Raw genomic sequence first — 45,818 nt, forward strand, 5'->3', positions numbered from 1 at the left:
CGGGGGGCGGTAGCGGTTGGCCTGAAACAGTCCGCCGGTTGCCTGCGCTTGGGGCTGGGGCACGGCAATCGCAGTGGCTGGCAGGGGTTTGGTTTGGTCGTGCAGTTCTACGGGCGGCGGCTCGTTGAAGGCGCAGCCGCTGACCACCAAGCTGGCAGCCCCCCACAGCACAAGGCGTGGCGCGCGCTGTGCCAGCGCGATAACAGGGTGGGTGGGGTGAGAGGCGGCGGACATAAGCGCTCCGAGAAAAACAAAACAAGAGCGGCTTGCGCTTGTATTTAAAAGGTTTCAGATAGTTTTAGACCTGAAGGCCTTGTAAATCAAGCGCTAGCTGCTCTGATTATCAAAGTGGAATTACAGCTGCGACAGCTTGGCCAGCATCTGGTCGCTGGTGGAGATGGCCTTGGAGTTCATCTCGTAAGCACGCTGGGTCTGGATCATTTGCACCAGCTCTTCCACCACGTTCACGTTGGACGATTCCAGAAAGCCCTGCATCACCGTGCCCAGGTTGTTGGTGCCGGGGGTGCCGGTTTGTGGGGCGCCCGAAGCCGCGCTTTCGCGGTACAGGTTCTCACCAATCGGCTCCAGACCCGGAGCGTTGACGAAGGAGGCGGTATTGAGCTGGCCAATTTGCTGGGGCTGTGCCTGGCCGGGCAGCGTCACCGATACGGCGCCCGAGCGGCTGATGCTCAGCTTGGTGGCGTCTTGCGGCACGGTAATGCCGTCCAGCAGCGGGTAGCCGCCGGCGGTTACCAGCTGGCCGTTGGCGTCCTTGCTGAACGTGCCGTCACGGGTGTAGGCGGTGGTGCCATCGGGCATTTGCACCTGGAAGAAACCGTCGCCGCTGATGGCCACGTCCAGGTCTTTGCCGCTTTCCAGGGGCGTGCCTTGGGTGAAGTTGCGGGTGGTGGCCACGGTGCGCACACCCAGGCCCAGGTGCATGCCGGTGGGCAGAATGTTTTGCTCGTCCGCTTGGGAACCCACCTGGCGCAGGTTCTGGTAGATCAAGTCTTCAAACACCGCGCTTTGGCGCTTGTAGCCGGTGGTGGAGACGTTGGACAAGTTGTGCGAGACCACGTCCATCTGGGTCTGCTGGGCAGACATACCGGTCTTGGCAATCCACAGGGAATTCATCATGGTGAAGTTTCCTTCCGTATTCGTTAGCGATCGGCTTTAGCCGTTCATGCTCAGCAGTTGGCTGGCGGTCTTGTCGTTGGTCTCGGCGGTGGTCAGCAGCTTCATCTGCTGCTCAAACTGGCGCGAGGCGGCGATCATGCCGACCATGGCTTCCACCGCATTCACGTTGGAGCCTTCCAGCGCACCCGCCACCATGGTGGCGTTGGCGTCTGCGGGCAAATCGCCTTGGGCGTTGCGAAACAGACCATCATCCCCACGCTTGAGGGCCTGCTCCATATTGGGGGTCACCATCTTCAGGCGACCGATGTTGATGGGGTCTTGCCCATCCAGGGTGGCCACCACCGTACCATCGCCGCCAAAGCTGATCTTGGCGTTCTGGGGCACATCCACGGGTGCGCCGCCATCGGTGAGCACGGGCAAGCCGGTGGCGGTGACGAGCTGGCCGTCCGCGGTCACTTCCAGTGCGCCGTTGCGGGTGTAAGCCTCCAGACCATCCAGGCCTTGCACGGCGAACCAGGAATTGCCGCGCGCCATCAAATCGGTGCTTTTGCCGGTTTGAATGGCCGGGCCTGCTTGCTCCAGGTAGCCAGAGGTGGCGTCCAATCCAAAGACACGCGTGCTGGAGCCCTGGCCTTCCAGCGGCACCGAACGGAAGGTGCTCAGCTCGGCACGGAAACCCGTGGTCGAGACATTAGCCAGGTTGTTGGAAAGCACCGCCTGCCGTTGCGCAGCGGCGTTGGCGCCGGTCATGGTGGTGTAGATGATGCGGTCCATGTATTGCTCCTAGTCGCGCGTGTTCACACTGCTTAGCGCAGGTTGACCAAGGTCGAGAAGATTTGGTCTTGGGTCTTGATGGTCTGTGCGTTGGCCTGGTAGGCGCGCTGCGCAGTCATCATGCCCACCAGCTGGGCAGTCAGGTCGACGTTGGACTCTTCCAGCGCGCTGCCCTGGATGGTGCCGAAGCTGCCGGAGCCTGCCGCGCCATAGATGGCTGGGCCAGAGTCGCTGGAAGCTACCCAGTTGTTATTCCCATCGGGCTGCAGGCCCTGGGTGTTGGTGAATTTGGCCAGTGCAATCTGTGCCTCAGGGCGGGTGATGCCGTTGGAGTAAGTGGCCATCAAGGTGCCGTCCGAACCCACGTTCACCGATGTCAGCTCACCCGAGGCGTAGCCATCTTGGGTCAATCGTGCCACCGAGAAAGCGCTGCCCAGTTGGGAGACACCGCTCAGGTCGATGGAAACATTCCAAGGGCCTGGATTGGGGTTGTTCGGGTTGGTGGTTTGCACTTCAGTGGTCAAGGTGGTGCCAGCAGGTGCGTTAAAGGTATGGGTGTCGATGTAGCCTGGGTCTCCTGGGGCTACGCCATTGGCGTCGGTTCCCAAGCCTGCATAAGTAGAAACCCCTTGCAATTTGCCGGTGGAGTCAAACGTCAGCTGGCCAATCGGTTTAGCCGCCGGGTCGAGGCTGTCATACACCGTCCAGGTATTGCCAGCGGTTTTTTCAAAGTACATGGCCAACGGCGTGGCCATGCCTTGTTCGTCAAACACTTCCAGCGAAGTGCCGTAGGTGGCGCGTGCAGGGGCTGGCGTGGCCGTTTGGTCCACGCGTGCATCCAGGTTGATCACGGCTTTGACGTTGTCGGTTTGCTTGGCGGCAATCGGCGCGCCTGTGGGGAACACCAGATTGGTCAGCGCCACGCTGGTGCGCACGCCGGTGTTGGGGTCAATCGCGTAGCCTTGCACTTTGTCCCCGTTGACGGAGACCAGCTCGCCCGACTTGTTCAGCTGGAAAGCACCGTTGCGGGTGTAGGCTGTGCCGGTGCCGGTTTGCACCACAAAGAAGCCGTCGCCATTGATGGCCATATCCAGACCATTGGCGCTGGGGGTGATGACGCCTTGTGAAAACTGCTGCGAGATGGCGGCCACGCTCACACCGATGCCGGTGTTGTTGGTGCTGGCTGCCCCCATGGCGCTGGCCACCATTTCATTGAATTCAGCGCGCGAATTTTTGAAACCGACGGTGTTGCTGTTGGCAATGTTGTGGCCAATGACGTCCAGATTTTTGCTGGCACCGTTGAGGCCGGAAAGTCCGTGATGGAAACCCATGGTTCGCTCCTACGAATTTAGAACACAGCCTTGACGCTGTTGTAGTTGATGCTGCTGCCGTTGGCCAACTCCAGCATGAGGGCGCCGTTGGTGATGCTGGTTGCGACCACGGCGTTGGGTGACAGCGAGGTGGACTTGACCGCGGCTTCGCCATTGGTGGCGGTGACCTTGAAGCGCAGATCCATGCTGTCGCCGGTGTAGTCGCTGCCGTCCCAGGTGAAGTAGTTGCGCCCTGCGCTGGCTGAACCCATTTCAATGGTGTCCACGACTTTGCCGTTGGCATCGGTGATGGTGACGGTGACGTTGGAGGCCGAACCTTCCAGGTCAAACGCCGCCGTGCCGCTGAGGTGCTTGGTGCCGTCTTCCGCTTCTTTGGCTGCCAGGCCCAGCTGATTGCCTTCGGACAGCACGGTGTGGCCAATCAAAGAGACGCCTTGCTGCATCTGCATCGAGGAGAACATGCTGGTCACACCTTCTACGGTGTTGTTCAGCTTTTCAATGCCGCTGACCGTGCTGATCTGCGCCATCTGCGAGGTCAGCTGGGCGTTGTCCATGGGACTGGTGGGGTCCTGGTTCTGCAACTGTGCGACCAGCAGTGTCAGAAACTGGTTCTGCATATCCGCCGCAGAGGCGGGCTTGCCCGTCTGGGCATTGGCGGTGGAGGTGTTGTTAACGCCGGAAATCATCTGCGCCTACTTTCTGTATGTCTTATTGGCCCAGCTGCAGCGTTTTGAGCAGCAGGGACTTGGCGGTGTTCATGACTTCCACGTTGTTCTGGTAAGAGCGGGAGGCCGAAATCATGTTGACCATTTCATCCACGGCATTCACGTTGGAGTGGGTGACATAGCCTTGCGCGTCCGCCAGTGGGTGCTCGGGGTTGTGCACGCGGCGGCCCGGGGTGTTGTCTTCGGTGATGTCCTTGACCTTGACACCGGCAGAGCCTTCGGGGCCCATCGGTGCGGTCTGGAACACCACCTGGCGGGCCTTGTAGGACTCGCCATCGGGGCCGGCGACGGCATCCACGTTGGCTAGGTTGGAGGCCACCACGTTCAGGCGCTGGGACTGGGCGCTGATGGCGCTGCCTGAAACGCTGAAGATAGAAAACATAGACATAGGCTGTGACTTTCTTTTGTTTCTCTTGTGTCAGTGCGGCTTACTGGCCAGTGATGGCGCTGAGCATGGTTTTGGACTGGCCATTCAGAAAACGCAGCGTGGCTTCATAGCGCACGGCGTTGTCCACAAAGTTGGCGCGCTCACGGTCCAGGTCTACGGTGTTGTTGTCCAGGCTGGGTTGCGATGCCAGTGCATAGCCCAAAGGGCCTTTGCCATCGGTGCCAAACTTTTCCGTGGGCAGCGGCATATGCTGGGTATGCGTCGTGCTGGCAGCTTGCAAGGCTTGGCGCACGGAGCCGTTTTCGCCCTGCGCCGCCTGCAGGGTTTTGGCGAAATTGAAGTCGCGGGCCACGTAGCCGGGTGTGTCGGCGTTGGCAATATTGCTGGAAATCACACGCTGGCGCTCTGCGCGCAACAGCAGCGCATCGCTGTGGAAATCCAAACGACTTGTCATTTTGTTGAGCATGTGAATCCTTGCAAGAGATGAAAACGACAACGGGCTGCACCTGACCTCGACGGACTTTGGTGCGTGCAGCGATTATGGAAATTCGGGCGTTTTGCTAAAGCGCGAAGAAAGCGGGGTTGCAGGTGTACTTTGGCGCTTAGCAGCGCGGCATCTTCTCTACAGTGCGTGTCATGGTTGATTCTGTTTTTCTGCTTTCTTTGACCGCCTCGCGCATGGCGCGTGCTGTGGTGCGCGCTGGTGTGGGTTTGCTGGTGGCTGCGAGTGCCTCGACGGTTTGGGCAGAAGATTTGGCAGACATCAGCAACCAGTGGCTGCAAGGTGCGCTGGCGCAAACGCAGGCGCAGCAAAGCATGCCGCTGCGCATGGAAGTGCAGGTGGGAAAGCTGGACCCGCGCTTGAACCTGGCTCCCTGCCTGCGCGTGGAGCCCTATCTGCCCAGCGGCAGCAAGCTGTGGGGGCGCACCCGCATAGGTATGCGCTGCGTGGAAGGCGCCAAGCCCTGGAATGTGTTCATGCCCGTGACCATCAGGGCGTTTGGCCCGGCCTGGGTGCTGGTGAACAACGTCAGCATGGGAGAGGTGCTGACCCATGAACATGCGATGCAATCCGAAGTGGACTGGGCGGAGTCGCCGCATTCCATCATTGCGTTGCCGGATGACTGGGTCGGACAAACGGCGGCGCGCAACCTGACCGCAGGCATGGCATTGCGCCAGACCATGGTCAAAGCGCCGGAAATTTTCAAGCCCGGCGCTGGCGTGAAGGTGCTGGTGCAAGGCAGCGGGTTTGCGGTGACTTCATCCGGCAAGGCCTTGGAGAGCGGCTCGGCTGGGCAGAATGTGCGCGTTCGCATGGAGAATGGCCGCACCGTGATAGGTACCGTCAATCAGCAAGGCGAAGTCGTTGTTGCACAGTGATACAAGCTTTTGAAAGAAAATCCTCAAGTTCCCTCTTGGGCGGTCGATAGCTAGACTACAGAGCCCTTGAGCGGGCAATTGGAGTAGGAAATGAAGGTCGGACAAAATACCAACGTTGAAATGCTGGCAGCCAAGTTGCAGCAAAACGCCACACAGCAAGCCCAGCAAAGCAAGAGCGGCACCGCCAGTGAGGTGGTGCAGCAAAGCCGTGCGAATGCCGCAGGTGTACCCGTGACCGTATCGAACTCGGTGCGTTCGCTGGATCAAAATGCCAAGTCTTCGTCGGATGTGGACATGGCCAAGGTCAATGCCATCCGCGAAGCCATTGCCAACGGCACGTTCAAAGTGAACGCCAGCGTGGTGGCCGACAAGATGCTGGTCGACGCCGCAGGCCTGCTGGGCGCCAGCCGCATTTAAGTTTTCTACGGGCGCTGTGCGCCGGTGCTGGCCTTCCGACCTTCGGCCTCACTGGTGTCTAGCGCCCGAACTCCGTCTCAACCCGCTCAACAGCTGATCTCCCCATGCAACTTCGTGAAGCTCTGGAACAAATTGACGGCATGATCGACTTGGTCAATGCCTTGGTGCTGGAAAACCAGCCTGAATCCACCGAACACGCCATTCGCCAGTTGCGCGACGGCATGCAGGCCTTTGCCGGGCTGGCGCAGCGCTTTGGCCCCGAGCAATTTACGCCCGAAAACATTGCGCGCATGCAAGCCATGTCCGAGCGCATGACACAAATGCGCGGCCATATTGCCAAGCTGTCGGCGATTGCCGCGCAGCAACTGGGCGCGTTGATGCCTGAGCAGTCCATCAGCCACACGTACGGTGGCAGCAAGCAGCCGGGCAATGCCGCATCGGTGGCGCGGCTGTATCACATCAGCGGCTAACAAGCTTTCATTGCATAGCTGCTGGCGCTTGTATAGATTGGCTCTCCATATGAAATAGTGTTGAAATCAATTCAAGACAAGCGCTAACAGCTATCAAAAAAATACCACTATAAAAAAGCGCCTTGTTAGGCGCTTTTTTTATGGTGGGGCAAGGCCTGCTGCGGCGCTTTAGTGAGCGCGCATTTTGGTGCGCAAACGGGCCACGGCCTGGCTGTGCAACTGGCACACGCGGGACTCAGTCACTTCCAGCACGGCGGCAATCTCCTTGAGATTCATCTCGTGCTCGTAGTACATGCCCATCACGTATTTCTCGCGCTCGGGCAGATTTTCAATCGCGGCCACCAGGGCTGCACGCATGCGCTCATCGCGCAGCATGGCGAAGGGGTCGGCTGAGGCGTCGGCCACGTAACGGTCCAAAAAGCTGCCGCCATCATCTTCACCGGGGGAGATGTCTTCCAGATAAATCAGCTGCGTGCCGCGTACTTTGGAGAGCATGGACTGGTATTCGCCCAGCTCCAGCTCCATCGCACCGGCGATTTCGGACTCTTTGGGCGCGCGCCCCAGCTCTTGCTCCAGCTTGTGGATGGCGCGCTCGATGTCTTTTTGGCCTTTGCGCGAGCTGCGGCTCATCCAGTCGTTGTCGCGCAACTCGTCCAGCATCGCGCCGCGGATGCGCTGGCTGGCAAAGGTTTCAAATTGCACACCTTGGCTAGATTCGAAGCGGGACAGGGCGTCGGCCAAACCAATCATGCCAACCTGGATCAGGTCATCGAGCTCCACGTTCGGCGGGAGCTTGGCAATCATGTGTTGTGCGATGCGACGCACCAGCGGGGCATGCTGGCGAATCAGTGCATCGCGATCCAACTGGCCATGGGCGGTGTACATGGACTCAATGGCTCCACACAGCAGGCGATGAAGAAAGGGCGGAAGATCCGGCGGTGGCGGCCTCTTGGGGGGCGTACACAGTCTCCGAATGCTCCAGACATTGTAGGGCCCAGCGTTGCAGCTGGCGGGGCTGCAGGGGATCGAACTGCTCGGACAAAGGCTCAGTATGCAAATGGTGCATGGCGCACTGTGACAGCGACTTGAGCACCGTATCCAGGCCATAACCGGCAGGGCGCATGGCGACCAAGCGCGGCATCAGGCCGCAGCCGATGAACATGTGCTTGAGCGCACGGTAGCTGCTCAGCACATTGCGCGACTGCGCAGGCACCAGCTGAATGGGGGTGTGCGTGCAGCCTTGCAGCATGCCAGACAGCAGCGGCGCAGGTGCCCACAGCACCACCAGCGCATGGTTGCGTACGTAGCGGTAGAGCAAATCCAGCGGGCGCTCGCCCGTGATGGACGCTTTGTGCTGCAGCTGCACCATGCCGCGTGCGGCAGGCAAAGTGGCCACGCTCAGCGGGTTGTGCAGGTCGGCCGCCAGCGCGCTGAAGGCATAGCCCTGGCGCGGTTGCAGCATGTCTTGCAGGCCGGGGGCTGCATCGGATTCCTGTTCTGTGCCATCCAAGACCACCACCGGGTAGCCTTGCTGCTGCAGGTGCGCGCAGGCCATCCACACGGCAGTAGCGTCTGCGTTGTCGCCCGATGGCACCACGGGCAGCACACGCAGCGACGACTGCGCGCCTTGCCAGTGCAAGCCTGTTCCTTGGTGCCATGCGTTCTCAAGCATGCAGCGCTCCGTGGGCCATGCCCGACGAGGATTCGGTGAAGTAAAAGTCCATGTCCAGCGTGGAAGGGTCAAACGCGGATTTGGTGTGCGCCCGCATGGAGGTGGCAACCAACTCGTTGGCATGCGCGCGGGCAAAGTCTTCCGGCACGCGCTGGCCGTTGGTGATGCCGCGCAGCACCAGCTGGTGGCGAATCAGGGCGTCCAGTGCCGGGGCCAGTTTGACGGCCTCATCCACCTTGGAGAGGATGGCTTGTTTGCAGCCCACGCGCTTGAAGGCAGCCAGGGCCTCGTCCAGCGTGTCGCCGTGCGCGCCTGCGTTGGCCACCAGCAAGCGCTCAATGCCCGGCAGGTCCAGCACTTCCAGAATATCGTCCTTGCGCGGGTCGCGCGGCGCCACGCCGGTGGTGTCGATGATGACCATTTTTTTGCCCGCCAGCAGGCCCAGCAAATCTTGCAGTGCGGCCTTGTCGTGGGCCAGGTGGGCCACCACGCCCAGCATACGGCCATAGGCACGCAACTGCTCGTGGCCGCCGACGCGGTAGGTGTCCAGGGTAATCAGGCCCACGCTGTTGGGGCCGTGCTTGGCCGCGCACAGCGCAGCCAGCTTGGCGGCAGTGGTGGTTTTGCCTACACCGGTGGAGCCCACCAGCGCAAACACACCGCCCTTGTCCCAGATCGGCGCATCGGCGCTGTCGGTGCGCAGGTTGCGCTCCAGCACCTTGACCAGCCACTTCATGGCCTCGGCAGGGCCGGCGTCTTGCGGCAGGCGTTCCATGATGGTGCGCGACAGAGCGGGCGAGTAGCCGGAGCGAATCAGCTTGAGCATCAGGTTGCTGTGCAGCGGATTGGCGCGGGTCTGGTTCATCCAGGTCAGGGTGTTGAAGCGCTCTTCAATCAGCTCCTTGACGGATTGCAGCTCGTTCAGCAAGGCAGGGGCGGCTGCCGGTGCCGCCATCGCCGTCTTGCGGGGCTGCTCTGTGGGCAACTCCACGGCCAGGCCACGCAGCGGATTGTGTTTGATCACGGAAGGCGCCTTGGGCAGCGGCGCGTTGTCACGCACGGCGTCCAGACGGTTTTTACGTGCAAACGTGGGCATGGCTTGCGGGGCGACTTCGCCGCTCATTTCTTCATTGCGGCGGCGCAGCATGCGCTCGCGCACATAGTCCTGGAAAGACAGGGTGCTCATGGCCAGCTGCTCGGTGTCCTCTGCCACGCTTTGGCGTGGATTGGCCTTGACCACAGGTTTGGACTGCAGCAGCGCATCCATGCGCACAGGCGCCTTGGGGGCTTGCTTGGGCGCACGGGTTTCATCCGCTTCGCGCGCCTGGATGGCGGCCATCAGGCCGGGGCTGGTCTGGCTGCCTTGGTCCAGCTGGCCCAGTGCATCTTCTGCGGTGGCCATGACTTCTACGCCGCCGGGCGTAGGGCGATTGGACAAAATCAGGGTGTGGTCACCGAAAACGGCACGCGCCTTGTCCAGGGCCTCACGGGCAGTGGGGGCTATGAAGCGTTGGATGTTCATGCGTTTGCACCTTTAAGAATGGGGCCGATGCGGATGGTGTGGGTCTCGGGGATCTCGCTGTGCGCCAGCACTTGGAGACGCGGAGCCACACGGCGCACCAGGCGTGCGATGGCGTTGCGGATGGCGTCGGGCACCAGCAAGCAAGCGGGCAGGCCCAGCTCTTCTTGCTTGTTGGCGACTTCGGCCGCGCGTTGGGTCAGCAGGTCTGCCACACCGGGGTCTAAGGAGGGCGCTTGGGGGTTGGCCAGGGCTTGCACCAGCAGGCGCTCCAGACCAGGTTCAATCGCAATCACATTCAACTCACGGGTGGGACCGTAGATCTGCTGCACGATGGCAGGGGCCAGTGCAATGCGCACGCGGCGGGCCAGCTCTACGGGGTCTTGGGTCTGAGTGGCGTGCTCGGCCAGTGTTTCGATGATGGTGCGGATATCACGGATGTGCACAGCATCCTCCAGCAACAGCTGGAGTACTTTCTGGAACGCAGTGATGGACACCATTTTGGGAATAACTTCTTCGATCAACTTGGGCGCGGTTTTCGCCACGTGCTCCACCAGTTGTTGCACCTCGTTACGGCTCAACAGCTTGGCAGCATGCATTTGCATCAAGTGTGACAAATGTGTCGCCATCACAGTTTCCGAATCAACGACGGTAAAACCAGCCATTTGTGCCGCTTCCTTTTGGCGCTCGTCGATCCAGTGCGCGGGCAGGCCAAAGGCAGGGTCGGTGGTGGGTGTGCCAATCAGCGGCGTGGTGATGCCACCGGGGTTGATCGCCAGGTACATGCCGGGGAAGGCTTCGCCTTCGCCCACCATCACGCCGCGCAGCGTCAGGCGGTAGGCACTGGGCTTGAGCTCCAGGTTGTCACGCACGTGCACGGCGGGGGGCAAAAAGCCCACTTCCTGCGCAAACTTGCGGCGCACGCCCTTGATGCGGGTGAGCAAGTCGCCCTGGCGCTTTTTGTCAACCAGTGCAATCAGGCGGTAGCCCAGCTCCAGGCCCAGCAAGTCCACAGGCTGCAGGTCGTCCCAGGTGGCTTCGGTGTCTTGCTGCGGTGCAGCCAATGCACCGGGCGTAGGGGCTTCGGCCGTGCCTGCCTTGCCTTGCTCGGCCTGCTTTTGGGTCTTGCGGTACACCGTCCATGCGCCGTAGCCAAACAAAGCGCCCATCGCTAAGAACACGGTGTGGGGCATGTTGGGGATCAGGCCCAGCATGATCAAGATGGCCGAGGTAATGGCCAGCGCGCGGGGCGAGGCCATCATCTGGTTGGAAATTTGCTTGCCGGTGTTGTTGTCTTTGCCCACGCGCGAGATCACCATGGCGGACGCCACCGAAATCAGCAGTGCAGGAATCTGTGCCACCAGCGCATCGCCAACGGCCAGCAAGATGTAGCTGTTGGCGGCATCGCCAGCACTCAGACCGTGCTGGGCCATGCCGATGATGAAACCACCGACGATGGTGATGATCAAAATCAAAATGCCGGCCATTGCGTCGCCGCGCACAAACTTGGAGGCGCCGTCCATCGAGCCAAAGAAGTTCGCTTCTTCTTGCACTTCGGCACGGCGGCGCTTGGCTTCGCCTTCGTCAATCAGGCCCGCGTTCAAGTCTGCATCCACGGCCATTTGCTTGCCGGGCATGGCATCCAGGGTAAAGCGTGCCGACACTTCCGCAATACGCTCGGCGCCCTTGGTAATCACCACAAAGTTAATCACCACCAAAATCGCAAACACGATCAGGCCCACGGCAAAGTTGCCGCCAATCAGGAAGTGGCCAAAGGATTCAATCACCGCGCCCGCAGCGCCGGGGCCGGTGTGTCCTTCCAGCAGCACCACGCGGGTCGATGCCACGTTCAGCGACAGGCGCATCAGCGTGGTCAGCAGCAGCACCGAGGGGAAGGCCGAGAAGTCCAGCGGGCGCACCATGTACGCGGCAATCATCATCACCATCAAGGCGGTGGCAATGTTCAGCGTAAAGAAGGTGTCCAGCATCCAGGGCGGCATGGGCAGCACCATCAGCGCCAGAATGGCAATCACCAAAATAGGCGCAGCCAAGCCCTGGAATGCCAAGCCGTTCTTGGTGCTCCAGGTTTGCAGGTTTTTGAACAAGGCGGTGTTCATGGTGGCAGTGCTTTCTAACGCTTAAGGCTTTGCAGCCGCAGCACGCGGGGTGTGCGGATCAAGTTCTGGGGGCACGTGGGGCTGAGGCAGCTCACCAGGTGCAGGTGCCTCGCCGCGCATGGAGGCTTTGAGGCGGTATACATAGGCCAAAATCTGAGCCACGGCGGTGTACAGCGTGGATGGGATGGCCTGGTCAATCTCTGCGTGGGCGTACAGAGCGCGGGCCAGCATGGGCGACTCCAGCACCGGAATGCTGTGCGCCTTGGCCACTTCGCGAATCTTGAGCGCCACCAAATCGGCCCCCATGGCTACCACCTGGGGCGCAGCCATGGTGGCTTCGTCATAGCGCAAGGCCACGGAGTAGTGGGTGGGGTTGGTCACCACAAAATCTGCCTTGGGCACGGCAGAAATGCTGGCGCGCTGGGAAATTTCGCGCTGCTTTTGGCGAATCTTGCCTTTGAGTTCGGGGCTGCCCTCGGACTCTTTGTGTTCTTGTTTGACCTCTTGGTGGCTCATCTTCAAGCGCTGCAGGAACAGCACTTTTTGCAATGGCACGTCAATCATGGCCACCGCAAACACCACCACCAGAAGCATGATCAGGCCGCTGATGATCCAGTCACCCACCTGGCCCAAAGCCGCTTGGCCGCCCAGTGCCGGAATCCTGGCCAGCTCCACAATGCCCGACTTGATATGGAACCAGCCAACGGTGGCCAAAATCAGCATCAGCGCCACGTTCTTGAGGGCGGTCACCATCTGCTGCTTGGAGAAAACGTTGCCCAGACCCGAGATGGGGTTGATGCGCTTGAACTGCGGCATGATGGGCTTGAGGCTGTAGATCCAGCCGCCCGACATCAGCGTTGTGATGATGGAGACCGCGTTGATGGCCAGGGCAAAAATCACGCAGCCCAGAATGCCCACCACGGCCATATCCACCAGCCGCTCCAGCATCAATTGCGGCACCAGCACCGTGTCTGCGCTGAAGGACATCTGCTTGCTCATGGCAATGCGCAGATGCTGCATCAGGGTGGGGCCGCCCATGATCACCATCAACGAACCCATGCCCAACACCGCCAAGTGGCCGAGATCGCGCGAACGCGATGTCTGCCCGTCCTTGCGGGTTTTCTGTAGCTTCCTTTCGGTTGCTGGTAGGGATTTGTCTTGGCTCGATTCCATGGTGGCATGAGAGAGGGGTCTCATGCCATTGTCCGTAAGCCGCCAAATTGCTAAAGCTGGAAAAGCGCGCCACAGGGGGTGCTATTTCAGCGCCCGCTGTGCTGGCGGCTGCCAAGCAATCTGCTAACGCGGTGGGTGATTGCTCTGTAAATAAGAGCTTGTTGCGCTCTTCTTACAAAGGTTTTGGCTGTAAATAGCCTTGAATCCTAATAAAGAAGAGCGTCAACAGCTCTTTTTTGTATAGCTAGAGTTAAAAGCCCAGGCTCGCCAGCAAATCATCCACTTGTGACTGCGAGGTCACCACATCCTGGGCATTCGGGTCCACTACGGGGCCTTGCAGCTTGGGATGTGCAGCGAGTGTTTCCTCTGGTGCCGGTGCAGCGGGTGCGGGCGCAGCTTCGGCCAGTGCCGCCGCCCACAGATCATCGGCCTGGTTGGTCGCGACCTGGCCCGTGGCCATGGCGGCTGCGGCCAGTACCTCGCCCTCATCCAGCGGCGTGCTGCTGCCCGCCACTTGCGGTGCTGTTTGCAGCAGCAGCTCCACCAGCTGGTTTTCCAGATCACTGGCCAGACGCACGACCTTGGCAATCACTTGTCCGGTCAGGTCATGGAAGTCTTGGGCCATCATGATGTCGGTCAACTGGTTGTCCACGATTTCCGTGGCTTTTTCCATGTCTTCCAGGTAATTCATGATGTGGCCCTTGGCCACCGCTGCCACGGGGTCGGCAATCATCGCTTGGCGCATTTTTTTGGTCTGCGCCACGATGTCGGTCTGCCGGTCCTTGGCGTCATCCACCAAAGTCAGCACCTTCTCTGCAGCTTCGCCCGTCAAACGCGCAATGTACGAAAGGCGGTTTTGCGCATCCGGTAACTCTTCGGTGGCGCCACGCAAGCGGTCTGCATAACCCAGCTCGCGCAGGGAATCATGCAGCTGCCGCGTGAGCATGCCGATTTTGTTGTGGACATTGCCCTGGTCAAAAGCGCAGGGCGATGCGTCGCTGTGAGGCGTTGCTTGGTCCATGGGTTTAACTCAGGCCAACCTTCTTCAAGATCAGATTGACCTTTTCTTCCAGCGTGGCCTTGGTAAAAGGCTTGACGATGTAACCGGCCGCGCCCCCCTGGGCGGCAGCCACGATGTCTTCCTTGCGGGCTTCGGCGGTCACCATCAGCACCGGCAGGTGTTTGAGCTTCTCGTCTGCCTTGATTTCTGTCAGCAGCTGGAAGCCGTTCATATTGGGCATGTTGATGTCGGTCACGACAAAGTCGAACTTGCTGTTGCGCAGCTTGTGCAGCGCAGCCACACCGTCTTCGGCCTCATCGGCCTCAGTAAAGCCGCTTTCCTTCAGCAAATTACGCACGATGCGGCGCATGGTGGAGAAGTCGTCAACGATCAAAAAGCGAAGGGCATTGGTAGCCACGGAGGACCCTTTCGGTCAAATAAGCTCTTGAATGAAACCCGTGCCAAGGCGCAGGTCCCGTCCGATTTCACAAATTGTCACGGAGTTTGGCGTGCAGGGGGGGAATTCTCCTGCTTTTCCATATTTTCCGATTCCAATTTGTTGTCTTGTTGCGCCGAAGGTGCTTGCTTACCCAGCAAGCGCTCTTCGGCCTCATGCGTCAGCACGGTGATCGTGATGCGCCGGTTTTGCGGTGCGCGTGGGTCGTCCGGGTGCAGCAAATCGCTGGCCGCCAGACCGACTACACGCGCCAATTTGTCGTTGGGCATACCTGCCACCACCAACTCGCGCCGCGAGGCGTTGGCCCGGTCGGTAGAAAGTTCCCAGTTGCTATAGCCTTTTTCACCCGTGCCATAAGGCGCGGCGTCGGTGTGGCCAGCCAGGCTGATCCGGTTTTCCACACCACCCAGGGCAGCGCCCACCTCGCGCAAGATATCGCGCATATAGGGTTTGACGATGGCGCTGCCAATGTCAAACATGGGGCGGTTTTGCTCGTCCACGATCTGAATTTGCAGGCCATCAGGCGTCACATCCATGCGGATCTGTGACTTGTACTCGTTGAGCGTGGCGTTGCTGGAGATCATGGCGTCAATCTTGGCGCGCAGTGCTTTGATGCGCTGGGCATCTTGCTGGGCGCGCACCTGGCGCAGGCTCTGGCGGCTTTGGTCGTTGGAGTCGGCCTCGGAGCGTTTGACCTGGCCATGAATCCTTGCCAAATCTGTGCCACCGCCTGGAATGATGCTGGAGCTATTGCCCGAGCCATCGCCACCATTCATGGCCACTTTCAACGGCGAGTTGAAGTACGCCGCAATGCCTTGCAAATCACCCTTGGAGGTAGAGCCCAGCAGCCACATCAGCAAAAAGAAGGCCATCATCGCCGTCATAAAGTCGGCATAGGCAATCTTCCACGCGCCGCCGTGGTGACCGTGGTCCCCCTTTTTGACGCGTTTGATGATGATGGGCTGCAGCTTTTTTTCGTTGGCTGCACCGGCTTGTGCGCCGCCGGGAGCGTTGGGGGGCGGCATGGCTTACTTCCTCTTGACGTGCTCTTCCAGCTCCAAGAAGCCGGGGCGCTCCGTCGAATACAGCACCTTGCGGCCAAACTCAATCGCCGTAGGTGGGTTGTAGCCTTGCATGCTGGCAATCAAGGTGCACTTGATGCATTCAAACTCTTTGGCGCCGTCTTGCTGGCGTTGCTCAATCAGACCGGCCAAAGGCTCCACCAGCGCGTAGGCCAGCAAAATACCCAAAAACGTACCGACCAGCGCCGAGGCAATCATGCCGCCCAGCACCGAAGGAGGCTGGCCGACAGAGCCCATGGTGTTCACCACCCCCAACACCGCCGCCACAATACCGAAAGCAGGCAGCGCACCTGCCAAACGTTGCAGGGCCACGACGACGCGGTGCTCTTCCTGATGATGGGCATCGATTTCATTGTCCATCAGCGTTTCAATCTCGTGCGAATTCAAGTTGCCCGAAACCATCATGCGCAGATAGTCGGTAATGAATTCCACCAAGTGCTGATCGGCCAGCAACTCTGGGTATTTTTGGAAGATTTCAGAGTTCTCTGGCTCTTCCACATCCATTTCAATCGCCATCAAGCCCTCTTTGCGGGCCTTTTGCAGCACGTCATACAGCAGTGCCAGCAAGCTCATAAAGCGTGCCTTGTTGTGCTTGGAGCTTTTGAGCACGCCTGCCAGGGCGGAAACCGTGGCTTTGAGCACCTTGGGCGGATTGGTCACGATGAACGCGCCAATCGCAGAGCCGCCAATGGTGGCCATTTCAAACGGGAGGGCTTTGCCAAGGACGCTCATGTTTCCGCCGTGGAGGGCGTAAACACCAAAGACGCAACCGAAAGCGATGATGTAACCAATAAGGACAAGCATGGGGAAATTGTCGTGGGTGCCTAGGCGCCGTATTCGTGCAATAAGAAGGGTGATTGTTGCCTAGTTGTATCGGCTGCACGCGGCAAAGCTAAAGCTTCTTTCGCAGGGTGGTGATCGCTTGCAGCGGCTATGTCAGCTCTCTCACCTATACATATATATCAATGAGCGGGCGCGAAGGGTAACGGCAAGCCCCAAAAAGGCGCAAACGCGGTGGGGTACCAGACCGTTTTGGTAAGGGTGCCTTATGCATAAGGTGCTGCCTGTGGGGGGCGTTGCCTTTGCCCCTTGCTGTGTGGTTGAGGAAAGGCGGCTGGCAGGGGTAGGGGCCAGCGCTGCGCCGTGCTGGGCAGGTGGTAAAAAATATTTCTAAAAAAAAACTAAAGTCCTGCCCCCCGTGGTCGATACATCACTCAGCAGGGAGAAAAGCCCTGTGAAAGACGGACCCAACGGCAAACACAAGAAATGCCGCAAGTCTGAAATTTTGAAGGGCCGCTGACCGTGCCCACCTTGAAGCAAGGCGACGGTTGGCACACGTACTGAATTGACGTAGAGGAGCTACACCATGGCAATGGTCATCACCACCAATATTTCTTCGCTGAATGCGCAACGCCAACTGGCAGGCTCTGCCAACAAGCTGGGTACTGCCATGGAGCGCCTGTCCTCAGGCCTGCGCATCAACAGCGCCAAGGACGATGCCGCTGGCCTGGCCATCTCCAGCCGCATGACCACCCAGATCACAGGTTTGAATGTGGCGCAGCGCAATGCGAATGACGGCATTTCGCTGGCACAAACTGCGGAAGGCGCGCTGTCCACTATTGGCAACAACCTGCAGCGCATCCGTGAACTGGCTGTGCAATCGCGCAATGCGACAAATTCTTCGGATGACCGTGCTGCATTGCAAAAAGAAGTTGATCAGTTGAAGAGCGAAATTGATCGTGTAGCTGAAACAACGTCTTTCAATGGCACAAAGTTGTTGGATGGTTCCTTCACATCGAAAGCTTTCCAAGTGGGTGCCAATCAAGGGGAATTGATTAATATCGATTCCATTCAGAATACCAAGATTTCCCAATTGGGTACTTGGACTTCTAGCAGCGTTGATGCTGTACGTGTTGGTGAAGAGATCAGTAAAGTAGCGGGCACAGGCTTAACTGTCACTCCAGGCAGCGGCAGTTTGGCTATGGCGGGTTTGACTGTCGATGCAACGAACGGTGTTGGTGCGTTTGATATCAATGTTGGTGGGCAAACATTAAATATTTCTGCAACCGCTTTTACTAATAATGACGCTGATACACAAGCAGCAGTAGCCGCTAAGGTTGAAACAGCGCTGGAAACAATAACTGGTATTACAGCAACAGTTACTGGCAGTGCTATTGCAATTACAAGCACTCAAGACACAGCTTTGCAAATCAGTGCATCTGCTAATGGCACTAACCCATTGCCTGGCGGAGCTGCCTCTACTTTTACTGGCAATATCTCGGGTCAAAGCTATGCTTATGCTGCAACTGAGATTGAAGTGAATGACAAAACTATTAGTATCGGTACAGCCTCCTCCGCAGCTGCACGTGCCTCTGATGTAGTTAAGGCAATCAATGACACGTTTACTGACGGTTCTGTGAAAGCCTCTTTGATTGACAACAAAGTTGTCTTGACCGGCAAGGGTGTTGATGTTGAAGTTGTGGACGCAGGCGAATTTACAGGGTTGACTGCAGGCACCTCTAATTTCACAAAGGGTCTTGAGCAGACAGGCTTTGAGAAACTGAACGTTTCTACAGTCCAAGGTGCCGATGATGCTATTTTGGCTATGGATGCTGCCCTGAAGGCAGTGAACTCCGCACGTGCTGACCTGGGTGCTATCCAGAACCGTTTTGAGTCGGTTGTGTCCAATCTGGCTACTACCTCCGAAAACCTGACTGCTTCCCGCAGCCGTATTCTGGATGCTGACTTTGCGGTCGAAACTGCGAACCTGAGCAGCGCCCAGGTACTGCAGCAAGCCGGTACTGCCATGGTGGCCCAGGCCAACCAGCTGCCACAGAACGTGCTGTCGCTGCTGCGTTAATCGCGCACCGTTTCGCCAGCAACGCTGGCGAAACAGCATGCAACCAAAAGCCAAGCCCCGTGCAAGCGGGGCTTGGCTTTTTTGCTATGGGTTTTGAAAACTTTAGAGGCGTTGAAGCGGGGATTTGTCGGGCAATTGGGGTGTTTATTGGCTGAATGGCTGAGGGTGTCTGGAGGAACAATTTGCACCATATCCAAAAAGGTGTATGGGCTATGGTGGCTCGTGCCTGGATGGGAACGGGCCAGCGCGTGCGTTGGCATTGCAGCATTTACCGCAGTGCCGGTGCACCGGCTTACAGACAAGGAGCTTTCAGTTATGGCAGCCATCATCAATACGAATATTCAGTCCATGAACGCTCAGCGCAATCTGAGCAAGTCCCAATCGACCCTGTCTACCTCCATGCAGCGCCTGTCTTCCGGCTTGCGCATCAACAGCGCCAAGGACGATGCGGCCGGTCTGGCCATTTCCGAGCGCATGACCACCCAGACCCGTGGCCTGACGGTGGCGGCGCGCAATGCGAACGATGGTATTTCTCTGGCGCAGACGGCCGAAGGTGCCCTGGGCTCGCTGACTGCCAACCTGCAGCGTATCCGTGAACTGGCAGTGCAGGCCCGCAACGCCACCAACTCTGCCGAAGACCGCGCCGCACTGAATCAAGAAGTGCAGCAGCTCAAAGAAGAAATCGACCGCGTGGCACGCGACACCTCGTTCAACGGCACCAAGCTGCTGGATGGATCGTTCACCAATATGGCGTTTCAGGTCGGGGCCAACCAGGGCCAGACCATTGATATCACCAATATCGTGAATGCCAATACGGAAGCATTGGGCAAGTGGAACAGCGTGGCAGTGCCTGCGAAGCTGGAAGGAGCGACGATTGAGGGTTCAAAAGCAGCGGTTATCGTTCCAAAGCAAACAGTTTTGGATATCACGTTGCCAGTTAACTTTCAGCACGGTGCTTTTGATATCTCCATTAATGGCGGCACTGCCATTAATGTGGCCGCAAATCCTACAACAGCCACGACAGTAGATGAAGGCAGAGAGGCGCTGCGATTAGCCGTTCAAACTGCATTAAACGGCGCAGGCACAGTTTTTAATCCTGATAAAGCAGTTGTTTCCATCAATGCAGATGGCAAGTTGGTGATTGAAAGTAGCCTTACGACAAATACAGCGCTGACAATCAGTGGAACAACCCCGCCTTTACCCGCAACTGCCACAGTACAAGCGGCTAAAAATGTAGCTTCAGGAGGGATGCCAGCAGCCGCAGTAACTATCAATGGCCAGACATTTAATTTGTCGGCTCAGGAAAAAGCTTCTGACCGTGTCAATGATTTGGTAGAGCAAATCAACAACGCCACATACAGCGGGGGCAATAGCACGGTCAAAGCATCGATTGTGAATGGTGGCCTGGTGCTGACATCTGCGGATGGCAATATCACTGTTGCGGGTGCTGCGCCAACAGCAGTGGAAGCTGATTTGTTGGCTGCAACGGGTTTGAAAATAGGCAACACAATTGAGGGCGATGCGAATTTCTTGAAAGATTCTGCCCGTACTTTTGAATCCGCCCAAACCGATGTGAAGGGTTTTGAAAAGCTGAATGTGCTGGATGCAGAGTTTGCCGACAACGCCATCTTGGCCATGGACGCGGCCTTGGCTTCCGTCAATAGCGCGCGTGCCACATTGGGTGCGGTGCAGTCGCGCTTTCAGACCACGATTGACAACCTCAATATCACCAACGAAAACCTGACGGCCTCCAAGAGCCGCATTATGGATGCCGACTTTGCGGCAGAAACCGCTGCGCTGAGTGCGGCCCAGGTGCTGCAGCAGGCTGGTACGGCCATGGTGGCGCAGGCCAACCAAGTGCCACAAACCGTGCTGCAACTGCTGCAAGGCTAAGAGCGGCTAAGAACACGCGGTGTGCCCGCCAGCTTGTCTGGTGGGCACGGTAGCCCGGTAGTAAAAAAATACGGCCTGTTTGTAGCAGGCCGTTAAAGTTTGCGCGGGGCGTGCCGATATGCAATCAAGCGTCGGTGCAACCGGAGGGGTGCTCGCGGTACGCTGCGACACAATAGTGCTTGCCGGCAGAGTCTGGCGCAGGAGGTTTTTTCATGGCAACAGGTTCTATCAGTTCGATCGGTATTGGCAGCGGTTTGGATGCGGAAAACATCGTGACCCAGTTGGTGGCGATCAAGCAAAAGTCGTTGACCAAGCTGGAAACCCAGGCCACCACCATCAGCACGAAGATTTCGTCCATGGGCTCGCTGAAAACGGCGGTGTCCAATCTGCAGGATCAGATTAAAAAGCTGTCCAAGGGTGATTTGTGGCAGGGTAAAACTGTGACCTCCAGCAATAGCGGTGCGATCACCGGCACGGTCACCACCAAGGCGGCGGCGGGTAGTTATGCCGTGGAAGTGTCGCAACTGGCGGCTGCGCAAAGTGCCAATTCGACGGCTTTTGCCAAAGATGCGGCCATGGGCAAAGGGGTGCTGACCATCACCATGGGCACATGGTCCCAAACGGATGATTCTCACAGTTTCAGTGCCGGTAGCGACAGCTCCAAAAACCTGTTGCTGGATGATTTGACGGGCAATGAAACGCTGAGCGAGATTGCCGCCAAGATCAATGCCAAAGAGGCGGGTGTAACGGCGGCAATTGTGCGTGATGCCTCGGGTGAGCGTTTGTCGCTGACATCGACCGCCACGGGCACGGCTAACGGTTTTCAGGTAACGGTCACAGAGGCGGTGGTTGGCGAAGGCGTGGGTGCGAATCTGGCCAAGCTGGCGTACACAGACCCCGCAGCCACGGACAGCGGCAATGGCATGACGCTGGGGCGTGCTGCCAAGGACACCGAGGCCACGATCAACGGTATTAAGGTCAAGTCTTCCAATCTGGTGCTCAGCGATGTGGTGGATGGGTTGACGCTGACCGTCAGCAAGCTGACCGAGGCGAATACACCTGCCAACATCACGATTGCCCAAGACACGGCCAGCGCCAAGCAGGCGATCAACAACTTGGTGACTTCCTACAGTTCGCTGATGGAAACCTTGTCAACGATGATGGCCTACAACCCAGACACTGGGGCCGCAGGCACTTTGCAGGGTGATGCCACAGCGCGTACTTTGCAGTCGGCCATGCGGCGCCTGATTCAGAACACGGGCGGGGCAGATACGCAGTTTCAGTCGCTGTCGCAAATTGGTGTGCAGCTGACCAAAGACGGCAAGCTGGAAGTGAACGATGCCAAGCTGACGGCGGCGCTCAAAGACCCGGAAGGCTTGAAGAACTTCTTTTCGGTAGATGCTGCAGGGCAGGACCAAGATGGCTGGGCCGTGCGCGCGTCTTCTTTCACCCAGGGTTTGCTGGACACGACGCAGGGCATGTTTGCGACGGCCGATGCATCGTTGAATGCACAGTTGAAGAGTAACTCCAGCCAGAAAGAAAGCATGCAGCGGCGTATCAGCGCGTATGAGACCAATTTACGTGCAACGTATTCGGCCCTGGATACGAAGATGGCGCAAATGGATTCGCTCAATAACTACATCACCCAGCAAATCGCGCAGTGGAACAAGAGTAGCAACTGACGCGCGAAACTGTGCATGAAAAGTATGGTTTACGGTGTCTTTGGCCGCGGCAGACCGACGACATAATTTAGACATATTGGAATGGGTGGGCGCATGTTCACGATGAACATGTGGCGCTGCCCGGCGAAGGAGTAGTTGATGTTTTCCTCATTTGGCGCACGTTCCGCCTCGGCGTACCAACAGATTGGTGTGCAATCTGTGGTGACAGAGGCGTCGCCACATCAATTGATCAACATGCTCTTTGACGGGCTGCTGAAGTCTTTGAGTTCGGCAAGAACTGCCATGCAAAACCGCAATGTGGAGGAGAAAATCCGCCACATCAGCAAGGCGCAGCGCATCATTCAGGAGGGCTTGATTTTGGGCCTGGATCTGGAAAAAGGCGGTGAGCTGGCAGAGAATTTGCTGGCGCTGTATGACTACTGTGCCGTGAAGCTGACGCAGGCGAATGCCAGCAACAATGTGGCATTTTTGGACGAGGTGGAGCATTTGATGGCGCCAGTGGCTAAGTCATGGGCCGCGATTGGGCCCGATGCTTTGAATGGCAACCACAACCCCATTTCTGTAGGCGGATGACACGTGCGATCAGATCTGATTGATTTCTACCGCGCCATTGAAGAAGCCAGTCAACGCATGCTGGAGTCTGCCAAGCAAAGCGATTGGGATGGTGTGACGCGCTTTGAAAACACTTGTTCGGTGCTGATCAATGAGCTGCGCTTGCAGTCCCAAGGTGCGGAACTGACGCGCGAGCAGCGCAAGGAAAAGACGCGCATCATGCAAAGCATTTTGCGCAACGATGCGCAGCTGCGCGTGCTGGCCGAGCCTTGGCTTGCGACACTGGAGCATATGGGTCGCGTGCCAGCCAGCTCTGCGCTACATTAGCCAGCTCTGCGCTACATTAATTAGCGATTGCACAAATCCTCCAAGGTTTGGCAAAGCCCATCGGTTAAAAGGCCGATGGGCTTTTTTTATGCGCCATCGTGAACTGGCTAGTTATTTGAAAATTGATAGCTGGTAGCGATTAAGAAATAAGGATTTCATCGCACAAACAACATGAAGCCGTTGATTTATAAGCGCTAGTAGCTCACTTAATTGATGGTTAAGAGTGGAGTGGTCACGAGGGGTGTTGGGTTGCAGGTGCAAAAAAAGACCGCAACCCGAAGGGTGCGGTCATCAAAGGTTTTTTTGAAGGGTGAGCGTTCGAGTGGCTGGTAGAGGAGCTACCGACCACACACAAGCAGGTGCTCAGACCTGCATGTTCATGACATCGGTGTAGGCCTGCACCAGGCGGTTGCGTACATGCAAAGTAGCTTGGAAGCCGATTTGGGCTTTTTGCATGGCAACCATGGTTTCTTCCAGGCTGACCGATGGGTTCTCCAGTTGCACTTCTTTTTGCAAGTGGGAAGAGTGATTCTGCGAAGCGCTGACGGAGCGCAATGCGTTCTCCAGGGCAGAGCTGAAGCCATGGCCTTCGGCTTCGGACTTTTGCACAGGCTTGGTCAAGCGTTGTGCCATATCGCTGGACATGGTGGTCAACGGAGAAGTGGCGCTATGAAGGCGAAGGTCCATGATGTTGTTTCCTTGAACTCGTTATTGGTTCGATGGGTGCAATCGTAGGCAATTGCAAACTATCCATCTGGGTAAATAAATGGGGAAACGGCGGCTTTATCTGGGGAACGCCCGAGCGGGAAGTTTGAATAATCGGCATCACGTTGGGCTCCGTGTCGGGCCCAAGCTCCCCATTTGGAAAAGAACATGTCCGCAGTTGCTGAAATTCCTGTTGAACCAAGTCCTCCCGCCGCAAGCCCTGCCAATTGGCAGCAGCGGCTGGCAGGTCTCGACCGCAATCAACGCATATTGATTGGTGCTGTGGGCGCTTTGGTGGTGGCAGGGGTGATTGCGGCCATGATGTTCAGCCGCCAGCCTGACTACCGCGTGCTTTTCAGCAACCTGAGCGACAAAGATGGCGGCGCAATCGTCTCGCAGTTGGCTTCCATGAACGTGCCCTACAAGTACACCGAAGGTGGTGGCGCGATCATGATTCCTGCAGATCGCATCCATGATGTGCGTTTGAAGCTGGCGACGCAGGGCTTGCCCAAGGGGGCGGTGTCTGGCTTTGAAATCATGGAGGCCAGCAAGTTTGGTATTACGCAGTTTCAAGAGCGAGTGAATTACCAGCGCGCCTTGGAGGGGGAGTTGACACGCTCCATCCTGGGGCTGTCCGCGGTGCAAAACGCCCGCGTGCACTTGGCGCTTCCGAACCAGAACGGTTTTTTCCGCGAGCAGCAAAAGCCTTCGGCTTCGGTGTTGCTGACGTTGTACCCCGGCCGTTTGCTGGATCGCACGCAGATTGCGGGCATCGTGCACCTGATCTCTTCCAGCGTGCCTGAAATGCTGCCGGGTGCAGTGAGCGTGGTGGACGATTCGGGCAAGCTGTTGTCGCAAACCACGAACCCCGAAGACAGTCCTGTGAACCTGCAGCAGCTGATGTACCAGCAGCAGCTGGAAAAGCAGTACACCCAGCGTATTTTGGACATTTTGGAGCCGGTGGTAGGCAAGGGCAATGTGAAGGCCCAGGTGACCGCCGAGGTGGATTTTTCGCGCACCGAGTCGACTTCTGAGCTGCACGCGCCGAACCAAGGTCAGGCACCTAGCGCAATTCGTAGCCAGCAAGTGCTGGAAGCGACCGGTGAAAAAGAGCCGGTTCCACCTACCGGCGTGCCTGGTGCGGTGAGCAATCAGCCCCCCCAGACTGCGGCGGCGCCCATCAATGGCCAAGCGCAGCCTTTGCAGGCAGCCAACGGTCAAAACACCAACATCTTGGCCATTCCTGGCAGCAAGCGTGAGTCGGTGACCAACTACGAAGTGGACAAGACGGTGCGCGTAACACGCAACAGCACGGGCTCTATCAAGCGCATGACCGCTGCGGTGGTGGTGAATTACTTGCCCGGCACTCCTGCGGAGCCTGGTGCCGCTGTCTCGCCGCAAGCCATGACGGCTGCACAGCAAGCGCAAATGCTGGCCCTGGTGCGCGAGACGATTGGCTTTAACGCGGAACGTGGTGACTCGGTGAATTTGATGAATACGCCGTTCCAGCAAGAAGCGCGTTTGGCGTCTGATCTGCCGGTGTGGCAGCAGCCTGAAACCATTGAGCTGATCAAGACCATCATGTGGCCGGTGGGCTTGGTGCTGGCTGCCTTGATTTTGATGTTTGGCGTGGTGCGCCCCATTCTCAAGGCGCGCAAGAAGAAGGAGTTGGCGCAACAACTGGATCTGCTGGAAGCCGAAGAGCTGGAGCGCCCTGCTTTGGCGGCACCGCTCAAGCCCGGTGAGCCTAGCCCTGAGCAGTTGCGCTTGGAGCAAGCCCGTGCGCTGGCGAAGCAAAACCCGATTGCGGTGGCCAATATTGTCAAGACTTGGGTCAATGGCGAGAGCCACTAAGCACTGCTCCCCACGCACTAACTATTCACAGAATACAAAGAGTTTGTTATGGATGATCGAGGTCTGAACGACGCCGCCATTTTGCTGATGTCCTTGGGTGAGGAAGAGGCGGCTGAGGTGTTCAAGCACCTGTCGCCCAAAGAAGTGCAAAAGCTGGGCGAAACCATTGCGCGTATGCGCGGGGTGTCCAAAGAAAAAGTGGACTTTGTGATTGCGCGCTTCACCGATGACTGCGCTGCACAAAGCCTGCTGGTGGAAGATGCCAGCGACTATGTGAAGTCGGTGCTGCGCCGTGCGCTGGGTGATGACAAGGCGGCGCTGCTGCTCGACCGCATTTTGCAAGGTGGCGATGTTTCAGGCATTGAAAGTCTGAAGTGGATGGATCCGGTGTCGGTGGCCGAATTGCTGCGCAATGAGCACCCACAGATCGTGGCGGCCATTTTGGTGCACCTGGAGTTCGATCAGGCGGCGGCTGTGCTGATGCAGCTGCCAGAGCGCTTGCGCAGTGAAGTGGTGCTGCGTGTGGCGACCCTGGAAGGTATCCAGCCTTCAGCACTGAAAGACTTGAATGAAGTGCTCTACAAGGTGTTGGCCGGTGGCGACAAGATTCGCAAGACCTCACTGGGTGGCGTGAAGACGGCGGCCGAAATGATCAACTTGCTGGGCGGCAATGCCGATGTGGCCGTGCTGGACACGATCCGCAATTACGACGCGGACTTGGCCCAGAAGATCATGGACAAGATGTTTGTGTTTGACGACCTGGTCAAGCTGGACGACCGTTCGCTGCAGCTGGTGCTGCGCGAGGTGGCTTCCGAGACGCTGATCGTGGCGCTCAAGGGTGGCTCCATGGAAGTGCGCGACAAGATTCTGGCGAATATGTCCATGCGCGCTGCCGCAGCACTGCGCGAAGACTTGGAAGCGCGTGGCCCTATGCGTTTGTCCGAAGTCGAAACGCAGCAAAAGGAAATCCTCAAGGTGGTGCGTCGCCTGGCCGACGAGAACCAGATCACGCTGGGTGGTGGCCCAGAAGACAGTTTTGTCTAAGGCACACATCCAGCGTACGAGTAGGCGAACATGACCCGTTTTATTCCCAGCGAAGAAATCGACCACCAGCATGTGCGGCAATGGCACTTTGGTGGTGTGCGCAGCGGCACGCTCCATGGCTTTACGGCCATGCCGGAGATGACGCTGGACCCTGCATTGTTGCCCCCTGTGCCAGAGGTGGAGGCTCAGTCGCAGCCCGCCGCTGCAGAAGAGGCACCTGACGAAGTTGTGCAGGCCGAGGAGGTGGAGCCTGCTGCGCCTTCTTATTCCGAAGAGGTGTTGCAGCAGCAACTGGAGCAAGCGCGCCAAGAGGCGTACCAGCAAGGTCTGGAGCAAGGTCAGCAGCAGGCCGCCCAAGAGTGGCAAGCGCGCATGGCGGACTACCAGAACAATCTGGGACGTGAAACCGCGCAGCGTTTGAGCGAAGTGCTGCACGCGGCGCAAACAGGTTTGCAAGGTTTGCAGCAGCAAATGGCGCCGGATCTGTTGCAGCTGGCCTGCGATATTGCCCGGCAAGTGGTGCGCCAAGAGTTGCGCTGCAACCCGCAGGCTTTGCAGCCTGTGGTGGCAGAAGCACTGGACATGCTGGGTGCAGAAACCAAGCCTGCACTGGTGCGGTTAAACCCCGAAGACTTTAAAAACTTGGAAGCGCATTTGCGCGCTGCGCTGCCCAACCCCAAGGTGGAATGGCTGGCCGACCCCAGCGTGGCAGCGGGTGGCTGCATGGTAGAGAGCCAGGGCGCGCACATTGATGGCAGCCTGGAGCGCCGCTGGCAGCGTGCGGTAGCAGCGTTGGGTCTGGTGTCTACCTGGTATGAGGGTGCTTCGTATGGCAACTGATCAAGCGCAGATAGATGCACCGATTGCACCCCTGAAAGCGATGCTGCGCGTAGGGCGCGAGCGTGTGAATCAGCCTTTGCCTTTGCACAGCCACGGAACCTTGACCCGTTTGACGGGGCTGGTGCTGGAAGCCAGCGGGCTGCGTGTGCCCGTGGGTTCGCAATGCCATTTGCAAATGCCGGGTGCAGAGCCTGTCTTGGCCGAAGTGGTGGGGTTTGCGGGCGACAGGGCATTTTTGATGCCTGCGGGCGATATTCAAGGCTTGTCGTGCGGCGCTACGGTTACACCGGCAGAGCCGTTTGCACCGCCCCTGCGTTGGGGGGATACCGAAGCGCCAACGCTGGCAACAGGCATGCTGCGTTTGCCGATGGGGGATGGTTTGCTGGGGCGGGTGGTGAACTCGCAAGGGATTCCGCTGGATCATGCAGGCGCATTGCACAACGTGGTGGCCGAGCCGCTGGACCGCGAGCCCATCAACGCCATGGAGCGCGCACCTGTGCGCGAGAGCTTGGATACGGGTGTGCGTGCGATCAACAGCTTGCTGACCGTGGGCCGTGGTCAACGCCTGGGGCTGTTTGCGGGTTCGGGTGTGGGTAAGTCGGTGCTGCTGGGCATGATGGCGCGCTACACCAAGGCCGATGTGATCGTGGTGGGGCTGATTGGCGAGCGTGGCCGCGAAGTGAAAGAGTTCGTGGAAGACATCTTGGGTGCCCAAGACCGTTCGCGGGCGGTGGTGGTGGCGGCCCCTGCGGATGCGCCGCCTTTGCTGCGCATGCAAGGCGCCAGCTATGCCACCGCGATTGCCGAGCATTTTCGAGACAAAGGCAAGCATGTGCTACTGCTCATGGATTCGCTCACCCGCTATGCACAAGCCCAGCGTGAAATTGCGCTGGCGATTGGTGAGCCTCCCGCCACCAAGGGCTACCCGCCATCGTGTTTTGCCAAATTGCCTGCCCTGGTAGAGCGCAGCGGCAATGGCTTGAACGGGGTGGGCTCGATCACGGCTTTTTATACGGTGCTGTCAGAAGGTGATGACCAGCAAGATCCGATTGCCGACGCATCACGTGCGATTTTGGATGGGCACTACGTGTTGTCGCGTGCATTGGCGGAGCAGGGGCATTACCCCGCAATTGATGTGGAGCAATCCGCTTCGCGGGTGATGCACAACGTGGTCCCGCAAGAGCACTTCGAGTTAGCTAGACGGTTTAGAGCCGTTTATTCGCGCTATCAAAAAAGCAAGGATTTGATACAAGTAGGAGCTTACGTCAGCGGCTCTGATCCGCAGGTGGATGAGGCGATCCGTTTGCAGCCCGCGATGGCGAGTTTTCTGCAGCAGACGATGTTTGAGTCTGCTTCGATGGAAGAGAGCCTGGCGCAGATGGCTGCGGTGTTGAATCCGCAAAATTGATAACCAGAGGGATGTGGAATGTCGTCGCTCAATGCATTGATGATCGCCATTGATATGGCAGTACGTAAACGCGATGAAGCGCGCAATGCGCTTCGTGAGCGTCAGCGTGCCCATGACGCGGCCAAGTCCCAGATGGAGCAGTTGCAAAGCTATGCCCTTGAGATGCAGCAGCGCTGGGGAGCCAGCGAAGGGGCCACCATGAAGCCGGAAGTGATGCTGCATCACCGGCAGTTCATGGATCGCTTGCAGCATGCGATGGATCTGCAAGTCAAGGTGATGGCCGATCAAGCCATTCGCTTGGAGGCAGCACAAAAAGCCTTGATGGCGACCGAGCTGCGTTTGACCAGCTTGAACAAAGTGGTCGAAACGCGTCGCCGTGATATCGCGCTGGCGCAAATGCGCCGTGAACAGAAACAAACCGATGAGCGCGCGGCGCTGCAGTTCATTGGGCGAACTTTTGGTTTGCAGTTCCAGGAGGCCTAACCATGGATATGAAGCAAGCTATTGCACCCACAGCGACCAAGTCGCCCAAGCCGCAAACCCCAGAAAAAATAGACAAAGCCAAAGAGGTAACAGAAGGCCAGAAGTCAGTGCCTGTGTTTTCGCAGTTGCTGCAAGGCTTGCAAGGTGCTGAGGCAGGCACAAGTGCCACCTCCTTCGGGGCGCAGGCCATCGACCTGGCGGTGCCGCCGGATGCAGCCCTGTTGACCGATGCGCTGCAATCCTTGCCTTTGGGGTTAAGCTTGGAGAGTTTGGTGGGCCAAACCCAGCAATTGGACAAATTGGATGCCGATGCGGCCTTGCAAGATGGCAGCTTTTTGCAGGCCAAACAAGATGCAGGCTTGTTGTGGGCCACTGCGGGCGGTTTGATCACGGGGGCGCAGCCTGATGTGGCTGTGGGGCAGCGTATAGCGACCGTTGCTGCGGGTGTGCAGTCGGTGGTGGCTGCGCCCGTGCAGACCGGGGCATCTGCTGCTGTGGCAGTCGCTTCCGCCGTGCTGGCAGAAGCGACGGACATCGCAGACGCGGTGGCGCAGACCGTATCAGAGGGCTTGTCTACAGATGCGGATGCACAAGGTCGCGTGGCATTGCACGGTGCTTGGAAACTGGAAGACTCGCAAATGCCTGTCAATCCTGCGTTGCAGCGCTTGATGGGGCAGGTCGAACAGTGGGCTGCCGCCAGCGCAGGGGCTCGGCCCCAAGCTGCCGAGCGCAGCGAAAGCGCAAAAAGTGCTGCCAATACGGCAGAGTGGCTATCGGCTGGGCAGGGTAGCGGTACCCGCTTGACAGAGGCCGCAGTGCAAGAGGCGCAGTCTGCGCAAGATGCGATGCTGGATCCCCAAGCGGAAGCGCCAGTGGAAGATATGCGCTTTTGGCTGCAAGGGAAGAGTCAGCGCGCGGAAGTTGTGTTGGAAAAAGATGGGCAGCCTGTACGGGTTCAAGTATCGGTGCGCGGCAATGAAGCCCATGTCACCTTCCGGGCGGACCAGGCGCAAACACGTGAATTGTTGGATGCCAGCTTGACGCAGCTGCGCGAAATGCTAGAGCAGCAGGGCGTGCAACTGGCGGGTGTCTCGGTGCAAGCTGACGGCCAGGGGCAAGGCGGTAATGGATCGCCCCAGCAAGGTTCGCGCAATCCTTGGGAGGCTTCGCCGGTGCAGCAGATGCAGGTGGCAGTCCCAGTGGTGCCGGAGTTGCCTGCAGCGCGTTCACAGCGCACACAAGGCCTGGATTTGTACGCTTAACCCCGTTTTGCAGGGCCCTTTGCGAAGCAGAGAAAGCGAGTGACAGGCTCAGACGATTGATTTGCTGGATATTTGCGCCTTTTATTCTGGCTATGATTTCTGGCTTTCAAGAAATAATCTGCCTATAAGCACGTGTTACGTGCGAGCGCTTAGCGCAGTTTCAGTTCAAGGTTGGTTTGCCAACTTTCTTTATCCATCAAGGAATACAACGTGGCCGCAACCAATTCTGCCGCCGCTCCGGCGCCAGCCAAGAGCAAGAAATTGATAGTCATCGGCGCTTTGGTCGCCTTGCTCGTTGTCGCGGTAGCGGCGGTCTTGCTGGTGATGACAAACAAGTCGCAGGGGGACGTGTACGGTGAGGATGCCCCCGCCAAAACTGCCACCTTGGTTCCCACTTTCCTGCCACTGGAGAATATGGTGGTGAATCTGGCCGACCCGGGCGGTGACCGTTTTGCGCAAATTGGCATCACTTTAGAGCTGCAAGACGAGGCCACGAGCACGCTGGTCAAGCAGTACATGCCCAGCATCCGCAACGGTGTCTTGATGCTGGTGTCGCAACGCACGGCCGATGAGTTGCTGCTGCGCGAAGGCAAGGAAAAGCTAGCTGCAGATATTTTGCGCGAAGTGACCCGCCCGCTGGGCGCTAGTTCTGCGCGCGCAGACGCTGCAGAGCCAGAGGATGACCGTCCTCGCCGCCGTAGTAGCCCGGTTCGCCGTGTGCTGTTCTCCAGCTTCATTATTCAGTAAGCGCGAGGAGCAACGGCATGAGTGATTCTTTCCTGTCACAAGAGGAAGTCGACGCCCTTTTGGAGGGGGTGACGGGCGAGCGCCAGAAATCGGATATTGAAGACGTTGACGAGAGTTCGGTTCGCAATTACGACATTTCGAGCCAAGAACGTATTGTCCGGGGGCGTATGCCCACCATGGAAATTGTGAACGAGCGATTTGCCCGCAATTTCCGTATTGGTCTGTTTAACTTCATTCGCCGCAGCCCTGAAGTTTCGGTGGGTACAGTGAGTGTGCAGCGCTACAGCGCCTTCCTGCGGCGGCTGGCCGTGCCCACCAACTTCAACATCGTTGCCATTCGCCCTTTGCGCGGCAATGGTCTGATCGTGTGCGAGCCTTCGCTGGTGTTCGGCATCATCGATACCTTGTACGGTGGCGCAGGCCGTTTGCAAACGCGTATCGAAGGCCGTGATTTTTCTGCCACTGAGCAACGCGTGATCAATCGTCTGGTCGATGTGATCAGCGAGGAATACAAAAAAGCGTGGCACGGCATTTACCCGCTGGAGCTGGCTTACCAGCGCTCGGAAATGCAGCCGCAGTTTGCCAACATCGCCACCCCCAGTGAAATTGTTGTGTCTACCGCATTTCAGCTGGAAATTGGCGATGTGTCGGGCTCTATCCATGTGTGCATGCCCTACGCCACGATGGAGCCCATCCGCGATATCTTGTACTCGTCCACTCAAGGCGACTCCATGGAAGTGGACCGCCGCTGGGTGAAGGTGCTGACGCGAGAAATTCAATCGGCAGAAGTGACGCTGGTGGCTGAGCTGGCGCGCGCCGAAGCTACGGTGGAGCAGCTGCTGGCCATGAAGCCTGGCGACTTTATCGAGCTAGACCGCCAGCCACGGATTCGTGCATCGATTGGCGGTGTGCCAATTTTTGAGTGCCAGTACGGCACGCACAACAACAAATATGCCGTGCGCATCGAGCAATGTTTGCGCGGTGTGGATGGAAATTGGACCGGAGAGAAGAATGGCAACTGACCCAAACAACAACGGCAGCATCCCAGGTGATGATCCCTTCTCGGATTGGGCCGAAGCGCTGGATGAGCAAAAGCAGACCGACGATGCACAAGCAGCGTTGGATGCAGAGCAAGGCGGCCCCTTGAGCGGCAACCCTGCCTACAACAATGGGACGTCGGGCACTGAGGTGCCAGTGAACGACATCAATATGGTGCTCGACATTCCCGTGCAGTTGTCGGTGGAGTTGGGCCGCACCAAGGTGCCTATCAAATACATCTTGCAACTGGCGCAAGGCTCTGTGGTGGAGCTGGACGCCTTGGCTGGCGAGCCTATGGACGTGCTGGTCAATGGCTATCTGATTGCGCAAGGTGAGGTGGTGGTGGTGAACGATAAGTTCGGTATCCGCTTGACCGACGTGGTGACACCTTCGGAGCGCCTGCGCCGCGTCAGCCGTGGATAACACCGGCTTTACCTCCTCGCTGCTGGTGCTGCTCGTCATGATCGGCGCTTTGGCCTGCCTGCCCTGGTTGCTCAAGCGCTGGCAGCAGCGTCAGCAAGCGGGGCGCAATGTCACGGGCACCAGCGCGCAGGTGTTGGCATCGGTGGCCGTGGGGCCGGGCCAGCGCGTGGTGACGGTGGAAGTGGGGCATGGCGCACAAAAAACTTGCCTGGTACTGGGCGTTACGGCCCAAAGCATTCATTGTTTGCACGTTCTGGGGCAAGCTGCTGCGCAGCAGCCCGCGCCTGTGAGTTTTGCAGGTGCCATGGCGCAAGCCCAAGAGGGCGTGCAAGCTCCGCAATCATGAGAGCACACATGCGATTCGGCTTTTTTGCCACGAAGGCCCCTTGGGCCGCAGCAGCCGCCGCTTTGGCGGCTTTTTGCTGGATGCCCGCAGCCCTGGCGCAAACCGCTGCGCCCAGCTTGCCGATCCTGGTGGGATCGGGCAGCGGCGGGAATAGTTTTTCCGTGCCCATTCAGACATTGCTGTTCTTTACGGCCTTGTCGTTTTTGCCCGCCATTTTGTTGATGATGACGGGCTTTACCCGCATCGTGATTGTGCTGAGCCTGCTGCGCCAGGCGCTGGGTACGCAGTCTTCGCCGCCCAACCAGGTGATCATTGGTCTGTCGCTGTTTTTGACCTTGTTCGTGATGGGGCCGACGCTGGACCGGGTGTACGAAGAGGCTTACTTGCCGTACACCAAGAACACCATGCAGTTTGAAGAGGCGGTCAAAAAAGCCGAAGTGCCTATGCGTGAGTTCATGGTGCGCCAAACAAGGCAAACCGATTACGCGCTGTTTGCGCGCCTGGCCAAGCTGGAGCCAGGTACCCAGATTGAAGATGCGCCCTTCCGCGTGGTGGTGCCTGCATTTGTGATCAGTGAGCTGAAAACGGCGTTTCAGATCGGCTTCATGATCTTTATTCCGTTTTTGATCATCGACATGGTGGTGTCGTCCATCCTGATGTCGCTGGGCATGATGATGCTCTCGCCCGTGCTGGTGGCGCTGCCGTTCAAGATCATGCTGTTTGTGCTGGCCGATGGCTGGAACCTGATGATTGGCTCGCTGGCCTCCAGCTTTGCCATCTAGACCTGAAAGGCTTGTGTCATGACGCCCCAAATGGTGTTGACCTTCGGTCGCGAAGCGCTGACCTTGTTGCTGATGATTTCACTGCCCGTACTGCTGACGGTACTGGCGGTGGGTTTGGTGGTCAGTATTTTTCAGGCCGTCACGCAGATCAATGAAAACACCTTGTCGTTTGTGCCCAAGCTGGTGGCCGCAGTGCTGGTGTTTGCAGTGGCCGGCCCGTGGATGTTGAGTACGACGGTGGATTTCATCCGCCGCACGATTGAAAACATCCCGAATGCGCTCGGCTAGCTAGGTACACAGAAAGAAGGCGCAGGCGTGATCGGTATTTCCGAAGAGCAATTGATGGCGTGGCTCTCGCCCATCATCTGGCCGTTTTTGCGCACCTTGGCCATGTTCACGGCCGCGCCGGTGTTTTCGCAAAAAGCCATTCCCATGCGGGTCAAGGTGGGGCTGGCTTTTTTGGTGGCCGTGTGCGCCCAGGCGGTGCTGAACCAGCCCATGGTGGCCGTGAACTCACCGCAGGCGCTGACGTGCGTCATCCAGCAGGTGGGCATTGGTTTGGCGATTGGTTTTTCTGCCCGTCTCATCATCGCCGTGATGGAGGTGGCTGGCGAAGCGATTGGCCTGCAAATGGGGCTGAGCTTTGCGTCGTTCTTTGACCCCACCAGCGGCGCGCAACTCAGCGCCGTTTCGCGCTTTCTGGTGCAAATCTTCACGCTGTTTTTTATCGTCGTGAACGGCCACTTGGTGGTGCTGATGGCGGTGATCAAAAGCTTTGATGCTTTTCCGGTGGATGGTTCGTTCTTGCAGGCCGTGGCCCAAATGCGCATTCACGAGCTGGGCAGTGCCGTGTTTTCCAGCGCGCTGTGGATTGCCCTGCCCATGATGGCGCTGCTGCTGTTTGTGAACCTGACCATGGGGGTGATTGCGCGCATTGCGCCACAGATGAACGTGTTTGCCGTGGGCTTTCCGGTCACGTTGACGGTGGGCATGCTGGGCATTACGGCCACTTTGCCCATGATGGAGCAGCCTTTTTTGAGCATGATTGACCGTACGCTGTCGATTTTTGGCGTCTAGAAGACTGCTAAAAGTAGAGCGGCTTGCGCTTGGAAATAAAGGACTTCAAGATGTTTTTCATCTGAAGTCCTTTATTTTTAACCGCTACCAGCTATGGTTTTAGACCAAATTGTTCCGGATGGCGTACACCGTCAACTCGGCGTTATTGCCCAGTTGCAGCTTCTCCAGTACGCGGGCGCGGTAGACGCTGACGGTTTTGGGGCTGAGCATCAGCTCCTCGGCAATGTCCGTCAGGCGCTTGCCGGTGGCAATTTTTTGCAGGGTTTGCATTTCGCGCTCAGACAGGGACTCGTGCGGCACTTCAGGCGCAGGCTGGGAGAAACTGTCGGCCAGCATCTGCGCCACTTCCGGGGTGAGGAATTTGCGCCCCATGCTCACCACGCGCACGGCTTCCACCAGTTGCAGCGGATCGCCTGCTTTGTTGGCATAGCCGTGGGCGCCGGCCTTGAGGCAGCGCAGTGCGTACTGGTCTTCTGGGTACATGGAGACCATCAGTACTTTGATTTCGGGATAGCTCTCGCGCACGCTCACCAGCACTTCCAGTCCATTGCGCCCCGGCATGTTGATGTCCAGCAGCAGCACGTGGCAGGGGGTGGCGCGTAGCACTTCTCGCAACTCGGTGTAGCCGGCGGCCTCTGCGCGTACCTTGATATCCGTCGCTTCGGACAGCGTGTCACGGATGCCCCGTCGCAGTACGGCGTGGTCGTCGCAAATCACAACATCAATCAATATGTCACCTCTAGGAAAGCTTCTCAGCGACGTAAGGTGCGCAGAAGAAGCTATGTCCAGTCCTGCGCACGCGGCTATCTTACGGGAGCGGTATGGAAACAATAATGCTCGTGCCTTTTCCGACCTGGCTGCTCACGTCTAGCCAACCGCCCACGGTGCGTGCCCGTTCTGCCAGGCCGCGCAGTCCAAAAGCCTTGGGCTTGCGGCGCTGCTCAGCCCCCATGCCACGCCCGTTGTCACGCACTTCCAGTGTCAAATGTCCCTCGGCGTTTGACATATCAATGTGTACAGCCGTAGCGTGCGCATACTTGCTGACATTGGTCAGTGCTTCCTGGGCAGTGCGGTACGCGACAACCTGTATCTCCGAGGGCACCTCAATGTGAGAGGGCGCATCCATGCGCACCACGATGCCCGTGCGCCGCTCAAAATTCTCTGCCAGCCATTGCACTGCAGCCACCAGCCCCTGGTCCAGCACGGGCGGGCGCAAATTCATCATGATGCGTTGGCTGGCGCCCAGAGCGTGTTGCAGCATTTCCAAGGCTGCCCGGGCGTGCTCCTGCACCTCGGGCTCTGTCGCATTTCGGTCAATCCACGACAGGTCAAATTTGACGGACGTCAAAGAACCACCGATGTCATCATGGATCTCGCGGGAAATGGCAGCACGTTCTTGCTCGATGGATTGCTGCAGATGCTCTGTCAACTCGGCCAGCTGGCGCTCCGAGCGCTCCAACTCCTGCATGGCTTGGTCTTTGGCCAGCCGTGCCTCATGCACTTCGAGGGCGCGCAGCAGCACGTGGGGCAGGCGTGCCATGTCGTCTTTGAGCAAGTAATCGGCGATGCCCTGGCGGATGGCGTCAACGGCCGCGGTTTCTCCAATTGCGCCTGAGAGCAAGACAAAAGGCGGGCATTGCGCCAGCGTGCGGGCGCGTTCCCAAGCATCGAGCGCGGTAAAGCCCAGAAGATGGTAGTCAGCCAGCACCAAATCAAACCTTTGCAATTGCAAGAGCTTGATAAAGTCCTGCAAGTTATCTGTGCAGGAGATGTTGCAGATGATGCCCGCTTTGCGCAGCGTGATTTGCGCCAAGCGCTGATCGGCAGCGGAATCTTCAAGGTGCAGCAAAAGCAAAGGCTTCTGCGCTGGATTATCAGAGCCGTTGGGCGCTATCATTGGATACATCTTGGAACATACTTGTCGGGTGTGGATTCCTTCATGCCGTGAGCGCGCGCTTTTGTGAGTACGCCATAGGCCAAACAATGGTTTGTGAGTGCCAGAAAAGCATGCTGCGGGTGCCCCCATCTTGGAGAAACAATGCAATCAACGCAAACGCCATCTACAGAGCCTGTTGTGCAGGTTCCTGTCATGGTTGCGGCTGAATTACAGGATTCCCTGTTGGTTGTGATGCGGGATTTGCACAGGTTGGAAGGCTTGCTCAATCATGCCACGACGAATTTGTTGGAGCGCTTCAGCGAAGCCAATGTTTTGCTCTCCGGAGACAGCGTTGGTGAAGAACCCGGCGTAGATGCGGCGCGCGCCGCATTGCGCAGCGCGGTGACGGAGCTGCAGTTCCATGACATGGCAACACAGCTGATTGTGCATACCACCCAGGTTTTACAGGGCTGTGCGTTCCGCCTAGCCTCGGAGACGATGGGTCGTGAAGAGGACGAGCTGGATGCCCCCATCATGGCCCTCCAACCCGATCGCCCCAACCCCGTTACGCAAAGTGAGATGGATGCAGGTTCAATTGAACTGTTTTGATCTCAAGCGCTTACACACACTCAAAACTTAAAAGTCCGTTGGAGTTTTACATGCATACGATCCTCGCTGTTGATGACTCTCCATCCATGCGAAAAATGGTCTCTTTCACATTGACAGGGGCCGGCTACAAGGTGGTTGAAGCCGTTGACGGTATGGACGCTTTGGAAAAGGCTGAGGCACAGCATATTGACCTTGTGCTGGCAGACCAGAATATGCCCCGCTTGGATGGGATTGGCCTGACGCGTCGTCTGCGTGAGCATCCGCGTTTCAAAGGCACGCCCATTTTGATTTTGACGACGGAGTCCAGCGATCAGATGAAACAAGCCGGTCGCGCGGCAGGGGCGACTGGCTGGCTGGTGAAGCCATTTGACCCCAACCGGTTGATTGAAGTATTGCAGAAGGTGATTCGCTAAGACAGTTCAGCGGATGCTAATAACAAGATAGGAACCGACATGGCGGATACACATCAAGGCGGAGCGGAAGCGGACTTCGACCTGACCCAGTTCTATCAGATCTTCTTTGAAGAAGCTGGTGAAAACCTCGACCAGATGGAGCAGATGCTGCTGAACCTGGACTTGAGTGAGGCCAATGATGAAGAGCTCAATGGCATCTTCCGTTGTGCGCACTCCATCAAAGGCGGCTCGGCAACCTTCGGTTTTTCGGATGTCGCAGAGCTGACGCACAAGATGGAGTCGTTGCTCGATCGTTTGCGCCGCCACGAGATCAAAGCCATCCCGGAGATGGTGGATGTCTTGCTGGAATCGGCAGATGCTTCACGCAGCTTGCTGGCCCGCCACCAGGCGGGGGGCGAAGGCGATGTGCTGCCGACCGCAGATTTGGTCGCGCGTATCAGCCGGTTAGCGGCTGGCGAAGGTGCGCAAGCAGCGGCATCTGCGGCCCCCGTCCCGGCACCCGCCCCAGCGGTGGCAGCCCCTGCTCCAGCACCTGTGGTGCAAGCCGCGCCACAGCCTGCCCCAGCGGCTCCCAATGGTCTGCGCCACCTGCACATCAAAATCGGGCCTTTGGAGGTGATCGAGTCTGTGGATGCGGTCAAAGAATTGTTCCGCGACATCCCCGGCCTGGGTAGCATAGAAGATTTGCCATGTGATGAGCCCCAGACGCGCTTGTTCGCGGTGCAAACGCACTCCACCGATGACGACTTGCTGGACTTGATGGCGTTTCACGTGTCGAAAGAGCAGGTGCAAATCAGCTCCCAGGATGCGGTAGCTGCCGCTACGCCGGTGTCCGCTGCTGCACCAGTTGCAGCCAATGCCGAGGCCGCTGCGGAGGTGCATTCCGCAGATGAAGTGACACACCCTGCTGCTGCCGTGCCAGAAGGCGAAGCCTATGGCATTTTCGACGGTGCACCGGGCGCACCTTCCATCAAGCCGGTGGCTGCGGCTGCCAAAACCGCCACCCGCCCGAACATGGCGCAGATGGAATCCACCAGCATCCGTGTGGATGTGAAAAAGGTGGACCAACTGATCAATTTGGCCGGTGAGCTGGTGATCATTCAGGCCATGCTGGCACAAAACAGCCGTGCACTGGATCCTTCTGCCAACCAGCAATTGCTGGCGGGGTTGGCAGATTTGGATCGCAACACGCGTGACTTGCAAGAAGCGGTGATGTCGATCCGCATGATCCCCATGTCTACCGTCTTCAGCCGTTTCCCGCGCATGTTGCGTGATCTGGCGAATAAGCTGGACAAGAAGATCAACCTGGTCACGCAAGGTGAGGCCACCGAACTGGACAAGGGCCTGGTCGAAAAGATCACAGACCCATTGACGCACTTGGTGCGCAATAGTCTGGACCACGGGATTGAGTCTCCCGAGGATCGCATCAAGGCTGGCAAGTCTGAAACTGGCACCTTGACCCTGGCGGCTTCGCACCAGGGCGGCTCTATCGTGATCGAAGTACGCGATGACGGTAAGGGTATGAACCGCGAAAAAATCCTGAAGAAGGCGCGTGAGCGGGGCATGGATGTGTCTGACAGCATGCCCGACAGCGAAGTCTGGATGCTGATTTTTGCGCCGGGTTTCTCCACGGCCGATGTCGTGACGGACGTGTCTGGCCGTGGCGTGGGCATGGACGTGGTGCGCAAGAACATTGCCGCACTGAACGGATCAGTAGAGATCGATTCGGTGGAAGGTGTGGGCATGCGGGTGTCGATTCGCTTGCCGCTGACGTTGGCCATCATGGATGGTATGTCGGTAGGGGTCGGCGAAGAGGTCTACATTCTGCCGCTGTCTTCGGTGGTGGAGTCCTTCCAGGTGAATGCGGCAGACGTCAGCAGCGTCACGCAGGGCTCGCAACTGGTCAAGGTGCGTGACGAATACATGCCTGTGATCGAACTGGAGAAAGTGTTCGGCGTGCCGCGTACAGAAGCCAGCCAGCGCAGCGACATCATGGTGGTGGTGGAGTCTGACGGCAGCCGCGTGGCGCTGCTGGTGGACGAACTGCTGGGGCAACACCAAGTGGTGGTGAAGAACCTGGAGAGCAACTACCGCAAGGTACCGAATGTCTCTGGCGCCACGATTTTGGGTGATGGCACGGTGGCTTTGATTTTGGACACCAGCAGTTTGGTGCGCCGCGCGCGTTGAGCGTGAGGCAGAGTAGTGAATGGCAGGCCGCGTGGCTGTAGCGACAGACAGGCGGCGGTTAAACAAAGTTTTTGGTGGTTTGAGGGTGTTGAAAAAGCCCTGCCGCTTTAGGAGAAAGCAATGAGCATCATGGGAAAGAATGCGGGGAGCAAAGCCTCGGGTGCCCGCGAATACTTGACCTTCCGTTTGGGCGATGAGGAATACGGCATCGACATCCTGAAGGTGCAAGAAATCCGTGGCTATGAGCAGCCCACACGCATCGCCAATGCGCCGGAGTTCATCAAGGGCGTGGTGAATCTGCGCGGCACCATCGTGCCGATTGTGGATATGCGCCTGAAATTCAACTGCTCAACCGTGGAGTACAACAGCTTCACGGTGGTCATCATCTTGAATTTGCGCAATCGCGTGGTTGGCATTGTGGTCGACTCCGTGAGCGATGTGATGGAGCTGGCACCTGAGGCCATCCGTCCCGCACCAGACATTGAGAGCGCCATTGACAATGGCTGCATCTTGGGCCTGGGCTCTGTGGGTGATCGCATGCTGATCTTGCTAGACATTGAAAAGCAAATGTCGAACGTGGATATGGGCCTGGTGGCGCCTGTCGAGTAATCGACACTGCGTTTTAGGTTTCTGGCAGCCTGCCTTGGCGCGGGTTGCCAGGTTTTGGCAGCGCTTTGCCATGCGCCTCAATTGGGTGATCACTATTCATGCTTCGCACTGCTCCACACACTGACACCGCACAGGCCTCTGGACCGATGTCGCAGGGCCGCGAGTTCACATGGACTTCGGCAGATTTCAGTCGTGTACAAGCGTTGATTTACAAGCATGCGGGCATTAGCTTGCATGATGGTAAACATGCCATGGTGTACAGCCGTCTCTCGCGCCGCTTGCGGGAGACCGGTTATGAAAGTTTTGATGACTACCTCACTTGGCTGGAAAAGCAAGGGGATGCCCGTGAGTGGCAAGAGTTCGTCAACGCCCTGACTACCAACCTGACCTCGTTTTTTAGAGAGCAGCACCACTTCGACATCTTGGCGCAGCACCTCAAGAGCAAGCCTGCCAGCACGCCATGGCGCGTATGGTGCAATGCGGCCTCCACCGGTGAAGAGCCTTACTCGATTGTGCTGACGGCACAAGAAGCACTGGGGCCGAATGCCAACTTCAAGCTCACGGCCAGTGATATTGATTCCAAGGTGCTGCAAACGGCCTCCAATGGCGTCTACCGGATGGAGAACGTCAAGAGCCTGAGCCAGGAGCGGTTACATAAATTCTTTATGCGTGGCAAAGCCTCAAATGCGGGCATGGTGCGCGTGAAGCCAGAGTTGCGCCGCATGATCGATTTCATGCAGGTCAATTTGATTCGTGACGACTGGCCCTTCAAGGAGCCGTTTGACATTGTGTTTTGCCGCAACGTCATGATTTATTTCGATGCTCCCACGCAGCGCAAAGTCCTAGAGCGGATTCACCGTGTGATGAAACCCGGTGGCATGCTGTTTGTAGGGCATGCAGAAAACTTCAGCGAATCGCGTGACCTGTTTATCTTGCGCGGCAAGACCGTGTATGAGCGGGTCTAAATTGAATTACCGCGTGCATGCCCAGCCCCGGATTGCAAAGGTGCAGCCATGAGTACACAGCCGTTTGGTGCCAGCAATGCATCTTGGGCCGCGCGCCAGCCGCTGCAGGCTGGTCTGAGCACGGCAGGGTTGGAAGCGCTGCGCAAGCGACCGCGCAAGCCGGGCGAAGCCTCTTTTTTCTACTTTGACCATCACTTCCAATACCACGCGGTCAAAGTGTTGCCCGGTGAATACTTTGTCACAGGGGAAAACATCGTCATCTGCACGGTGCTTGGCTCATGCATTGCAGCCTGTCTGTGGGATCGCACCTTGAACATTGGTGGCATGAACCACTTTATGCTGCCCGAAGGCGATAGCGCAGATGTCAGCGGCCGTTATGGCTCCTTTGCGATGGAAATGCTGATCAATGAAATGGTCAAGCTGGGCGCGCGGCGTGAGAGCATGCAGGCCAAAATTTTTGGAGGGGGCCAGGTGATGGCCAACTTCACCACCATGAATGTGGGGGAGCGAAACACTGATTTCGTGACCCAGTATTTGCAGACCGAGCGGATTCCGATTGTTTCGGAAGATGTGCTGGATATTTATCCGCGCAAGGTCGTTTATTTTCCTGCCACCGGCAAAGCCATGGTCAAACGTTTGGCCCATGCGCATCCAGAAGCCTTGGTGGAACAAGAACGTTTACGTGGCAGTGCGGCGCAGTTGGCCAAGACCAACGCGGGCGGCAGCGTGGACTTGTTTTGAGTGAGGGTGCAGTAAGAATGAATCGCAAGACTCGTGTGATCGTGGTGGACGACTCTGCGCTGGTGCGCAGTTTGCTCGCCGAAATCATCAACCGTCAGCCGGATATGGAGTGCATTGGCACGGCCAATGACCCCCTGGTCGCGCGCGAGATGATTCGCGAAAAAAATCCAGATGTGATCACGCTGGACATCGAGATGCCCAAGATGGACGGCATTGATTTTCTGGGGCGCATCATGCGCCTGCGTCCTATGCCGGTGCTGATGATCTCCACCCTGACCGAGCGCGGTGCTGAAATCACCATGCGCGCGCTGGAGCTGGGGGCGGTGGATTTTGTCTCCAAGCCCCGCGTGGGGGTGGCCAATGGACTGAGCCGGTTGTCCACCGAAATCGTAGAAAAAATTCGCATCGCTGCTTCGGCGCATGTGCACCGCATGGTCAAGCCTGCGCCTGCCGCGGTAGAGCACGGCGCAGCCCCCGTGGTCAAGCCTGCCCTCAGCAGTGCCACCTTGCTGGGCAAGTTGTCCACGGAAAAGCTGATTGCGATTGGTGCTTCGACGGGGGGCACCGAGGCCATTCGGGAAGTGTTGACACAAATGCCGGCCGATGCGCCGGCGATTGTCATCACCCAGCACATGCCGCCGGGCTTTACCACCAGTTTTGCGGCACGCCTGAACAGCCTGTGCCAGATCACGGTGAAAGAAGCCAGCCATGGTGAGCGTTTGTTGCCCGGTCACGCCTACATTGCCCCGGGCGGCAAGCAGTTTGCGATTTCGCGCAGTGGCGCCAACTATGTGGCCGTGGTGGATGAGCAAGCTCCGCCGGTGAATCGCCACAAGCCTTCGGTGGAAGTGCTGTTCAAATCCGTGGCGCAGTTTGCGGGCCGCAATGCCACGGGCGTCATGCTCACCGGCATGGGTGCCGATGGTGCAGCGGCGATGCGCGAGATGAAAGACGCCGGCAGCTACAACTATGTGCAAGACGAGGCCAGCTGCATCGTGTTTGGCATGCCGCGTGAAGCGATTGCCCACGGCGCTGCCGATGAGGTGCTGCCTTTGACGCAGATTGCCCCCGCGCTGCTGGCCAAGCTGCGCGCTTCGCCCGACGTGCGCCATCGCATTTAAGCCTGTATATAAAAAAGGAGCTGCTAGCGCCCTTGAATCAATGATTTCAAATAGTTTTCTATCTGAAACCATTGCATATCAAGCGCTAGCAGCTCCTTTTTTTGTCTATCGCTATCACGCTATCAGGTGGACAGCGCTTCCCAGCGTTCCAAGGCGAGCATCAGTGCGGCATCAATCTCACCATCACGGGCGTGCAATTGCATGGCGCGGGCATTGTCTGTGGCGTAGAGCGTACCGTCCTCCAATGCCTTGCGGATTGCGGCTTGCTCGGTTTCCAGGGCTTCAATCTGGGCGGGTAACTGTTCCAACTCGCGCTGCTCTTTGTAGCTGAGCTTGCGCTTGGGCACTGCGGGCGCAGTGGCAGGAGCCGCTGGCGTTGCAACCGGGGCCTTGGCAGCAGACTTGCCAGCATCTTTTTTGGCGGCTTGCTCTTGCATGGCCTTGGCACGCTTGGACTGGGTCAGCCAGTCTTGCACGCCACCTTCGTACTCGCGCCATTTGCCGTTGCCTTCGTAAGCAATGGTGCTGGTGACCACGTTGTCCAAGAACGTACGGTCGTGGCTGACCAAGAACACTGTGCCGTCATAGTTTTGCAGCAAGTCTTCCAGCAACTCCAGCGTGTCAATGTCCAGGTCGTTGGTCGGCTCGTCCAGCACCAGTACGTTGGTCGGGCGGGCAAACAGACGGGCTAACAGCAAGCGGTTGCGTTCACCACCGGACAAACTGCGCACGGGCGAGTTCGCACGGGCGGGCGAGAACAGGAAGTCACCCAGATAGCTCTTGACGTGCTTGCGCTGGTTGCCAATTTCAATCCACTCACTGCCGGGGCTGATGAAATCTTCCAGCGTGGCATCCAAGTCCAGAGCGTTGCGCATCTGGTCAAAATAGGCCACGGTAATGTTGGTGCCTTGGCGCACGGTGCCCCAAGGGCTGTTGCCGGGCTCGGGTGCTGGGGCGTTGGCAGGTGCTGGGTCAGGTTGCAGTTGGCCCAAGATCAGTTTGAGCAAGGTGGTCTTGCCTGCGCCGTTTGGCCCCAGCAAGCCAATCTTGTCACCGCGCAAAATCGTGGCGCTGAAGTCGTCCACGATCACGCGGTCGCCAAAGGTCTTGCTCACATGGGTCAGTTCAGACACCAGCTTGCCGCTCTTTTCGCCACTGCTCACGTCCATCTTCACATTGCCTTGCGCCGTGCGGCGGGCAGCGTGTTCAGCACGCAACTCTTGCAGTCGCGTAATGCGGGCGGTGGCCTTGGTACGGCGGGCTTCCACACCTTTGCGAATCCACACCTCTTCTTGCGCCAACAGCTTGTCGGCTTTGGCGTTGATCACCGCCTCTTGCGCCAACTGCTCGGCCTTGTTGGTCACGTACGCCGCAAAGTTGCCGGGGTAAGACATCAACTGGCCACGGTCCAGTTCCACAATGCGCGTGGCTACGTTGTCCAGGAACGAGCGGTCGTGCGTAATCAGTACGATCGAACCCTTGAATTCCTTGAGCAAACCTTCCAGCCACTCAATCGAATCCAAATCCAAATGGTTGGTAGGCTCGTCAAGGAACAACACATCGGGCTGCATCACCAAGGCCTGTGCCAAAGCAACGCGCTTGCGCACACCACCCGACAAGCTGCTCACTTTGGCTTCCGGGTTCAAGTGCAGGCGTTGCAGCGCTTCTTCTACGCGCTGCTCCCAGTTCCAGGCGTCTTGCGCTTCAATGCGAGACTGCAGCGCATCCAGATCCACGCCTTCCGCCCCTGATAAATACAGGTCGCGGATAGCCGCGACTTCTGCCAAACCTTCGGAAGCAGATTCAAAGATAGTGTGCTCTGGATTGAGGTTGGGCTCTTGAGCCACATAGGCAATACGAACGCCAGACTGCACTTGCAAAGTGCCGTCATCCGCATGAGCCATGCCTGCCAAGATTTTCAACAGCGAAGACTTGCCGGTGCCGTTGCGCCCGATCAGTCCCACGCGTTCATTGGTTTCCAGAGAAAAACTGGTGTGATCCAGCAGTGCCACATGCCCGAATGCGAGCTGTGCGTCTATTAAGGTAATAAGTGCCATGTTGTTGCCATTATCCAAGGCAGCGCCAAGCGCTGCCTCAAGACCTGCCATCTCGATGGCAGGTCTTGAAAAGGTTTTTTCTAAAAACATGACCGAACGGTGCTATAGTTCGGCTCCTTGCTAGCGCAGACAGTTGTTTTGCGAAAGTTGCTGAAAAGGTTTTTGCAGAAAATTCTGCGGCACTCAAAAAGTGATGTACAATGCAAGTCTTAGTTGAGCAGCGCAGCTGCTTGATAAAGATGAAAAAGATTAAAAATTCTTTTCAAGCACCGAAA

The 45,818-nt window shown here is 57.9% G+C and carries 48 protein-coding genes (1 of these 48 only partly in view); 28 read left to right on the forward strand and 20 right to left on the reverse strand.

The genetic code is table 11. The annotated features are described in order from the left end of the window. From QEP12_RS11805 to flgB, 7 genes are all read right to left on the reverse strand, one after another. A protein-coding gene (locus tag QEP12_RS11805; protein WP_284214383.1) for a flagellar basal body L-ring protein FlgH crosses the window boundary here: on the reverse strand, positions 1-234 show its 5' end (the start). Its footprint begins 510 nt before the window's first position; the window shows 234 of its 744 coding nt (coding positions 1-234); it begins with the start codon at positions 232-234; its stop codon lies beyond the left edge, outside the window. A 120-nt stretch (positions 235-354) separates the two neighbouring features. Next, positions 355-1,137, reverse strand: coding sequence for a flagellar basal-body rod protein FlgG (flgG, locus tag QEP12_RS11810; RefSeq protein ID WP_219163590.1), 783 nt, complete (start codon positions 1,135-1,137; stop codon positions 355-357). 36 nt (positions 1,138-1,173) lie between these two features. Then, the gene (gene flgF / locus QEP12_RS11815) at positions 1,174-1,911 is read right to left on the reverse strand and encodes a flagellar basal-body rod protein FlgF (protein WP_174862247.1); all 738 of its coding nucleotides are present in this window, start codon (positions 1,909-1,911) and stop codon (positions 1,174-1,176) included. Between the two features lie 32 nt (positions 1,912-1,943). Then, positions 1,944-3,242, reverse strand: coding sequence for a flagellar hook protein FlgE (flgE, locus tag QEP12_RS11820; RefSeq protein WP_174862248.1), 1,299 nt, complete (start codon positions 3,240-3,242; stop codon positions 1,944-1,946). A 17-nt stretch (positions 3,243-3,259) separates the two neighbouring features. Beyond that, the gene (locus QEP12_RS11825; RefSeq protein WP_174862249.1) at positions 3,260-3,928 is read right to left on the reverse strand and encodes a flagellar hook assembly protein FlgD; all 669 of its coding nucleotides are present in this window, start codon (positions 3,926-3,928) and stop codon (positions 3,260-3,262) included. Between the two features lie 22 nt (positions 3,929-3,950). Next, positions 3,951-4,355 carry a flagellar basal body rod protein FlgC gene (flgC, locus tag QEP12_RS11830; RefSeq protein ID WP_219163593.1) on the reverse strand — a complete coding sequence of 135 codons (405 nt, stop codon included), beginning with the start codon at positions 4,353-4,355 and terminating at the stop codon, positions 3,951-3,953. Positions 4,356-4,395: 40 nt separating this feature from the next. Further along, positions 4,396-4,821: a flagellar basal body rod protein FlgB gene (flgB, locus tag QEP12_RS11835; protein WP_284214384.1), complete on the reverse strand. Its 426-nt coding sequence runs from the start codon at positions 4,819-4,821 to the stop codon at positions 4,396-4,398. A 170-nt stretch (positions 4,822-4,991) separates the two neighbouring features. On the opposite strand from flgB, the gene flgA reads away from it, so the two are divergent. The 3 genes from flgA (at position 4,992) to QEP12_RS11850 (ending at position 6,622) form a co-directional block, all read left to right on the forward strand. Further along, a complete protein-coding gene (gene flgA / locus QEP12_RS11840; protein WP_174862254.1) occupies positions 4,992-5,735 on the forward strand; it encodes a flagellar basal body P-ring formation chaperone FlgA in 744 nt (247 codons plus the stop codon). Positions 5,736-5,825: 90 nt separating this feature from the next. Further along, positions 5,826-6,152 carry a flagellar biosynthesis anti-sigma factor FlgM gene (gene flgM / locus QEP12_RS11845; RefSeq protein WP_174862255.1) on the forward strand — a complete coding sequence of 109 codons (327 nt, stop codon included), beginning with the start codon at positions 5,826-5,828 and terminating at the stop codon, positions 6,150-6,152. Positions 6,153-6,256: 104 nt separating this feature from the next. Further along, positions 6,257-6,622 carry a hypothetical protein gene (locus tag QEP12_RS11850; RefSeq protein ID WP_174862256.1) on the forward strand — a complete coding sequence of 122 codons (366 nt, stop codon included), beginning with the start codon at positions 6,257-6,259 and terminating at the stop codon, positions 6,620-6,622. 168 nt (positions 6,623-6,790) lie between these two features. Here QEP12_RS11850 and QEP12_RS11855 read toward each other — a convergent pair whose 3' ends face one another. From QEP12_RS11855 to motA, 9 genes are all read right to left on the reverse strand, one after another. Further along, positions 6,791-7,507 (reverse strand): RNA polymerase sigma factor FliA, encoded by a 717-nt coding sequence (locus QEP12_RS11855; RefSeq protein ID WP_174862257.1) that lies wholly within the window; start codon positions 7,505-7,507, stop codon positions 6,791-6,793. A 4-nt stretch (positions 7,508-7,511) separates the two neighbouring features. Next, entirely contained in the window at positions 7,512-8,294 is a 783-nt protein-coding gene (locus QEP12_RS11860; RefSeq protein ID WP_174862258.1) for a hypothetical protein, read from the reverse strand. After that, positions 8,287-9,816, reverse strand: a complete 1,530-nt coding sequence (gene flhF, locus QEP12_RS11865; RefSeq protein ID WP_284214385.1) for a flagellar biosynthesis GTPase FlhF — start codon at positions 9,814-9,816, stop codon at positions 8,287-8,289. Before flhF ends, QEP12_RS11860 begins: the two co-directional genes overlap by 8 nt. Further along, the gene (gene flhA, locus QEP12_RS11870) at positions 9,813-11,930 is read right to left on the reverse strand and encodes a flagellar biosynthesis protein FlhA (protein ID WP_284214386.1); all 2,118 of its coding nucleotides are present in this window, start codon (positions 11,928-11,930) and stop codon (positions 9,813-9,815) included. Before flhA ends, flhF begins: the two co-directional genes overlap by 4 nt. Positions 11,931-11,951: 21 nt before the next feature. Continuing rightward, on the reverse strand, positions 11,952-13,103 hold the full coding sequence (locus tag QEP12_RS11875; RefSeq protein WP_174862261.1) for an EscU/YscU/HrcU family type III secretion system export apparatus switch protein: 1,152 nt from the start codon (positions 13,101-13,103) through the stop codon (positions 11,952-11,954). A 250-nt stretch (positions 13,104-13,353) separates the two neighbouring features. Continuing rightward, a complete protein-coding gene (locus QEP12_RS11880; RefSeq protein WP_284214387.1) occupies positions 13,354-14,124 on the reverse strand; it encodes a protein phosphatase CheZ in 771 nt (256 codons plus the stop codon). Between the two features lie 4 nt (positions 14,125-14,128). Further along, complete coding sequence (gene cheY, locus QEP12_RS11885; RefSeq protein ID WP_257469174.1) at positions 14,129-14,521, reverse strand: chemotaxis response regulator CheY; 393 nt, start codon at positions 14,519-14,521, stop codon at positions 14,129-14,131. Positions 14,522-14,598: 77 nt separating this feature from the next. Continuing rightward, a complete protein-coding gene (motB, locus tag QEP12_RS11890) occupies positions 14,599-15,585 on the reverse strand; it encodes a flagellar motor protein MotB (RefSeq protein WP_284214388.1) in 987 nt (328 codons plus the stop codon). 3 nt (positions 15,586-15,588) lie between these two features. Beyond that, the gene (gene motA, locus QEP12_RS11895; RefSeq protein WP_219163604.1) at positions 15,589-16,446 is read right to left on the reverse strand and encodes a flagellar motor stator protein MotA; all 858 of its coding nucleotides are present in this window, start codon (positions 16,444-16,446) and stop codon (positions 15,589-15,591) included. Positions 16,447-17,008: 562 nt separating this feature from the next. Between motA and QEP12_RS11900 the strand changes: the two genes are divergently transcribed. The 5 genes from QEP12_RS11900 (at position 17,009) to QEP12_RS11920 (ending at position 22,956) form a co-directional block, all read left to right on the forward strand. Continuing rightward, a complete protein-coding gene (locus QEP12_RS11900) occupies positions 17,009-18,502 on the forward strand; it encodes a flagellin (RefSeq protein ID WP_284214389.1) in 1,494 nt (497 codons plus the stop codon). 315 nt (positions 18,503-18,817) lie between these two features. After that, positions 18,818-20,395, forward strand: coding sequence for a flagellin N-terminal helical domain-containing protein (locus QEP12_RS11905; protein WP_284214390.1), 1,578 nt, complete (start codon positions 18,818-18,820; stop codon positions 20,393-20,395). Between the two features lie 212 nt (positions 20,396-20,607). Continuing rightward, positions 20,608-22,077 (forward strand): flagellar filament capping protein FliD, encoded by a 1,470-nt coding sequence (fliD, locus tag QEP12_RS11910; RefSeq protein ID WP_174862264.1) that lies wholly within the window; start codon positions 20,608-20,610, stop codon positions 22,075-22,077. 138 nt (positions 22,078-22,215) lie between these two features. Further along, positions 22,216-22,650: a flagellar export chaperone FliS gene (gene fliS, locus QEP12_RS11915; protein WP_174862265.1), complete on the forward strand. Its 435-nt coding sequence runs from the start codon at positions 22,216-22,218 to the stop codon at positions 22,648-22,650. Between the two features lie 3 nt (positions 22,651-22,653). Beyond that, positions 22,654-22,956, forward strand: coding sequence for a flagellar protein FliT (locus QEP12_RS11920; protein WP_174862266.1), 303 nt, complete (start codon positions 22,654-22,656; stop codon positions 22,954-22,956). Positions 22,957-23,319: 363 nt separating this feature from the next. Here QEP12_RS11920 and fliE read toward each other — a convergent pair whose 3' ends face one another. Continuing rightward, positions 23,320-23,643 carry a flagellar hook-basal body complex protein FliE gene (gene fliE / locus QEP12_RS11925; RefSeq protein WP_174862267.1) on the reverse strand — a complete coding sequence of 108 codons (324 nt, stop codon included), beginning with the start codon at positions 23,641-23,643 and terminating at the stop codon, positions 23,320-23,322. A 186-nt stretch (positions 23,644-23,829) separates the two neighbouring features. Between fliE and fliF the strand changes: the two genes are divergently transcribed. The 13 genes from fliF to fliR all read left to right on the forward strand — a co-directional run bounded on the left by fliF (position 23,830) and on the right by fliR (position 34,965). Further along, the gene (gene fliF / locus QEP12_RS11930; protein WP_284214392.1) at positions 23,830-25,515 is read left to right on the forward strand and encodes a flagellar basal-body MS-ring/collar protein FliF; all 1,686 of its coding nucleotides are present in this window, start codon (positions 23,830-23,832) and stop codon (positions 25,513-25,515) included. Between the two features lie 48 nt (positions 25,516-25,563). Next, positions 25,564-26,559, forward strand: coding sequence for a flagellar motor switch protein FliG (gene fliG, locus QEP12_RS11935; RefSeq protein WP_219163611.1), 996 nt, complete (start codon positions 25,564-25,566; stop codon positions 26,557-26,559). A 30-nt stretch (positions 26,560-26,589) separates the two neighbouring features. Next, the gene (locus tag QEP12_RS11940; RefSeq protein ID WP_284214393.1) at positions 26,590-27,399 is read left to right on the forward strand and encodes a FliH/SctL family protein; all 810 of its coding nucleotides are present in this window, start codon (positions 26,590-26,592) and stop codon (positions 27,397-27,399) included. A gap of 40 nt (positions 27,400-27,439) precedes the next feature. Continuing rightward, positions 27,440-28,807, forward strand: coding sequence for a flagellar protein export ATPase FliI (fliI, locus tag QEP12_RS11945; RefSeq protein WP_284214401.1), 1,368 nt, complete (start codon positions 27,440-27,442; stop codon positions 28,805-28,807). Positions 28,808-28,825: 18 nt separating this feature from the next. Then, complete coding sequence (gene fliJ, locus QEP12_RS11950) at positions 28,826-29,290, forward strand: flagellar export protein FliJ (RefSeq protein WP_174862269.1); 465 nt, start codon at positions 28,826-28,828, stop codon at positions 29,288-29,290. 2 nt (positions 29,291-29,292) lie between these two features. After that, on the forward strand, positions 29,293-30,552 hold the full coding sequence (locus QEP12_RS11955) for a flagellar hook-length control protein FliK (protein ID WP_174862270.1): 1,260 nt from the start codon (positions 29,293-29,295) through the stop codon (positions 30,550-30,552). Positions 30,553-30,762: 210 nt separating this feature from the next. Beyond that, positions 30,763-31,299 carry a flagellar basal body-associated FliL family protein gene (locus tag QEP12_RS11960; protein ID WP_174862271.1) on the forward strand — a complete coding sequence of 179 codons (537 nt, stop codon included), beginning with the start codon at positions 30,763-30,765 and terminating at the stop codon, positions 31,297-31,299. A 17-nt stretch (positions 31,300-31,316) separates the two neighbouring features. Next, on the forward strand, positions 31,317-32,321 hold the full coding sequence (fliM, locus tag QEP12_RS11965; RefSeq protein WP_174862272.1) for a flagellar motor switch protein FliM: 1,005 nt from the start codon (positions 31,317-31,319) through the stop codon (positions 32,319-32,321). Then, positions 32,311-32,760, forward strand: a complete 450-nt coding sequence (gene fliN / locus QEP12_RS11970; RefSeq protein WP_284214394.1) for a flagellar motor switch protein FliN — start codon at positions 32,311-32,313, stop codon at positions 32,758-32,760. Before fliM ends, fliN begins: the two co-directional genes overlap by 11 nt. 37 nt (positions 32,761-32,797) lie before the next feature. Further along, a complete protein-coding gene (locus QEP12_RS11975; RefSeq protein ID WP_174862273.1) occupies positions 32,798-33,106 on the forward strand; it encodes a FliO/MopB family protein in 309 nt (102 codons plus the stop codon). 8 nt (positions 33,107-33,114) lie between these two features. Further along, positions 33,115-33,888 (forward strand): flagellar type III secretion system pore protein FliP, encoded by a 774-nt coding sequence (gene fliP, locus QEP12_RS11980; RefSeq protein ID WP_370892292.1) that lies wholly within the window; start codon positions 33,115-33,117, stop codon positions 33,886-33,888. 18 nt (positions 33,889-33,906) lie between these two features. Continuing rightward, entirely contained in the window at positions 33,907-34,176 is a 270-nt protein-coding gene (fliQ, locus tag QEP12_RS11985) for a flagellar biosynthesis protein FliQ (protein ID WP_219163619.1), read from the forward strand. A 27-nt stretch (positions 34,177-34,203) separates the two neighbouring features. Continuing rightward, complete coding sequence (gene fliR, locus QEP12_RS11990; RefSeq protein WP_284214395.1) at positions 34,204-34,965, forward strand: flagellar biosynthetic protein FliR; 762 nt, start codon at positions 34,204-34,206, stop codon at positions 34,963-34,965. A 99-nt stretch (positions 34,966-35,064) separates the two neighbouring features. Here fliR and QEP12_RS11995 read toward each other — a convergent pair whose 3' ends face one another. Together QEP12_RS11995 and QEP12_RS12000 are read right to left on the reverse strand one after the other, a co-directional pair. Then, positions 35,065-35,694 (reverse strand): response regulator, encoded by a 630-nt coding sequence (locus tag QEP12_RS11995; protein ID WP_284214396.1) that lies wholly within the window; start codon positions 35,692-35,694, stop codon positions 35,065-35,067. Between the two features lie 79 nt (positions 35,695-35,773). After that, positions 35,774-36,862 carry a hybrid sensor histidine kinase/response regulator gene (locus QEP12_RS12000; RefSeq protein WP_174862288.1) on the reverse strand — a complete coding sequence of 363 codons (1,089 nt, stop codon included), beginning with the start codon at positions 36,860-36,862 and terminating at the stop codon, positions 35,774-35,776. 141 nt (positions 36,863-37,003) lie between these two features. Between QEP12_RS12000 and QEP12_RS12005 the strand changes: the two genes are divergently transcribed. The 7 genes from QEP12_RS12005 (at position 37,004) to QEP12_RS12035 (ending at position 43,486) form a co-directional block, all read left to right on the forward strand. Next, entirely contained in the window at positions 37,004-37,450 is a 447-nt protein-coding gene (locus tag QEP12_RS12005; RefSeq protein ID WP_174862275.1) for a hypothetical protein, read from the forward strand. 50 nt (positions 37,451-37,500) lie between these two features. Beyond that, a complete protein-coding gene (locus QEP12_RS12010) occupies positions 37,501-37,863 on the forward strand; it encodes a response regulator (protein ID WP_219163624.1) in 363 nt (120 codons plus the stop codon). A gap of 39 nt (positions 37,864-37,902) precedes the next feature. Continuing rightward, the gene (locus QEP12_RS12015; protein WP_284214398.1) at positions 37,903-40,050 is read left to right on the forward strand and encodes a chemotaxis protein CheW; all 2,148 of its coding nucleotides are present in this window, start codon (positions 37,903-37,905) and stop codon (positions 40,048-40,050) included. Positions 40,051-40,170: 120 nt separating this feature from the next. Continuing rightward, positions 40,171-40,659: a chemotaxis protein CheW gene (locus QEP12_RS12020; protein ID WP_174862276.1), complete on the forward strand. Its 489-nt coding sequence runs from the start codon at positions 40,171-40,173 to the stop codon at positions 40,657-40,659. A gap of 98 nt (positions 40,660-40,757) precedes the next feature. Continuing rightward, entirely contained in the window at positions 40,758-41,624 is an 867-nt protein-coding gene (locus QEP12_RS12025) for a CheR family methyltransferase (RefSeq protein ID WP_246253922.1), read from the forward strand. 102 nt (positions 41,625-41,726) lie between these two features. After that, positions 41,727-42,365: a chemoreceptor glutamine deamidase CheD gene (gene cheD, locus QEP12_RS12030; RefSeq protein ID WP_376747661.1), complete on the forward strand. Its 639-nt coding sequence runs from the start codon at positions 41,727-41,729 to the stop codon at positions 42,363-42,365. A 17-nt stretch (positions 42,366-42,382) separates the two neighbouring features. Next, positions 42,383-43,486, forward strand: a complete 1,104-nt coding sequence (locus QEP12_RS12035; RefSeq protein ID WP_284214399.1) for a protein-glutamate methylesterase/protein-glutamine glutaminase — start codon at positions 42,383-42,385, stop codon at positions 43,484-43,486. Positions 43,487-43,608: 122 nt separating this feature from the next. On the opposite strand, the gene QEP12_RS12040 is transcribed toward QEP12_RS12035, so the two are convergent. Next, the gene (locus QEP12_RS12040) at positions 43,609-45,543 is read right to left on the reverse strand and encodes an ATP-binding cassette domain-containing protein (RefSeq protein WP_284214400.1); all 1,935 of its coding nucleotides are present in this window, start codon (positions 45,541-45,543) and stop codon (positions 43,609-43,611) included. Between the last annotated feature and the right edge of the window lie 275 nt (positions 45,544-45,818).

The organism is Comamonas jiangduensis (genome assembly GCF_030162955.1).
Lineage (GTDB): Bacteria > Pseudomonadota > Gammaproteobacteria > Burkholderiales > Burkholderiaceae_C > Comamonas > Comamonas jiangduensis.

Excerpts from the sequence above, each read along its gene's own strand:
- flgG (WP_219163590.1), bottom strand. The coding sequence starts at position 1,137 with ATGATGAATTCCCTGTGGATTGCCAAGACCGGTATGTCTGCCCAGCAG.
- flgF (WP_174862247.1), bottom strand. The coding sequence starts at position 1,911 with ATGGACCGCATCATCTACACCACCATGACCGGCGCCAACGCCGCTGCG.
- flgE (WP_174862248.1), bottom strand. The coding sequence starts at position 3,242 with ATGGGTTTCCATCACGGACTTTCCGGCCTCAACGGTGCCAGCAAAAAT.
- QEP12_RS11825 (WP_174862249.1), bottom strand. The coding sequence starts at position 3,928 with ATGATTTCCGGCGTTAACAACACCTCCACCGCCAATGCCCAGACGGGC.
- flgC (WP_219163593.1), bottom strand. The coding sequence starts at position 4,355 with ATGTCTATGTTTTCTATCTTCAGCGTTTCAGGCAGCGCCATCAGCGCC.
- flgB (WP_284214384.1), bottom strand. The coding sequence starts at position 4,821 with ATGCTCAACAAAATGACAAGTCGTTTGGATTTCCACAGCGATGCGCTG.
- flgA (WP_174862254.1), top strand. The coding sequence starts at position 4,992 with ATGGTTGATTCTGTTTTTCTGCTTTCTTTGACCGCCTCGCGCATGGCG.
- flgM (WP_174862255.1), top strand. The coding sequence starts at position 5,826 with ATGAAGGTCGGACAAAATACCAACGTTGAAATGCTGGCAGCCAAGTTG.
- QEP12_RS11850 (WP_174862256.1), top strand. The coding sequence starts at position 6,257 with ATGCAACTTCGTGAAGCTCTGGAACAAATTGACGGCATGATCGACTTG.
- QEP12_RS11855 (WP_174862257.1), bottom strand. The coding sequence starts at position 7,507 with ATGTACACCGCCCATGGCCAGTTGGATCGCGATGCACTGATTCGCCAG.
- QEP12_RS11860 (WP_174862258.1), bottom strand. The coding sequence starts at position 8,294 with ATGCTTGAGAACGCATGGCACCAAGGAACAGGCTTGCACTGGCAAGGC.
- flhF (WP_284214385.1), bottom strand. The coding sequence starts at position 9,816 with ATGAACATCCAACGCTTCATAGCCCCCACTGCCCGTGAGGCCCTGGAC.
- flhA (WP_284214386.1), bottom strand. The coding sequence starts at position 11,930 with ATGAACACCGCCTTGTTCAAAAACCTGCAAACCTGGAGCACCAAGAAC.
- QEP12_RS11875 (WP_174862261.1), bottom strand. The coding sequence starts at position 13,103 with ATGGAATCGAGCCAAGACAAATCCCTACCAGCAACCGAAAGGAAGCTA.
- QEP12_RS11880 (WP_284214387.1), bottom strand. The coding sequence starts at position 14,124 with ATGGACCAAGCAACGCCTCACAGCGACGCATCGCCCTGCGCTTTTGAC.
- motB (WP_284214388.1), bottom strand. The coding sequence starts at position 15,585 with ATGCCGCCCCCCAACGCTCCCGGCGGCGCACAAGCCGGTGCAGCCAAC.
- motA (WP_219163604.1), bottom strand. The coding sequence starts at position 16,446 with ATGCTTGTCCTTATTGGTTACATCATCGCTTTCGGTTGCGTCTTTGGT.
- QEP12_RS11900 (WP_284214389.1), top strand. The coding sequence starts at position 17,009 with ATGGCAATGGTCATCACCACCAATATTTCTTCGCTGAATGCGCAACGC.
- QEP12_RS11905 (WP_284214390.1), top strand. The coding sequence starts at position 18,818 with ATGGCAGCCATCATCAATACGAATATTCAGTCCATGAACGCTCAGCGC.
- fliD (WP_174862264.1), top strand. The coding sequence starts at position 20,608 with ATGGCAACAGGTTCTATCAGTTCGATCGGTATTGGCAGCGGTTTGGAT.
- fliS (WP_174862265.1), top strand. The coding sequence starts at position 22,216 with ATGTTTTCCTCATTTGGCGCACGTTCCGCCTCGGCGTACCAACAGATT.
- fliE (WP_174862267.1), bottom strand. The coding sequence starts at position 23,643 with ATGGACCTTCGCCTTCATAGCGCCACTTCTCCGTTGACCACCATGTCC.
- fliF (WP_284214392.1), top strand. The coding sequence starts at position 23,830 with ATGTCCGCAGTTGCTGAAATTCCTGTTGAACCAAGTCCTCCCGCCGCA.
- fliG (WP_219163611.1), top strand. The coding sequence starts at position 25,564 with ATGGATGATCGAGGTCTGAACGACGCCGCCATTTTGCTGATGTCCTTG.
- QEP12_RS11940 (WP_284214393.1), top strand. The coding sequence starts at position 26,590 with ATGACCCGTTTTATTCCCAGCGAAGAAATCGACCACCAGCATGTGCGG.
- fliI (WP_284214401.1), top strand. The coding sequence starts at position 27,440 with ATGCTGCGCGTAGGGCGCGAGCGTGTGAATCAGCCTTTGCCTTTGCAC.
- fliJ (WP_174862269.1), top strand. The coding sequence starts at position 28,826 with ATGTCGTCGCTCAATGCATTGATGATCGCCATTGATATGGCAGTACGT.
- QEP12_RS11955 (WP_174862270.1), top strand. The coding sequence starts at position 29,293 with ATGGATATGAAGCAAGCTATTGCACCCACAGCGACCAAGTCGCCCAAG.
- fliM (WP_174862272.1), top strand. The coding sequence starts at position 31,317 with ATGAGTGATTCTTTCCTGTCACAAGAGGAAGTCGACGCCCTTTTGGAG.
- fliN (WP_284214394.1), top strand. The coding sequence starts at position 32,311 with ATGGCAACTGACCCAAACAACAACGGCAGCATCCCAGGTGATGATCCC.
- QEP12_RS11975 (WP_174862273.1), top strand. The coding sequence starts at position 32,798 with ATGATCGGCGCTTTGGCCTGCCTGCCCTGGTTGCTCAAGCGCTGGCAG.
- fliP (WP_370892292.1), top strand. The coding sequence starts at position 33,115 with ATGCGATTCGGCTTTTTTGCCACGAAGGCCCCTTGGGCCGCAGCAGCC.
- fliQ (WP_219163619.1), top strand. The coding sequence starts at position 33,907 with ATGACGCCCCAAATGGTGTTGACCTTCGGTCGCGAAGCGCTGACCTTG.
- QEP12_RS12000 (WP_174862288.1), bottom strand. The coding sequence starts at position 36,862 with ATGATAGCGCCCAACGGCTCTGATAATCCAGCGCAGAAGCCTTTGCTT.
- QEP12_RS12005 (WP_174862275.1), top strand. The coding sequence starts at position 37,004 with ATGCAATCAACGCAAACGCCATCTACAGAGCCTGTTGTGCAGGTTCCT.
- QEP12_RS12010 (WP_219163624.1), top strand. The coding sequence starts at position 37,501 with ATGCATACGATCCTCGCTGTTGATGACTCTCCATCCATGCGAAAAATG.
- QEP12_RS12015 (WP_284214398.1), top strand. The coding sequence starts at position 37,903 with ATGGCGGATACACATCAAGGCGGAGCGGAAGCGGACTTCGACCTGACC.
- QEP12_RS12020 (WP_174862276.1), top strand. The coding sequence starts at position 40,171 with ATGAGCATCATGGGAAAGAATGCGGGGAGCAAAGCCTCGGGTGCCCGC.
- QEP12_RS12025 (WP_246253922.1), top strand. The coding sequence starts at position 40,758 with ATGCTTCGCACTGCTCCACACACTGACACCGCACAGGCCTCTGGACCG.
- QEP12_RS12035 (WP_284214399.1), top strand. The coding sequence starts at position 42,383 with ATGAATCGCAAGACTCGTGTGATCGTGGTGGACGACTCTGCGCTGGTG.
- QEP12_RS12040 (WP_284214400.1), bottom strand. The coding sequence starts at position 45,543 with ATGGCACTTATTACCTTAATAGACGCACAGCTCGCATTCGGGCATGTG.